55 protein-coding genes (1 of these 55 only partly in view) are annotated in these 55,614 nt (G+C 71.8%); 21 read left to right on the top strand and 34 right to left on the bottom strand.

The features are described from left to right. Together AC060L_RS31890 and AC060L_RS31885 are read left to right on the top strand one after the other, a co-directional pair. Positions 1-1,347: the 3' portion of a SagB family peptide dehydrogenase gene (locus tag AC060L_RS31890; protein ID WP_483802455.1), read on the top strand. It extends 216 nt beyond the left edge of the window; only the last 1,347 of its 1,563 coding nucleotides appear in the window; its start codon lies beyond the left edge, outside the window; its stop codon occupies positions 1,345-1,347. After that, a complete protein-coding gene (locus tag AC060L_RS31885) occupies positions 1,331-1,579 on the top strand; it encodes a hypothetical protein (protein WP_483802454.1) in 249 nt (82 codons plus the stop codon). Before AC060L_RS31890 ends, AC060L_RS31885 begins: the two co-directional genes overlap by 17 nt. A gap of 58 nt (positions 1,580-1,637) precedes the next feature. Here AC060L_RS31885 and AC060L_RS31880 read toward each other — a convergent pair whose 3' ends face one another. From AC060L_RS31880 to AC060L_RS31850, 7 genes are read right to left on the bottom strand one after another with little or no spacing between them, the layout of a single operon-like run. After that, the gene (locus tag AC060L_RS31880; RefSeq protein WP_483802453.1) at positions 1,638-1,781 is read right to left on the bottom strand and encodes a hypothetical protein; all 144 of its coding nucleotides are present in this window, start codon (positions 1,779-1,781) and stop codon (positions 1,638-1,640) included. 50 nt (positions 1,782-1,831) lie between these two features. Next, a complete protein-coding gene (locus tag AC060L_RS31875) occupies positions 1,832-2,845 on the bottom strand; it encodes a DUF8094 domain-containing protein (RefSeq protein ID WP_483802452.1) in 1,014 nt (337 codons plus the stop codon). Further along, positions 2,842-5,838, bottom strand: coding sequence for an NHLP bacteriocin export ABC transporter permease/ATPase subunit (locus AC060L_RS31870; RefSeq protein WP_483802451.1), 2,997 nt, complete (start codon positions 5,836-5,838; stop codon positions 2,842-2,844). Before AC060L_RS31870 ends, AC060L_RS31875 begins: the two co-directional genes overlap by 4 nt. Before the next feature lie 3 nt (positions 5,839-5,841). Further along, positions 5,842-8,043 (bottom strand): NHLP family bacteriocin export ABC transporter peptidase/permease/ATPase subunit, encoded by a 2,202-nt coding sequence (locus AC060L_RS31865; RefSeq protein WP_483802450.1) that lies wholly within the window; start codon positions 8,041-8,043, stop codon positions 5,842-5,844. Next, positions 8,044-8,850: a hypothetical protein gene (locus AC060L_RS31860; protein WP_483802449.1), complete on the bottom strand. Its 807-nt coding sequence runs from the start codon at positions 8,848-8,850 to the stop codon at positions 8,044-8,046. A gap of 57 nt (positions 8,851-8,907) precedes the next feature. Then, positions 8,908-9,471, bottom strand: a complete 564-nt coding sequence (locus AC060L_RS31855; RefSeq protein ID WP_483802448.1) for a nucleoside 2-deoxyribosyltransferase domain-containing protein — start codon at positions 9,469-9,471, stop codon at positions 8,908-8,910. Positions 9,472-9,484: 13 nt separating this feature from the next. Then, complete coding sequence (locus tag AC060L_RS31850) at positions 9,485-10,954, bottom strand: phenylacetate--CoA ligase family protein (RefSeq protein ID WP_483802447.1); 1,470 nt, start codon at positions 10,952-10,954, stop codon at positions 9,485-9,487. 442 nt (positions 10,955-11,396) lie between these two features. On the opposite strand from AC060L_RS31850, the gene AC060L_RS31845 reads away from it, so the two are divergent. Further along, positions 11,397-11,783, top strand: coding sequence for an ArsR/SmtB family transcription factor (locus AC060L_RS31845; protein WP_483802446.1), 387 nt, complete (start codon positions 11,397-11,399; stop codon positions 11,781-11,783). Further along, entirely contained in the window at positions 11,780-12,487 is a 708-nt protein-coding gene (locus AC060L_RS31840; RefSeq protein ID WP_483802445.1) for an aquaporin, read from the top strand. The genes AC060L_RS31845 and AC060L_RS31840 overlap by 4 nt, the downstream gene beginning before the upstream one ends. A gap of 81 nt (positions 12,488-12,568) precedes the next feature. On the opposite strand, the gene AC060L_RS31835 is transcribed toward AC060L_RS31840, so the two are convergent. The 4 genes from AC060L_RS31835 to AC060L_RS31820 are packed head-to-tail and all read right to left on the bottom strand — an operon-like array spanning position 12,569 to position 16,458. Next, positions 12,569-13,255 (bottom strand): response regulator, encoded by a 687-nt coding sequence (locus AC060L_RS31835; protein ID WP_483802444.1) that lies wholly within the window; start codon positions 13,253-13,255, stop codon positions 12,569-12,571. After that, positions 13,252-14,610 (bottom strand): sensor histidine kinase, encoded by a 1,359-nt coding sequence (locus tag AC060L_RS31830; RefSeq protein ID WP_483802443.1) that lies wholly within the window; start codon positions 14,608-14,610, stop codon positions 13,252-13,254. Before AC060L_RS31830 ends, AC060L_RS31835 begins: the two co-directional genes overlap by 4 nt. Positions 14,611-14,647: 37 nt before the next feature. After that, complete coding sequence (locus AC060L_RS31825; RefSeq protein ID WP_483802442.1) at positions 14,648-15,490, bottom strand: ABC transporter permease; 843 nt, start codon at positions 15,488-15,490, stop codon at positions 14,648-14,650. After that, entirely contained in the window at positions 15,487-16,458 is a 972-nt protein-coding gene (locus tag AC060L_RS31820) for an ABC transporter ATP-binding protein (RefSeq protein ID WP_483802441.1), read from the bottom strand. Before AC060L_RS31820 ends, AC060L_RS31825 begins: the two co-directional genes overlap by 4 nt. A 288-nt stretch (positions 16,459-16,746) precedes the next feature. Here AC060L_RS31820 and AC060L_RS31815 point away from each other — a divergent pair, with 288 nt between their 5' ends. Beyond that, positions 16,747-17,946 (top strand): DUF4190 domain-containing protein, encoded by a 1,200-nt coding sequence (locus AC060L_RS31815; RefSeq protein ID WP_483802440.1) that lies wholly within the window; start codon positions 16,747-16,749, stop codon positions 17,944-17,946. Here the strand turns inward: AC060L_RS31815 and AC060L_RS31810 are convergent. Further along, the gene (locus AC060L_RS31810) at positions 17,922-19,094 is read right to left on the bottom strand and encodes a serine hydrolase domain-containing protein (RefSeq protein WP_483802439.1); all 1,173 of its coding nucleotides are present in this window, start codon (positions 19,092-19,094) and stop codon (positions 17,922-17,924) included. The genes AC060L_RS31815 and AC060L_RS31810 overlap by 25 nt on opposite strands. A gap of 108 nt (positions 19,095-19,202) precedes the next feature. Continuing rightward, positions 19,203-19,640: a DUF4190 domain-containing protein gene (locus AC060L_RS31805; protein ID WP_483802438.1), complete on the bottom strand. Its 438-nt coding sequence runs from the start codon at positions 19,638-19,640 to the stop codon at positions 19,203-19,205. A gap of 141 nt (positions 19,641-19,781) precedes the next feature. On the opposite strand from AC060L_RS31805, the gene AC060L_RS31800 reads away from it, so the two are divergent. Both AC060L_RS31800 and AC060L_RS31795 read left to right on the top strand, forming a co-directional pair. Continuing rightward, the gene (locus tag AC060L_RS31800) at positions 19,782-21,062 is read left to right on the top strand and encodes a sensor histidine kinase (protein WP_483802437.1); all 1,281 of its coding nucleotides are present in this window, start codon (positions 19,782-19,784) and stop codon (positions 21,060-21,062) included. After that, entirely contained in the window at positions 21,059-21,754 is a 696-nt protein-coding gene (locus tag AC060L_RS31795) for a response regulator transcription factor (protein WP_483802436.1), read from the top strand. The genes AC060L_RS31800 and AC060L_RS31795 overlap by 4 nt, the downstream gene beginning before the upstream one ends. A 37-nt stretch (positions 21,755-21,791) precedes the next feature. Here the strand turns inward: AC060L_RS31795 and AC060L_RS31790 are convergent, their stop codons facing one another. From AC060L_RS31790 to AC060L_RS31780, 3 genes are all read right to left on the bottom strand, one after another. Then, the gene (locus AC060L_RS31790; protein WP_483802435.1) at positions 21,792-23,147 is read right to left on the bottom strand and encodes an NtaA/DmoA family FMN-dependent monooxygenase; all 1,356 of its coding nucleotides are present in this window, start codon (positions 23,145-23,147) and stop codon (positions 21,792-21,794) included. 22 nt (positions 23,148-23,169) lie between these two features. After that, entirely contained in the window at positions 23,170-24,405 is a 1,236-nt protein-coding gene (locus tag AC060L_RS31785; RefSeq protein ID WP_483802434.1) for an LLM class flavin-dependent oxidoreductase, read from the bottom strand. 117 nt (positions 24,406-24,522) lie between these two features. Beyond that, entirely contained in the window at positions 24,523-24,651 is a 129-nt protein-coding gene (locus AC060L_RS31780; RefSeq protein WP_483802433.1) for a putative leader peptide, read from the bottom strand. 169 nt (positions 24,652-24,820) lie between these two features. Here AC060L_RS31780 and AC060L_RS31775 point away from each other — a divergent pair, with 169 nt between their 5' ends. The 4 genes from AC060L_RS31775 to AC060L_RS31760 all read left to right on the top strand — a co-directional run bounded on the left by AC060L_RS31775 (position 24,821) and on the right by AC060L_RS31760 (position 28,082). Continuing rightward, entirely contained in the window at positions 24,821-25,060 is a 240-nt protein-coding gene (locus AC060L_RS31775) for a hypothetical protein (RefSeq protein ID WP_483802432.1), read from the top strand. A 161-nt stretch (positions 25,061-25,221) separates the two neighbouring features. Continuing rightward, the gene (locus AC060L_RS31770; RefSeq protein ID WP_483802431.1) at positions 25,222-26,184 is read left to right on the top strand and encodes an amino acid ABC transporter permease; all 963 of its coding nucleotides are present in this window, start codon (positions 25,222-25,224) and stop codon (positions 26,182-26,184) included. A gap of 103 nt (positions 26,185-26,287) precedes the next feature. Beyond that, entirely contained in the window at positions 26,288-27,310 is a 1,023-nt protein-coding gene (locus tag AC060L_RS31765; RefSeq protein ID WP_483802430.1) for a transporter substrate-binding domain-containing protein, read from the top strand. 43 nt (positions 27,311-27,353) lie between these two features. Then, positions 27,354-28,082, top strand: a complete 729-nt coding sequence (locus AC060L_RS31760) for a GNAT family N-acetyltransferase (protein WP_483802429.1) — start codon at positions 27,354-27,356, stop codon at positions 28,080-28,082. A gap of 11 nt (positions 28,083-28,093) precedes the next feature. Here the strand turns inward: AC060L_RS31760 and AC060L_RS31755 are convergent, their stop codons facing one another. From AC060L_RS31755 to AC060L_RS31730, 6 genes are all read right to left on the bottom strand, one after another. Further along, a complete protein-coding gene (locus tag AC060L_RS31755; RefSeq protein WP_483802428.1) occupies positions 28,094-29,317 on the bottom strand; it encodes an asparagine synthase-related protein in 1,224 nt (407 codons plus the stop codon). A gap of 70 nt (positions 29,318-29,387) precedes the next feature. Next, positions 29,388-30,668: an MFS transporter gene (locus tag AC060L_RS31750; protein WP_483802427.1), complete on the bottom strand. Its 1,281-nt coding sequence runs from the start codon at positions 30,666-30,668 to the stop codon at positions 29,388-29,390. A 10-nt stretch (positions 30,669-30,678) separates the two neighbouring features. Beyond that, entirely contained in the window at positions 30,679-31,566 is an 888-nt protein-coding gene (locus tag AC060L_RS31745) for a phytanoyl-CoA dioxygenase family protein (protein ID WP_483802426.1), read from the bottom strand. A 34-nt stretch (positions 31,567-31,600) separates the two neighbouring features. Then, complete coding sequence (locus AC060L_RS31740) at positions 31,601-32,899, bottom strand: MbnB/TglH/ChrH family RiPP precursor modification enzyme (protein ID WP_483802425.1); 1,299 nt, start codon at positions 32,897-32,899, stop codon at positions 31,601-31,603. After that, the gene (locus AC060L_RS31735) at positions 32,886-34,463 is read right to left on the bottom strand and encodes a glycosyltransferase (RefSeq protein WP_483802424.1); all 1,578 of its coding nucleotides are present in this window, start codon (positions 34,461-34,463) and stop codon (positions 32,886-32,888) included. Before AC060L_RS31735 ends, AC060L_RS31740 begins: the two co-directional genes overlap by 14 nt. A 96-nt stretch (positions 34,464-34,559) precedes the next feature. Continuing rightward, positions 34,560-34,685: a hypothetical protein gene (locus AC060L_RS31730; protein ID WP_483802423.1), complete on the bottom strand. Its 126-nt coding sequence runs from the start codon at positions 34,683-34,685 to the stop codon at positions 34,560-34,562. A 361-nt stretch (positions 34,686-35,046) separates the two neighbouring features. Here AC060L_RS31730 and AC060L_RS31725 point away from each other — a divergent pair, with 361 nt between their 5' ends. Next, positions 35,047-35,856, top strand: coding sequence for an isocitrate lyase/PEP mutase family protein (locus AC060L_RS31725; RefSeq protein WP_483802422.1), 810 nt, complete (start codon positions 35,047-35,049; stop codon positions 35,854-35,856). A 40-nt stretch (positions 35,857-35,896) separates the two neighbouring features. On the opposite strand, the gene AC060L_RS31720 is transcribed toward AC060L_RS31725, so the two are convergent. After that, positions 35,897-36,526: a TetR family transcriptional regulator gene (locus AC060L_RS31720; protein ID WP_483802421.1), complete on the bottom strand. Its 630-nt coding sequence runs from the start codon at positions 36,524-36,526 to the stop codon at positions 35,897-35,899. Positions 36,527-36,647: 121 nt separating this feature from the next. Here AC060L_RS31720 and AC060L_RS31715 point away from each other — a divergent pair, with 121 nt between their 5' ends. Beyond that, positions 36,648-38,936, top strand: a complete 2,289-nt coding sequence (locus AC060L_RS31715; RefSeq protein WP_483802420.1) for an MMPL family transporter — start codon at positions 36,648-36,650, stop codon at positions 38,934-38,936. A 53-nt stretch (positions 38,937-38,989) separates the two neighbouring features. Here AC060L_RS31715 and AC060L_RS31710 read toward each other — a convergent pair whose 3' ends face one another. After that, entirely contained in the window at positions 38,990-39,931 is a 942-nt protein-coding gene (locus AC060L_RS31710; protein WP_483802419.1) for an NAD-dependent epimerase/dehydratase family protein, read from the bottom strand. 173 nt (positions 39,932-40,104) lie between these two features. Here AC060L_RS31710 and AC060L_RS31705 point away from each other — a divergent pair, with 173 nt between their 5' ends. Next, positions 40,105-40,629: a TerD family protein gene (locus tag AC060L_RS31705; RefSeq protein WP_483802418.1), complete on the top strand. Its 525-nt coding sequence runs from the start codon at positions 40,105-40,107 to the stop codon at positions 40,627-40,629. On the opposite strand, the gene AC060L_RS31700 is transcribed toward AC060L_RS31705, so the two are convergent. After that, positions 40,616-43,366, bottom strand: a complete 2,751-nt coding sequence (locus tag AC060L_RS31700) for an ATP-binding protein (RefSeq protein WP_483802417.1) — start codon at positions 43,364-43,366, stop codon at positions 40,616-40,618. The two genes, AC060L_RS31705 and AC060L_RS31700, sit on opposite strands and share 14 nt — an antisense overlap. A 436-nt stretch (positions 43,367-43,802) precedes the next feature. Next, positions 43,803-44,981: an XdhC family protein gene (locus tag AC060L_RS31695; RefSeq protein WP_483802416.1), complete on the bottom strand. Its 1,179-nt coding sequence runs from the start codon at positions 44,979-44,981 to the stop codon at positions 43,803-43,805. 574 nt (positions 44,982-45,555) lie between these two features. On the opposite strand from AC060L_RS31695, the gene AC060L_RS31690 reads away from it, so the two are divergent. After that, complete coding sequence (locus tag AC060L_RS31690) at positions 45,556-46,284, top strand: G1 family glutamic endopeptidase (protein ID WP_483802415.1); 729 nt, start codon at positions 45,556-45,558, stop codon at positions 46,282-46,284. Positions 46,285-46,337: 53 nt separating this feature from the next. On the opposite strand, the gene AC060L_RS31685 is transcribed toward AC060L_RS31690, so the two are convergent. After that, positions 46,338-47,000: a LysE family translocator gene (locus AC060L_RS31685; RefSeq protein WP_483802414.1), complete on the bottom strand. Its 663-nt coding sequence runs from the start codon at positions 46,998-47,000 to the stop codon at positions 46,338-46,340. A gap of 103 nt (positions 47,001-47,103) precedes the next feature. Here AC060L_RS31685 and AC060L_RS31680 point away from each other — a divergent pair, with 103 nt between their 5' ends. Continuing rightward, positions 47,104-48,474: an aminotransferase-like domain-containing protein gene (locus tag AC060L_RS31680; protein ID WP_483802473.1), complete on the top strand. Its 1,371-nt coding sequence runs from the start codon at positions 47,104-47,106 to the stop codon at positions 48,472-48,474. Between the two features lie 30 nt (positions 48,475-48,504). Here the strand turns inward: AC060L_RS31680 and AC060L_RS31675 are convergent, their stop codons facing one another. From AC060L_RS31675 to AC060L_RS31645, 7 genes are all read right to left on the bottom strand, one after another. After that, positions 48,505-48,729 (bottom strand): hypothetical protein, encoded by a 225-nt coding sequence (locus AC060L_RS31675; protein ID WP_483802413.1) that lies wholly within the window; start codon positions 48,727-48,729, stop codon positions 48,505-48,507. 54 nt (positions 48,730-48,783) lie between these two features. After that, a complete protein-coding gene (locus AC060L_RS31670; RefSeq protein ID WP_483802412.1) occupies positions 48,784-49,137 on the bottom strand; it encodes a hypothetical protein in 354 nt (117 codons plus the stop codon). Beyond that, positions 49,134-49,769, bottom strand: a complete 636-nt coding sequence (locus AC060L_RS31665) for an RNA polymerase sigma factor (protein WP_483802411.1) — start codon at positions 49,767-49,769, stop codon at positions 49,134-49,136. The genes AC060L_RS31670 and AC060L_RS31665 overlap by 4 nt, the downstream gene beginning before the upstream one ends. Positions 49,770-49,847: 78 nt before the next feature. Further along, a complete protein-coding gene (locus AC060L_RS31660) occupies positions 49,848-50,264 on the bottom strand; it encodes a hypothetical protein (protein ID WP_483802410.1) in 417 nt (138 codons plus the stop codon). A 121-nt stretch (positions 50,265-50,385) separates the two neighbouring features. Beyond that, complete coding sequence (locus tag AC060L_RS31655) at positions 50,386-51,207, bottom strand: SAM-dependent methyltransferase (RefSeq protein WP_483802472.1); 822 nt, start codon at positions 51,205-51,207, stop codon at positions 50,386-50,388. Positions 51,208-51,397: 190 nt separating this feature from the next. Continuing rightward, complete coding sequence (locus AC060L_RS31650; protein ID WP_483802409.1) at positions 51,398-51,598, bottom strand: DUF397 domain-containing protein; 201 nt, start codon at positions 51,596-51,598, stop codon at positions 51,398-51,400. Further along, on the bottom strand, positions 51,595-52,473 hold the full coding sequence (locus AC060L_RS31645) for a helix-turn-helix domain-containing protein (protein ID WP_483802408.1): 879 nt from the start codon (positions 52,471-52,473) through the stop codon (positions 51,595-51,597). The genes AC060L_RS31650 and AC060L_RS31645 overlap by 4 nt, the downstream gene beginning before the upstream one ends. 266 nt (positions 52,474-52,739) lie before the next feature. On the opposite strand from AC060L_RS31645, the gene AC060L_RS31640 reads away from it, so the two are divergent. From AC060L_RS31640 to AC060L_RS31620, 5 genes are all read left to right on the top strand, one after another. Next, positions 52,740-53,183 carry an ATP-binding protein gene (locus AC060L_RS31640; protein WP_483802407.1) on the top strand — a complete coding sequence of 148 codons (444 nt, stop codon included), beginning with the start codon at positions 52,740-52,742 and terminating at the stop codon, positions 53,181-53,183. Next, the gene (locus tag AC060L_RS31635; protein ID WP_483802406.1) at positions 53,180-53,497 is read left to right on the top strand and encodes a hypothetical protein; all 318 of its coding nucleotides are present in this window, start codon (positions 53,180-53,182) and stop codon (positions 53,495-53,497) included. Before AC060L_RS31640 ends, AC060L_RS31635 begins: the two co-directional genes overlap by 4 nt. Positions 53,498-53,753: 256 nt before the next feature. Next, on the top strand, positions 53,754-54,008 hold the full coding sequence (locus AC060L_RS31630; RefSeq protein WP_483802405.1) for a hypothetical protein: 255 nt from the start codon (positions 53,754-53,756) through the stop codon (positions 54,006-54,008). Position 54,009: 1 nt separating this feature from the next. Then, positions 54,010-54,519, top strand: coding sequence for a DUF6879 family protein (locus tag AC060L_RS31625; protein WP_483802404.1), 510 nt, complete (start codon positions 54,010-54,012; stop codon positions 54,517-54,519). A 10-nt stretch (positions 54,520-54,529) separates the two neighbouring features. Next, a complete protein-coding gene (locus AC060L_RS31620) occupies positions 54,530-55,378 on the top strand; it encodes a helix-turn-helix domain-containing protein (protein ID WP_483802403.1) in 849 nt (282 codons plus the stop codon). Positions 55,379-55,614 lie beyond the last annotated feature (236 nt).

The raw sequence follows: 55,614 nt of genomic DNA, 5'->3' as shown, positions 1-55,614 counted from the left end.
GTCACCCTGCTCGGTCAGGGCTGGCTGGCCGAGCAGGACATCCCCGACGCGGTGAGCGGGCTCGACCGCGAGGCCGCCGCCCTCCAGGCGAAGCTGCTGGTCAAGCATCTGGTGTCGCACCTGTGGCTCGAACGGCGCATCGAGTACGAGGGGCGCCCGCTCATCGAGGTGGTGCCGCGTGCCGTCGGCGCCGAGCGGACCCGCGGCGAGCTGCGCCCTGTCGCCTCGGTGGCGCGGCTGCGGCTCTCGCGTTTCGCGCTGATCCGCCGCCAGGACGACCGGCTCGTCGTCGGCTCTCCACTGAGCGTCCGGGCGATCGCCTGCGCGGACGGCCGGCTGGGCGAGGTGCTCGCGACAGCGGCGGCGTCGGGCTGCGACCGGGACGTGCTCGTGCGCCGGCTCGACGTCGACCCGCCCACGGCGGACGCACTCATCTCGGAGCTGCGCGCCGCCCTGGTGCTGGTCACCGCCGAGGAGGCCGAGGAGGAGGCGGCCGGGTCGCGGCTGGCGATGTGGTCGGCGCCGGATCTCTGGTTGCACGACCAGAGCCGCGATCACCGGCACGCCGACCAGATCGGTGAGAGCCTGCGATTCCGGGACCGGCCCGAACCCGCACCTCCGCAGCGGGACTACGCCGAGGTACGGGCGCTGCCCCGACCCGGGCCGCCCACCGAGCCGCCCGGCGGCCTCTGGGGGACGGCGGCCGGCCGGCGCAGCATCCGGCGCCACGACGACACCCGCCCGATCACCGTGGATCAGCTCGCCGAGTTCCTGTACCGGGTCCAGCGTTCGGAGCCCCCGGAGGACGCGGCCACGCCCGCCGACGAATGCTCACCGCGCGGCCCGCGCCGTCCCTACCCGGGTGCGGGTTCGGTCGGGGAGCTGGAGATCTATCCGCTCGTCTCCCACTGCGAGGGTCTCGACCCGGGTCTCTACCACTACGACGCGGTCGGCCACCGGCTGGAGAAGGTGGCACCGGCGGGGCCCTCGGGGGCGCGGATGCTGTCGTTCGCCAGGTCCGCCGCGGACATGCCGAACCCTCCGCAGGTGCTCCTCGTGATCACCGCGCGGGTCCAGCCGATGATGTGGCGGTACTCCGGCAACCCCTATGTGCTGTGCCTGAAGGACTCCGGCGTCCTCACGGAGTGGATGTACCTCGTGGCCACGGCGATGTCGCTGGCGCCCTGCGCGCTGGGGGCCGGTAACTCGCATGCCTTCGAGGTGATGTCCGGCCTGGACGGCGCGGTGGAGCCTGCCATCGCCGAGTTCGCGCTCGGCTCGATTCCGCGCCGTGCTGACGGCTGCCGGACTGGGAACAACGGGAGCCCCGATGACGCGAACCAGTGAGAACTCGGCCGATGGTCGGGCCAAGACGCACAGGGAGGCGTCAACTCCGCCCGACAGCTTGCTCGTCGGGGCGATCGAGGCCGTCGAGGCGGCGGAGGACGCCTTCGAGATGGACGTGGAGCTCCAGGACGAGGAGCTGGACGCGGTGATCGCCGGTCTGGCGCAGGCCGCGTTCGACGCCCGTGGATCGCGTGGTCCGCACGGTCAACAGGGCTGGGGAGCAAGCATGTAGGTGCCTGCGGGCACCAGGGCCTGTCGTCAGAAGGGGGTCTGACGACAGGCCCTGGGTCTCACACGTACGGCGGGTAGGTCGGCTGTCCCCCGTCGCCACCGCCGATGTCGTCCAGGTCCCCGTCGGAGAGCTCCTCGTCGACCTCGGCGTTCACCGCTGCGGTCTCGTCGGCGTCGGTGAGCTTGAACGTGCTGTCCTTCATGGTGGTGATCTCCTCTGGTGATTTCTGTACTCGGATATGCCTGGTGATGGTCAACTGACCGCTGTCGGAACCTCGTTGTAGCCGAGGACCTGGAGCTTCTGCCCCGAGGCGCTGGTCGGGATGTACGTCAGGAACGTCTCCAGCCGGTCGATGCCGAACCGGTCGGCCGTCGCACCGGCCGGCTTGCCGAACTGCGCGGCGTCGTTGCTCTTCGCGGCCAGCGAGACGGTGCCTCCGGCCTTGGCCGGCGCCAGCGTGTCGGTGACGACGTTGGCGGTGAACGCGAGCACGCCACCGTCCGAGGTGCGCAGGGCGTAGGTGTCGGGGAGTGCCCGGTTCAGCGCCCTGGTCAGGGTGGTGTCCCGGCCGGCCAGGACTTTCTGGCCGAGCGCGTAGCCGTTGGACAGGTTGTCGTCCAGCGGGCTGCTGTAGGCGAACATGTCCTTGCCGACGAGGTTCTGCCGGTAGTGAGCGAGAATGTCGGCGGCCAGGTCGCCCGGCGCCACCAGCAGCCCGGCCGGGCTCGACACGGCGGAGGCGGTGCCCTGGTTGCCGTCGACGGCGATCTTCGGCACCGGCCCGGTGATGGTGAGTGAGTACGCGGTCAAGTAGGGCGCCCCGGCGGCTTCCTGGACGAAGACGCGGTACGTCGGGCCGGGGAACGGCACCCCTGCCTGGGCCCGGCTGGAGACGGCCAGGAACCAGTGCGGGAAGGCCGCGCCCGAGGGGGCGTAGACGGTGACGCCCTTGTCGGTGATGGGGGCGACCGTCTGGCTCAGTTCCTTGCTGATGCGCATCCACGCGGTGTCCGCCGTGAGCAGCGGCCCGGTTTCGATGTGGGTCAGGCCGGTGCTGTCGAGGGCGGCGTTGACCTGGTTGTTCGCGTCGTCGTAGCGGCTGACCGCGGTGGCCGCGTCGCTCTGGGAGACCGCCGGCCCTGGCGGGGCCGCGTGGGCGCCGGTGTCGCCGCTGTGGACGGTGCCGCAGCCGGCCGTGCAGCCGAGACCCAGCAGGAGGATCGCCGCGGCGGCCGGCAGACGGAGCCTTCTCTTCTTGCGCTTCACGTCGTCGCCCTCTCTGATTCGTGCATCTGCCTGTGCACCAGTTGGTGGAAGAAGCTGGTGGGGTCGCGGAGCAGCTCGGCCGGCTGTCCGCACTCGGCGACCCGTCCCTCGGCGAGGACGACGACCTTGTCGGCGTCGAGGATGGTCGAGAGCCGGTGCGCGATGACGACCCGGGTGGCGTTCAGGCGCCGGGTGCTCTCCGTGACGATCCGCTGGGTCTCGTTGTCCAGCGCGCTGGTGGCCTCGTCGAAGAACAGGATCCTGGGGCGGCGGATCAGGGCGTGCGCGATGGCGAGGCGCTGCCGCTGGCCGCCGGAGAAGGTCCCACTGTCACTCACCAGCGTGTGCATCCCCATCGGCATGGCGCGGATGTCCGCGGCGATGCCCGCCAGTTCGGCGGCGGCCCAGGCGTCGTCGTGGCTGTAGTTGAGTGCTCCGGTGATGGCCTGGAAGACGGTGCCGGCGAACGGCTTGGTCTGCTGCATGACGACGCCGCACTGGCGTCGCACCGCGACCCGGTCGAGGGTGGCCAGGTCCTGACCGTCGTACAGGACGTTGCCGCTGGACGGCTGCTCGAACCCCAGCAGCAGTCGCAGCAGGGTCGACTTGCCGCAGCCGCTGGGGCCGACGATCGCCACGAACTCGCCCGGCCGCATGCTCAGCGAGACGTTGTCGAGGACCGGCGGACTGCTCTCGTCGTAGCGGAACGTCACGCGGTTCACCTCGATGTCCCCGGACAGCTCGTCCGGCACCGTGTGGGCCTCCGAGGCCTCCGGCAACTCGGCGAGCAGCGGCTTCATCCGGTTGAACATGGGGATCACCGCGAAGGCCGAGGCGAGCGAGTTGGTCACCTGGATGACCGCCGCGAGGACGATCCCCAGGCCCGCGTTGAAGGAGAGGAACCGGGTCATCGACAGCGTCCCGCGGGCCGGCCCGCTGATGACCACGAACGTGAGCAGCACGCAGAGGAGCGGATAGACGGCGTTGAACGTGACCACCGTGTTCTGGTACCTGCCGATGCGCTTCTGGAGCTCCTTCTGCTGCGCGAACTCGTTCGCCCAGGCAGCGAAGGCGCGGCTCTCGGCGGCCGCCACCCGCAGCTTGGGGAGCCCCCGGAGCCGCTGGTAGACACGGTTCGCGAGCTTGTGCTCCAGCTCCAGGGAGAGCGTCTGCCACTTCATCTGCCGCGCCCCCAGCACGACGAAGAAGCCGACGCCGACCAGCACGTACGCCCCGGTCAACAGCGCCAGCGGCACGCTGAACCAGAACATCACGGCGAAGTTCACCACCGCGACCACGCTGGAGTAGAGCACCACGTAGCTCACGTTCATCAGCACCGTGCGGATGTTCTTCACCCCCAGCGCCGCGCTGGCCAGTTCGCCGGTGGAGTAGCGGCGGAAGAAGGGCGCGGGCAGGCGCAGCAGCCGGTCCCAGACGGCGGCCTGGAGGGTGGCCTCGAAGCGGCCCCCGACGCGCAGCAGTGCGAGGTTCTCCAGCACCGCGAAGACCGCCGAGGCGAGCGCGGCGACCAGCATCAGGACGCACAGCTGCACGATCAGGTTCGTCTCGGCGTTCGGGACGAACGTGCCCAGGACCAGCCCGGTGCCGATCGGCACCGTGGTACTGACCGCGACCGCGACCAGCGAGAAGGTGATCAGGTTGCGGATGTCCCGCGCGCTGCCCTTGAGGCCGAACAGGATCAGCCGCCCGGTGCCGATCGGGCGTTCGGGCAGCGGCGGGTAGAACAGCACACCCGTGTCGTCGAAGCCGGCCGCCGTCTGGGGGCTCACCGGGCTCTTGGCGCCGGTGACGGGATCCCAGGCCACGTACCGGCCGCGCCGCCAGACGAACGCCACCGGCTCGAAGGAGTCGCTGCGGCGTCCGACGAACGGCCCGATGTTGGTGCGCCACCAGCGCTCGCCCAGGCTCACCGCGCGGATGCGGAAGCGCGAGCGCACCGCGATAGCCTCGATCGGGCCCATCCGGCCGCCGACCGCGGCGCCGCGCGCCGGCAGGATGGGGATCCCCAGCTCGTCGGCCACGATGCGGCAGGCCGCCTCGGTGGAGTCCTCGCTGTGGACGGGTCCGCTGCGCGAGACGTGCTCGGCCGGGTCGAGCACCGCTCGCAGGACCCGGTCGGCCTTGTCGGTCACCGCCTCGTCCATCTCGCGCACGGCCCGGATCCGGGCTTCGGCCTGCTCGGCTTCGGCGGCGATGACCCGGTCGGCCATCCGCAGCGCGCGCTCGTTCACCTCGGCCAGGCGGCTCCACAGCCGGCCCTCGGCGAGCAGGCCAGCGCTCGTGCGGGTGGTGAACGAGACCGAGGGATCGCCGCGGACGAAGCTGGTCTCGTTGACCACGAAGGCGTCCCCGGCACAGAGCCACTCGCCGCTGTCGGCCGTTCCCACCCAGAGCCGGCCGTCGAGGACCTCGGCCCAGAGCAGTCCCGCGGCCGGGCGGCCGCACTGCTCCTGTGTCAGCTCGGCCCGGCCGCCGGCCGTCAGGAGCACGTGCTCCCGCGGTGCGGGCTGGGCGGCGACGAAGGCCAGCAGGCCGTCGAGCCCGGCGTCGATGCCGCGGGCCACGGCCTCGCGGTGACCGGACGGCCCGTCCGCCGCCGCGGGGTGGGCGTCGCCGGGCAGGAGCCCCGCGACGTCCTCGGCGTCCAGTCGCAGCACGCGGGCGCCCTGGACGGTCCGCAGGACCGGTATGCCGGCGGGGCAGGACGGTGGCGCGGCGATGAGGGTGCCGGGGGTGAAGCGGCTGACGAAGTGCCACGGACCGCCCTCGGCGGCCTCCATGACGAACATGTCGACGGCGCCTTCGGTCACCAGCCACAGCGCGTTCTCGCCTGCCAGCCGCACGTGTCCCGCGCTGAAGTCGACCTCGGCGCCGGTTCCGGCGGGCGGCAGCCAGGCCGGTGAGGCTGTAGGGGCCAGCGGGGCTGTAGGGACTGCCGGCAGCAGCTCGGACCTGGAGAATGTCGTGGTCATGCGTCAGTGCTCCCTGATGAGCTGGGCATAGGCGCCACCGGCCGCGCACAGGTCGTCGTGCGAGCCCCGCTCGACCACGTCGCCCCGGCTCAGCACGACGATCTCGTCGCTGTCGCGAATGGTGCTCAGCCGGTGTGCCACGACGACCGTGGCGCAGCCGCGGCGGCGGATGTTGTTCATGATCACGAGCTCGGTCTCGGCGTCCAGGGCGCTGGTCGCCTCGTCCAGGACGAGCAGGCGCGGGTGCCGGACGAGCGCTCGGGCGATCTCCAGGCGCTGGCGCTGCCCGCCGGAGAAGTTGCGGCCGTCCTCCTCCACCTGCGCGTAGATGCCGCCCGGCCGCGAGGAGACCACGTCGTACACGGCGGCGTCCCGGAGCGCGGCGATGACCTGCTCGTCGGAGACCGAGGTGTCCCAGAGCGTGATGTTGTCCCGGACCGTCCCCTCGAAGAGGAAGACGTCCTGGTCGACGAAGCCCAGTGAGGCGCTGAGCACGTCCGGCGCGATGCCGTCGCGCGGGAGGCCGTCGATGTGCACCGAGCCCTCCCAGGGCCGGTACAGGCCCGAGATGAGGCGCACCGCGGTGGACTTGCCGCTCCCCGAGCCACCGACCAGGGCGATCTGCCGGCCGGGACCCACCGAGAAGGAGAACTCGCTGACCAGCGGGGTGTCCAGCGGGTTGTAGCCGAAGGTGACCCCGTCGAAGGTCAGGTTGCCGGCCAGCCGCCCCGGTGCGGATTCGGCGACGGCCGGGCGCGGCTCCGGCTGGTAGTTCTCCACGTCGCGCAGCCGGGTCACCTGCACGGCGAAGTCCTGGACGCGCTGCGCCACCGCGATCAGCTGGGTGATGGGGCTGACGAAGGCCGAGACCAGCGCCTGGAACGCGACGAGCAGACCCACCGTCAGGTTCCCCTGCACCGCCTGGAGGCCGCCGATCAGCAGCAGCAGCGAGGTGGTGACGGAGGCGATGGTGGGAGCGACCACGGCCATGACGGCACTCGGGACGCCGAGCTTCTGCTGCCCGGTGACGACCACGGACTGTTCCTTGGCCCAGCGCCGGAAGAAGGCGTGCTCGCCGCCCGTGGCCTTCATCGTCTCGATGAGCTGCAGGCCGCTGTAGCTGGTGATCAGCAGCTGCGCCTCGTCGGTGGCCAGCCGGCTGACGCCGCCGGCCCTGATCCGGGCCACCGTGCGCAGGGCCACGATGTTGAGCAGCGACAGCGTGACGCTCAGCACCGTCAGCCAGGGGTCGTACGTCCACAGCAGGGCTGCGTAGAGCACCACGACCAGCCCGTTGACCAGCGTGCTCGACAGGTCGTTGGACAGGGTCACGGCGACCTGGTCGTTGGACTGCATGCGACTGCCGATGTCCGCCGGACTGCGCTGGACGAAGAAGTTGATCGGCAGCCTGAGGACGTGGCGCAGGAAGCGGGTGCTGTTGATCGTCGCGTTCGAGATCCGCAGGCGGAGCAGGAAGGACTGGCGCAGGAAGGTGAGCGCCCCCGTCACCATGATGGTCGCGGCCATCATGCCGAAGAACGGCACCAGGAACGAGCTGTCGCCGCCCAGCAGGATGTCGTTGACGAACGCCCGGGTGAGGGCCGGGTACGCGACGCCGACGATCGCGAGCAGCACGCTGACGTAGGTGCTCAGCGCGAGCAGACCCCAACTGCCGCGCAGCCGGGCCGGCATGCTCGCCAGGACGCCGGGGCGCCGGCCACCGGGGCGGAACTCATCGCCCGGCGCCATGGTGAGCACCACACCGGTGAAACTCTCGTTGAAGTCCGCGAGGTTGACGACCCGAAGGCCGCTGCCGGGGTCGTTGAGGTAGACGACGTCCTTGCCCAGGCGCCGGCCGAACCCGTTGAGGACCACGAAGTGGTTGAACTCCCAGAACAGGATCGCCGGGGGCGCCAGCTTCGCGAGCGCCTCGGTGTCCATCCGGCGTCCGGTCGCCACCAGGCCGTAACGGCGGGCCGCCTTCAGGACGTTCGAGGCCTTCGAGCCATCGCGCGAGACCCCGCAGGCGACCCGCAGTTCCTCCAGCGGGACATAGCGCTTGTAGTAGGCGAGCATCATGGCGAGGCTGGCCGCCCCGCACTCCAGTGCCTCCATCTGGAAGATCACCGGTGGCTTGACCCGGCGGGCCGGACGGCGCTTCAGCCACGCCCTTATCTTGGTGAGCATCTTGGCGAGCACAGACATCTACGACAACACCCAGCTCGTCGGCTTGACCGCCGGCAGGTGCACGGAAGCGCTCACCAGCGTGCGGGAATCGATCAGATACGGCGGACCGCTGCGGGTGGACCACTGGAACCCGCTCGTGGTGCCGGGCGCGGTCAGCAACTGCACGACCACCTGCATCGGTTGGCCCTGACCGGAGAACTGCCGGGCCAGTTGGTCGTCGCCGAGGAAGCTCGCTATCTGCCCCTCGGTCTGCGAGAACTGGCTGACCGACTGGACGACGCCGCGCAGCACCCCGTACTCCTGGGCCGGCGCGGACCGCAGGTCGAGGTCCACGCTGCGGCCCGGCGCGATGAGCCCGGCGCTGCTCGTCGGCACGTACAGCACCGCGATCAGCGGATCGCTCGGACCGCTGACGCGCTCGACCACCGCGAGGCTCGTGCCCGCCGTGACCACCTGGCCGACCTGCGCCAGGATCGCGGTGGTGCGGCCGCCACTGAACGCGCGGACGGTCTGCAGGGTCGAGTCGACCTGCACGGTGAAGAGCGGGGTCTGCGCCGGGAAGGTCGTGCCCTGCTGGGCGAAGACCCCGGTGATCTGCCCGGAGACCGGGCTGTCCAGGGTGTAACTGCCCTGGCCGTAGGTGAGGATGCCGGGGACGGTGACCTGACGCGGTATCGACCCGGTGAACGCCCACAGCGTGGCGAAGGCGACGAGCACGGTGACCGTGAGCAGCGCGACCAGGCTGCGCGGCTTGGCCAGCGTGGCCGCCGTCCCGAGGTCGGAGGTGGACTGGAGCTTGGCCAGGGCCTGCTCACGGAACTGCACGGTTGGGTTTCCCTCTCTGGGTGACAGGCGGCTTGCGGGCTCGCGCGGCTTGCGGGGTCAGACGGCTTGCAGCGCGCCGGCCGCCGAATACGCCTCGACCAGCGCCTTCTCGGTGTGGCGAAGCGCCCGGACCACGTCGCCGACCGTGCTCCTCAGGTCGCGGCGCACGGGGAGGCCCGGACGGATCAGCCGCAGCTGGGCCGCCACGTCGTCGTGCCGCACGTAGCCGGGCTCGGTGCCCACCGCGATCGGCTTGTACGTCGCAGCGGCGACGCCGAGTTCGTAGAGCGCGATCGGCTGCTCGGGCGCCTTCTCGTTGCCCCGGGGGAACCAGAAGAGCACCACGTCACAGGCTTGCAGGGCGTCGTGCTCCCAGCGCACCAGCTCGTGGCTGAACGCGCAGGCGGAGACGACCCGGCTGGGGCTGAACACGGTGACCGGGCGGGCGGTCCCCACCCGGCTCCACTCGTCGGCGAGTGCCTCGATCGCCTGCTGCCGCCAGTCGGGGCAGTTGCGCATGCCGCCGGCCAGGAACACCGTCAGCGCGTCCGGTGCGGGCGGGACTTCCTCCAGCGATCCGACGACATGCAGTGATCCGAGCTGGAGAGGCGATCCGTTCACAGCACAAGCTCCTCTACGAGACGGAAGGGTTCTGTGTCGCAGCACCGGCGCCGGCACCGGCGCCTGCGAACGCGCGGCTTCGTACTCCGGACCTCAGGTAGCCGGTGCCCTCCGGGACCCCTGGCGCGACGTCAAGCCGTTGCACGACGGGATTGCGCTTGCCCTGGCCGCTGAGGACGAACGCGCTCGTCGCCGAGAGCTGAACGCGGAAGCCACGTCCGTCGCCGTCACCGTCAGCGTCGCTGTCGCTGTCGCTGTCGCGGAAGTACGAGGCGAGCTCGCGGTTGATCTGCTCGACGCGGCTGCGGGTCTCGTCGGTCGCGTGCGGCACCACGAGTCGCAGGATCCCCGGGCGGTCCTGGACGACCTGGAAGTCCGCCAGCCCCGCGTCGGAGAGCGCGGCCAGCAGTGCGTAGGGCGAGTAGACGAGGCCGTCGGCTCCCACCAGGGTCGCCTTCGACCGGCCGACCAGCGAGCCGATCGCCGTCCCCGGCAGACCGCAGCCGCAGGCCGTCGGCGGGGTGCACAGATCGCCCGTGACGTAGCGGATCACCGGCATCGCCCGGGAGAGCAGTCCGGTCAGGACGACGCTGCGCAGGTCACCATCACCGGGGTACGGCAGCAGTTCGGGGGTGACGAAGTCGTCCTGGAAGTGCAGGTTCCCCCGTCGGCACTCCCAGGCCGCGGACCCGGTCTCGGAGGTCACGTAGATCATCGTGACGCGGCACTGGAAGGCCTCCTCGATCAGCCGGCGTCCCTCGTCGGCCAGGTGCTCGAACGAGGCCACGACTGCTCGGGGCCGCACGCGGACGCCCCAGTCCAGGCAGTACCGCGCCAGGCTGACCAGCCGACTCGAGGTACCGACGATCCGGTCGACGGGAAAGGCGCCGACGACCGCCTCGTAGGTCTCCACGATGCGGGGGGAGGTCGGGTCGAAGGCCTTCAGGTTGCACCGCACGTACGGGCGGGGCAGGTAGCCGGCCTCGACCAGCGCCGTTCCGTCGTAGTGCAGCCCCAGGTTCAGTTCGGTTCCGGTGGCGGGCAGTTCGAGGTAGCCGTTGATCCGCTCGGCGATCACCAGGCTGGACAGCCCACCGGTCTCCGTGGTCGTCAGCAGCCGCACCGGCTGGCCGGTGCTGCCGCTGGTCTCGTGGATGAAGTAGTGGCCCGGCTCCATCCTGCCGGTCTCGTCCCTGCTGATCGAGTCGATGAACCGGTCACGCAGATCCGCCTTGTGGGTCAGCGGGAAATCCTCGATCGCCGGATTCTCCAGGCCGGCCAGTGGCCGGTAACGGGGAACCCGGTCCCGGGCGTGCGCCAGGATTCGGTCGAGGCGTTCGGCGGCGACCGCACCGTCGAATTCGACGAGTTTCTCGATTTCCGCCCGCTTCTCGGCGTAACGGGCCGACCCCAGGAATCGGTTCAGCTTCTCGCCGATTTCCGCCACTTCACGCTTCACATCGGACGGAGAACTGTGCATCACGGGTGTACCCTCCTGACCGGCGGCGGAAGATCTCGCCTGCCACGGGGCCGCGTTTCGGGCTTGCGGCCCGGAACGCGGCCGGCTCGAACCGAGTGTCAGATCAGGTCGTGCTCGCCGCCGGCAATCCCCTCGAGGTCCTCGTCCAGGATCTCGCCGAACTCGTTCACATCGGCCGCCGGGTTCAGGTTTTCCTGCTCGCCCATCGAAAATCCTCCTGCTCGTCGTGAACACCGAGAAACGATTTCGGATAGCGCTGTCGGCTCCGCTCGGTGATGTCGCTGACGATATTTCCGGGTGCCGGAGGCTGGCAACGCTCTCCAGGGAATGCCACCAGGCTGCGCAGGGCGCCGCTCGACGTTGACAGCGATCCGTGTCGTCAACGACTCGTCCACCCGCCTGCTTGGGCTTGCCTATATGATTAGACAACTGTCAACATAGACATATGTCGAAATCAGAGCTGGTCGTCCTCGGCCGGGACGACGCCGGAGCGTGCTGTTCGCCGATGGTCCGCGAACCGCTGGACGAGGAGGCCGCCGTCGACCTGGCGAAGACGTTCAAGGCCCTCTCGGACCCGGTGCGACTGCGGCTGCTGTCGCTGATCGCCTCGCACGAGGGCGGGGAGGCCTGTGTCTGCGACCTGACCGGCCCGTTCGACGTGTCGCAGCCGACCATCTCGCACCACCTGAAGGTGCTCCGCGAGGCCGGCCTGGTCGGCTCCGAGCGGCGTGGCACCTGGGTCTACTACTGGGTGCTGCCCGCGGCCCTGGCCAGGCTGTCCTCCCTGCTCCAGGCCACGACCGGCCCGGCCGCCACTGGGGAGAACATATGACCGCGCCGGCTTCGCTGAGCCGCCGGGTCGCGGTCGAGTTCGTCGGCACCGGCGCGCTGGTCGCCGTCGTGGTCGGCTCCGGCATCCAGGCCACCGAGCTGTCGAGCGACGTCGGCGTGCAGCTGCTCGCCGGTTCGCTGGCCACCGTCCTCGGGCTGGGCGTGCTGATCGCGCTGCTGGGCCCGGTCTCCGGCTCCCACCTCAACCCGGTCGTCACGCTGACCGCCTGGTGGAGCGGCCGCCACGAAGGGCACGGCCCGAGCCCGCGCGAGGCCGCCGCCTACATCGCGGCCCAGATCGCCGGCGCGGTCGGCGGCACGGTGCTCGCGAACGCGATGTTCGCGCACCCGCTGGTGCGCCTCTCCACCCACGCCCGGTTCGCCGGTCACCTCTGGCTGGGCGAGGTCGTGGCGACCGCCGGCCTGGTGCTGCTGATCTTCGGCCTGGCCCGCACCCGCCGCTCGCAGCTCGCCCCGGTCGCGGTCGCCTCCTACATCGGCGCGGCGTGCTGGTTCACCTCCTCGACCAGCTTCGCCAACCCCGCCGTCACGATCGGCCGGACCTTCACCGACAGCTTCGCCGGCATCGCCCCCGCCTCCGTCCTGCCGTTCGTCGCCGCCCAGCTGATCGGCCTGGCCGTCGGCATCACCCTGGGCGCTGCACTGTTCGGCCGCCCCGCACCCGCCGAGAAAACCCGCTCATGACCTCCCCCGCCGCGCCGCCCACCCCGTCCGTCACCTCGAAGAAGGTGTGGTCCGGGGCCGCCGGGTAGGGGCCGCGGCCGGTCAGGAGGGCGAGCGGTCGGGGCGGGGGTGGGTCAGGCCCAGGTCGTAGGCGAGGATCACGGCCTGGATGCGGTCGCGGGCGCCGATCTTGGCCAGCACGCGGCCGACGTGGGTCTTGACCGTGCTCTCGGAGAGGACCAGGCGTTCGGCGATCTCGCCGTTGCTCCAGCCACGGCCGATCGCGAGGAGGATCTCGTGCTCGCGCTCGGTCAGGGTGCGCAGGCGGGGGTCGGCGGTCGGGGGTGTGTCCGACGGGTGGCCGGGGAGGCGGTGGGCGTAGGTGTCGAGCAGGCGGCGGGTGAGTCCGGGGGCGATGACGGCGTCGCCGGAGGCCACCGCGCGGATCCCGGCCAGCAGTTCCTCGGGGAGGGCGTCCTTGAGGAGGAAGCCGCTGGCTCCGGCGCGCAGTGCGGCGTGCGCGTACTCGTCGAGGTCGAAGGTGGTGAGCACCAGCACGCGGGAGCGGCCGCCGGCGGCGACGATCCGGCGGGTCGCCTCGATGCCGTCCATGCCGGGCATCCGCACGTCCATCAGCACCACGTCCGGCCGCAGTTCGGCGACCTGGCGGACGGCCTGGACGCCGTTCTCCGCCTCGCCGAGCACCTCGGTGCCGGGGACGCTCTCCAGCAGCATCCGGAAGCCGAAGCGCTGCAGCGGCTGGTCGTCCACGATGAGCACGGTCGTCATGACACGGCCCCGGCGCTGGGGGTCCGCGGACGGTCGAGGGGTGCCGGGTCGAGGACGGCCGCCACTCGCCAGCCGCCGCCCGGGCGGCGTCCGGCGGTCAGCCGCCCGCCGTAGAGGGCGGCCCGCTCACGCATGCCGGTGATGCCCTGGCCGGCGGAGTCGGTGTCAGACGGGGATGGGAATGGGGACGGGGTTGCGGATGGCGATGCGAATGCGGCAAGGCCTTGGCTGTCGGCGCGGCCGGTGTCCTCGATGGTGACCTGGATCTCCCGCTCGGCCACGCACACGGTGAGCTTCGCCGTGGTGTCCGGGCCCGCGTGCTTGAGGGTGTTGGTGAGGGCCTCCTGCGCGATCCGGTAGACGGTCAGCTGCAGGCCGCGGTCGAGGGCCTCCACGTCACCGACCGTGCGGTAGGTGACGCCGGGCCCGGCGGCGCGCACGCGCGCGCAGAGCGCCTCCAGATCGGCGACGCCCGGCTGCGGGGTGAGCTCCAGGCCGTCCGCCTGCTCCTCGCGCAGCACGCCGAGCATCCGGCGCAGCTCGCCGAGGGCCTGGCGGCCGGTGCCGGCGATCAGCTGGAGCGCCTCCTTGCTGCGCTGCGGTGCGAGGTCCGCCGCGTAGGCGCCGCCGTCGGCCAGACCGATGATGACGGACAGGTTGTGGCCGATGATGTCGTGCATCTCGCGGGCGACCCGGGTCCGCTCGGTGGCCGCCGCCAGTCGGCTGCGCTGGTCGCGTTCGACCTCCAGCCGCGCCGCCCGTTCGCGCAGCGCGCCGAGGTAGGCCGTGCCGACGCGGACGGCGAGGCCCAGCGCGGCCGCCGCGGTGGCCGCGCAGCAGAGGAAGAACATGGCGACCAGCGGCGAGACCACCACCGACACCCGGGCCACGACCAGCACCAGCGCCGCCAGCGCCGCCGCCCCGACCCAGGGCAGGCGACGCAGGCGGCCGTGGCGGGCGACGCTGTAGAGGGCCACGAAGAGGGCGATGTCGGCGTGCAGCCAGACGTCGAGCCCCCACTGCGCGACGAAGACCGCCGCGATCACGGCGAACACGGCGGTGGGGTGCCGGCGCCGCCACAGCAGCGGCAGCGCCAGCCCCAGCTGCAGGCCGACCACCGCGACCAGCGGCAGCCCGTTGGCGTGCACGATCCCCGGCCGGTCCTCGCCGTGCAGCAGGTCCGGCAGTCCGAAGAGCAACAGGACGGCCAGGACCCCGGCCGCGTCCAGCAGCCAGGGCCGGGCCCGGTCGGACCGCTGCATCCGCCGGCCCGCCCGCATCAGCCCGGACACCAGGGGGTGCCCCCAGAGCGGGTCTCCCGCGGCGCCGTCGGGCGGCGCGTCCGGGCTGGTCATGGGTGTCACCCGTCCATCATCGCAGCCGCAACGATTCTCAGGCGTCGGTGCGCTTGAGCCGGTAGGCGGCGCCGGCCAGTGCGAGGACCGCCCACAGCGCGAGGACCAGCAGGCCCATCCCCGGCGAGAGGGTGTGCGCGTCCTGGTGCAGCGCGTACATCGAGTCGCCGGCGTGGCTGGGCAGGTACTGGCTGACGTTGTTCTGCCAGCTCGTCGGCAGCAGCTCGATCAGACCGGGCACCAGCAGCAGGGTGCCGACCAGGACGGCGATGCCACCGGCGACCGAACGCAGCAGCGCGCCCAGGGCCACCCCGCAGACCCCGATCAGCGCCAGGTAGAGGCCGGCCATGAACATGCTGCGCAGCACACCGGCGTCGGAGAAGGTCAGCGCCGCACGGGTGCCCGACACGATGCCGTGCCCGAACCCGAAGGCGGCGAACGCGCCGATCGTGCCGACGATCAGGGCGACCACACCGAAGACCAGGGCCTTCGACCAGAGCACCGGCAGCCGGCGCGGCACGGAGGCCAGCGTCGAGCGGATCATCCCGGTCGAGTACTCGCCCGCGGCGACCAGCACGCCCAGGACGCCGACGGCCAGCTGGCCGAAGTTCAGCCCGAAGAGGGAGAGGCTGACCGCGTTGGCCGCCAGCATCTCGGGGTCGTCCATCGGACGGCCGGCCGTGAGGTTGGCCTTGTAGCGCCAGGCCCGGATCAGGCCGAAGGCCAGGATGAAGACCAGGGCCAGCGTCAGCGTGATCCAGCTGGAACGCAGCGACCAGAACTTGGCCCACTCCGAGCGCACGACGCGCGCGGCGGTGACCTTGTACACGGGACGCGCGGGCGCCGCCGGGGTCGTGGTGGTGACGGTGGCGGTGCTCATGCTGCGCTCCCAACGGGCTCGGCGCTGTCGGCGGGCTCGGCGGCCTGGACGCTCGGGGTGGTGGTGTTGCCGTGGTACTCCACGGCGTCCCGGGTCAGCTCCATGAACGCCTCCTCCAGCGAGACGCCCTTGGTGGCCAGCTCGAACAGCGCGATGCCGTGCTCAGCCGCCTTCAGGCCGATCGCCCGCGCCGCCAGGCCGGTGACCAGGAGCTCCTCGGAACCGGAGCGTCCGGTGATGTCCACACCGGGACCGGCCAGCACCTCGCGCAGGCGTGCCGGGTCGGAGCTGGCCACCTTCACGGTGTCACCGCCGGACTGCCGGATCAGGTCCTTGACGGTGGTGTCGGCCAGCAGCCGGCCGCGCCCGACGATGATCAGGTGCTCGGCGGTCAGCGCCATCTCGCTCATCAGGTGCGAGGAGACGAAGACCGTGCGGCCCTCGGCCGCCAGACCGGTGAGCAGGTTGCGGATCCACAGCACGCCCTCCGGGTCCAGGCCGTTGACCGGCTCGTCCAGCATCACCGTGGCGGGGTCGCCCAGCAGCGCGGCCGCGATGCCCAGCCGCTGGCCCATGCCCAGCGAGAAGGCGCCCGCGCGCTTGCGCGCCACGGACTGCAGGCCGGTCAGCTCGATCACCTCATCCACCCGGCGGCGCGGGATCCCGTGGGTCAGCGCCAGGGTGTTGAGGTGGTTGAAGGCCGAGCGGCCCGGGTGGATCGACTTCGCCTCCAGCAGCGCGCCGACCTCCTGGAGCGGGGCACCGTGCTCGGCGTAGCGGCGGCCGTTGACGGTGACCGAGCCGCTGGTCGGCGCGTCCAGGCCCACGATCATGCGCATCGTGGTCGACTTGCCCGCCCCGTTGGGGCCCAGGAAGCCGGTGACCATGCCCGGCTTGACGGAGAAGTCCAGCCGGTCCACGGCCGTCTTCTCCCCGTACCGCTTGGTCAGTTGCTGTGCCTCGATCATCGGGTGCTTCCCACCTAGCCTTGGGCCGGCGGACGTTCCGGCCGACATCATGACCAGGCTAGGAGTGGGGGACGGGCCAACCCGTGGTACCCAGGGCTGAACCGGGGCGCTCGCGTAGTACCGCGGTACTACCCGGTTATCCGGTGGCCCGGTGGCCCGGTAAGTCTCCTGGCTGCCGGGTGCGTTGGACGCCTCGATCTGACAAGATCCACGCGCTGCCGCTAGAGTCCGGCCACGATCGAACGGCTGCGCGGGCAACGGGCAACCGGCAGCGGGCTTGGGGGAATCATGACGGATGCAGGGCAACCCGAGGACGCGGTGCCGCAAAGCGCTGTGCCGCAGGACGCGGTACCGCAGGACGCGGTACCGCAGGGCCCGGTGCCGCCGGCGGCCGTTCCGCCCGGGGCCGGCGCCGGTGATCCATGGGCACCGCCGCAGGACGTCCCTCCCGCAAGTCCGTGGGCGGCACCGGGTGCCCTGGGTGCCCCGACCGCTCCCGGCCCCGGCCCCGGCCCTGCTCCGGGGCTGCCGTACGGCCCGCCCGGCCAGTACAGCCAGCACGGCTACGGGTACGCGTACGGCTACGGACAGGCCGGACCGTACGGCTACCGGCCCGACGAGCGCCGCGTCGTCGAGGGAACCAACGGGCTGGCCATCACCTCGCTGGTCACCGGCATCACCTGCTGTCTCTGGCCGGCCGCGCTGGGCTTCGGGATCGCCGCGCTGGTCCAGCTCCGGCGCCGCCACCAGCGCGGGCGCGGGGTGGCCATCGCGGGGGTCGTCCTCGGGACGCTCGGGCTGATCGCGGCGACGCTGGGCGCGATCACCGGCTCCCTGCACTTCCACGTCTCCCCCACCACCGGTGCCGCTGTTCCAGGACCGATACTGCCCCTGCCCAGCGACACCCCCAGCGCCCCCGACGCCCCCAGCACCCCCGACGCCCCCAGCACCCCCGACGCCCCCGACGCCCCCGGCAGCTCGGCCGGCTCGGGCGGCTCAGGCAGCTCGGGCGGCCCCACCGATCTGCCCCAGGTGCAGCAGGCCTTCGTGGACGACACCAGCGAGATCGCACTCGAGGACCGGCTGCTGGCCATCCCGGTGGACGACGCCGCGATGGCGACCGAGACGTCCGGGAGCGTCGCCCAGGCACTCGTCGACACCGTGGAGACGCTCGGCAGGACGCAGTGGCCGGCCGAGGACAAGGGCACCATCGACGCGCTGGTGAGCAGCTTCAACGCCGACGTGACGGTCTGGAACGCCGCCCGGGACAACACCGCCGACCCGGTGGCGGCCTTCCAGGCGGCGCTGCGGACCAACGCCCCCTCGGTCGCCGAGACCACCGCCCGCAGAGCGCTCTCGCTCACGGACGATGGCCTGCCCGCCGACCCGAGCCCGGGCTCAGGCGCGAGCTCAGGCGCGGGTTCGGGTTCGGGGACGGCGACGGCGACGGCGACCGCAGACGCTCAGCCGGCCGGCGGAACGGTGTAGACGTTGTTCGGCGTGGCGATGCTGGTGATCGCCTGCGCGATCACGGTGCTCGGCTCGACGCCCTGGGCGGACGTGGTGTCAGTGTTGATCATCACGACCAGCGTGGCCTGCTGGGAGGGCAGGTAGACGGTGACGCTCTCGTAGCCCGGGAGGGAGCCGTTGTGCCCGATCCAGCCGTTGGTGTCGAACAGGCCCAGGCCGTAGCCCACACTTGCGCCCGGTGGCAGGAACTCGGTCCGCTGCGCCTGGACGCCGCTGCTGAGCAGCGTGCCGGTCGCGACGTCGAAGGCCCACTTGTGCAGGTCGTCCAGCGTCGAGATGACAGCGCCCGCCGCCCAGCCCCAACTGGGGTTCCAGTTCGTGGAGATGGCCTGCTGCCCGTTCGGGGTCTGGGTGGTGTAGCCCTGGGCGTGCGGGTCGGGGAACTCGGCGCCGCTGGGGAGGAAGGTGTGGCTGAGCCCGGCGGGGCCGGTCACGTGGTCCTGCAGGTAGCTCGCCAGATCCTGGCCGGACAGCTTCTCGACCACCAGGCCGAGCAGGATGTAGTTGGTGTTGTCATACAGGAACTGGCTGCCGGGCGCGAACAGGTTCGGGTGGCTGAACCCGAAGGCGAGCAGCTGCTGCGGGGTCCACGGCTGGGTCGGGTCGGCGAGGAACTTGTTGATGAAGGTCTGGTCGGACGAGTACGGGAACAGACCGCTGCGCATCTCCAGCAGCTGGCGCAGCGTGATGTTGTCGCCGTTCGGCACGCCGGAGACGTACTTGGAGATCGGGTCGTCCAGGCCGGCCTTGCCCTGGTCGACGAGTTGCAGGACGGCGGTGGCGGTGAAGGTCTTGGTCTCACTGCCGATCCGCATGTTGAGGTTCTGGTTCATCGGGGTCTTGGCGGCGGTGTCGGCGAAGCCGAACGTGCGCACGTAGTCGGGCTGCCCCGGCTGCCACAGCCCGACGATCGCACCGGGCACACCGGCCTGTTGCATCGCCTGCTGGATGGCGCTGTCGAGCCTGCTCGCCTCCGTCCCGGGCTGGTCCTGCTGGAGCGCCCGGACGGGAGCGGTGGCCTGAGCCGGGACGGCGGCCACCTGCAACAGCCCGGCGAGGGCCAGCGTGGCAGCCGCGATTGCTCTGCGGGTGGGTAAGGCTCTCATGAGTCGATCGTCAGCCTTCCCGCTCCTCGGCGCGATTCGGCCGGCGAGGCGCACGGAGGGTGTGCGATCAGGCACCGATAGCAGTCATCGGGGCCGAGTCGGGGCAGGTCAGTGGGTCCCGAAGAACTGCCGGCCGACGCACCGCTCGTACTGCCCGATGTGGTTGAACTGGTAGCAGCTCTGCGTCCGGTGGGCATACCAGACCAGGAAGACGACGACCAGGGCGGACACCGCGATCGCGAGCGACGACATCACCAGCGCGGCGATGGCGCGGCGCCGGCCGGCGCCGGTCCGCCCGGACCTCCGCAGGGCGACGAGGCCCAGGATCAGCCCGACGCCGCCGAGCAGACCCCCGATCAGGAAGAGCGAGCCGATCAGGCTGCCGAGGCCCAGTTCGGCGGCGGTGTCGGCCAGGCGGTTCCCGCCGGCCGGATCCTGCCGGCCGGCGCCGGTGTCGATGCCACGGCCGGGGCCGGGGTCAAACCCGATGCCGCGGTCGAGGCCGGCGGCCTGCGGACGTGGGGCGTAGGTCTCCTGGGTGTTCATCAGCCGTTCTCCCGTCAATTCGATTGGATGGGACACGATCCTGACGTTCGGACCCTCGGCCGCACATCGCGGAAAGGCGGGAGAAACCGCTCCCCCGATCGGGGGAGGCCGCCGCTGAGCTGCCCGGCCATACTGTCGATCATGATCAGGGGAATCCGGCCGCTGCTGCGCGGCTCCACGTACTCGGGTGTGCTGTTCGCCTATTGCGGCGCCTTGGTGAGCTTTCCGCTGCTGCCTTTCGCGATCGCACCGGCACTGGCCCTGCGCTCGGCGCCCTATGCGGTGCAGGCCGTCGTGACCCTGGCGATCTGGGCGGCACTGCTCGGCCTGGTCGGGCTCGTCCCCCTCACGCGGCGGGCGCTGATCGCGGCCGCCCGTCGGCTGCTGGGGGTGCCGCTGCCGGATCCGGTGACCCGCCGCCGGCCCGCGAGCCCGCCCGGCGGCAGCTCAGCCTCCGCCGCCCCGGCCTCCGCCGCGCCGTCCGGCACCGACCGCTGGCGGACGCCGCTCTGGCTGCTGCTGCACGTGGCCCTGGGGTGGACGGCGGGTCTGCTGACCGTCGTGCTGGTGGTCGCGGGCGTGACCCTGCCCGGGGGCCTGCTCGGCGGCGAGGCGCGGGTGAGTCTGTTCGGCTGGTCGGTACGGCCTGCGGGTGGCTGGACCTGGGTGACAGCGCTCGCCTGTCTGCTGCTGGCGGCGGCCGTCTGCGCGCTGGTGACGAGCGCTCTGCGTTGGCTGGCGCCACGGCTGTTGGGGCCGTCGTCGGCCGAACTGCTCGCGCTGGCGGCCGAGCGTGAGCTGCTGCTGGCCGAACGCAACCGACTGGCCCACGAGTTGCACGACTCGATCGGGCACACGCTGACGGCGGCCACGATCCAGGCCGCGGTGGCCGGCGAGGTGCTCGCCGCCGACCCGGTCGCCGCGCGGGCCGCCATGCGCAGCATCGAGGAGTCGACCCGGGCGGCGCTGGAGGACCTGGACTACGTGCTCGGTGTGCTGCGCGAGGAGCAGGCGGGGGCGGCGCCGACCCGGACCCTGGCCGACCTGCCCGAGCTGCTGGACCGGCTGCGGCACGCGGGCGCCGTGCTGGAGCCGGAGCTGTCGGGCGAGTTGGCGCAGGTGCAGGGGACGCTCTCCCGGGCGGCGTACCGGATCCTGCAGGAGGGGCTGACGAACGCGCTGCGGCACGGCGCGGGCGGTCCGATCGAGGTCCGGGTGGTGGCCGGGTCGGACGGGCTGGAGCTCAGTGTGGTCAACCGGACCGGCACGAAGACGGGGACAGGTGGTTTCCCGACCTCCGGCCACGGTCTGCCCGGGCTGGCCGAGCGGGTGCGGCTGCTGCACGGTGAGATCGAGGCCGGCCCGGACGGTTCGCAGCACTGGCGGCTGGCGGTCCGGCTGCCGGCACGGTTGTCGGCGTGATCGGCCCCGACGCGGGCGAGCCCAGCTCCGCCGCCGCCCCGATCACCCTCCTGATCGCGGACGACGACGAGGTCACCCGCAGCGGCCTGCGCACCCTGCTCTCGGTACAGCCGGGGCTCGCGGTGGTCGGCGAGGCCGCCGACGGCGTCGAGGCGGTCGAGCAGGCACGCCGGCTGCGGCCCGACGTGGTCCTGATGGACGTGCGGATGCCGCGCCGCAACGGGATCGAGGCCACCCGGCAGCTGCTGGCCGACTCGGCCGAGCCGCCGAAGGTCGTGGTGATCACCACCTTCGAGAACGACGACTACGTCACCGCCGCGCTCGGCGCGGGGGCCAGCGGATTCGTGCTCAAGCGCCTGCCGGTCCGGCAGATCGCCGAGGCGGTGCGGGTGGTGGCGGCCGGCGAGGCGATCCTCTTCCCGGCGGCCCTGCGCCGCATGGTCGCCGCCCGTCCGCTGGCCTGCGCCGAGGCGCTGCCGAAGGCCGCGTTGACGGGGCGGGAGGAGGAGGTGCTGCGCCTGATGGCCACCGGCCTGTCCAACCCGGAGATCGCGGAGACGCTCAGGGTGAGCCTGGAGACGGTGAAGACGCACGTCGGCAACGTGCTCCTCAAGCTCGGCGCGCAGAACCGGACCCACGCGGTGGTGATCGCGTACGAGTCCGGCCTGGTGGTGCCGGGCTTCACCGGCTGACCCGGCCCGCCCCAGTGCGTGGTCTCAGTGCGTGGCGTCAGCCTTTGGCGTCGGGGTGGGCCAGGCCGAGGTGGTCGCGCAGGGTGGTGCCCTCGTAGTCCGCGCGGAAGACGCCGCGCTCCTGGAGCAGCGGGACCACGGTGTCGGCGAAGGCGTCCAGCCCGCCCGGCGTGATGTGCGGGACGAGGATGAAGCCGTCGCTCGCGTCCTGCTGGACGAAGGCGTCGATGGTCTGCGCCACGGTGGCCGGGGAGCCGACGAAGGACTGCCGGTTGCCGGTCTCGATGACCAGGTCCCGGATCGACCACTTGTTCGCGGCGGCGAGCTCGCGCCACTCCCGGGCGGTGGCCACCGGGTCGCGGTACATCCGCACCTGGGCGCGGCCCTGCGCGATGGCGTGCTCGCCGGGGTCCGGGTCCACCTCGGGGAGCGGGCCGTCCGGGTCGTAGGCGGAGAGGTCGCGGTTCCAGACGAACTCGAGGTGCTTGATCGCGGTGGCGCCGCTGACCTGCTGGCGCCGCACCTCGCGGGCCAGTTCGCGCGCCTCGGCATCCGTGTCGCCGAGCACGAAGGTCGCGGCGGGCAGGATCAGCAGCTGGTCGTGGCTGCGGCCGTAACGGGCGAGGCGGTCCTTGACGTCCGTGTAGAAGGCGCGGCCCTCCGCGAGGGTGCTGTAGCGGCTGAAGATCGCGTCCGCGCTGGAGGCGGCGAACTCGCGGCCCTCGTCGGAGTCGCCGGCCTGGAAGATCACCGGGCGGCCCTGCGGACTGCGCGGCACGTTGAACCGGCCGGCGATGTCGAAATGCTGACCCTGGTGGACGAAGGCGCCGGCCCGCGCGTCCCGCAGGAAGCTGCCGGACGCCTGGTCGGCGACGATCTCGTCGCCCTGCCACGAGTCGAACAACTCCGTTGCGGTGCCGAGGAACTCCTTCGCCCGCGAGTAGCGCTCGGCCTGTGGGAGGAAGCCGCCGCGGCGGAAGTTCTCGCCGGTGAAGGCGTCCCAGGAGGTGACGACGTTCCAGGCGGCGCGGCCGCCCGACAGGTGGTCGAGACTGGCGAACTGGCGGGCCACCTCGTACGGCTCGTTGAAGGTGGAGTTGATCGTGCCGGTCAGGCCGAGGCGTTCGGTGACGGCGGCGAGCGCGGCCAGCACGGTGAAGGTGTCGGGCCGGCCGACGACGTCCAAGTCGTATATCTCACCGCCCTGTTCACGCAGCCGTAGTCCTTCGGCGAGAAAAAGGAAGTCGAACTTGGCCCGCTCGGCGGTCCGCGCGAAGTGCGCGAACGAGCTGAACTCGACGTGGCTGCCCGCCTCGGGGTCGCTCCAGACGGTGGTGTTGTTCACCCCGGGGAAGTGCGCGGCGAGGTGGATCTGCTTGAGCGGCTTGCTCATCGGCTCGTACGGTCCTTCCGGTTCAGCGGGCTGCGGCGGCGTAGCGGTTGGCGGGTCGGGGCAGACCGAGCAGCCCGCGCAGGGTGTCCGCCCGGTAGGCGGTGCGGAAGGCGTCGCGGCGCTGGAGCTCGGGCACCAGGTGGCGGGTGATCTGCTCCAGGTCGTGCGGCAGGGCGGCGGGCCGCAGTCGGAATCCGCTGAGACCGGCCTGCTGCCACTCCTGCAGCAGATCGGCGAGCTGGGCAGGCGTCCCGGTGAAGACCCGGGCGTCGCCGGGGACTTCGGCACCGGCGCTACCGGCGCTCTGGTCCAGCCGGGCGCGGCGCTCGGCGGCGGCGCCGGGGTCGGCGTCGAGGAAGACCAGCAGGTCACCGAAGACGTGCACCGTCTCGTCGGCGCGGTCGGCCGCGGCCTGCTCGGTCCGGATCTCGCCGACGATCGACCGGGCGTGTTCGGCGTCCCGCGGGGTGACGAAGCCGAGATCGGCCGAGCGGGCGATCAGCCGGTACGACCCGGTGTCGTGCGCCAGCGCGGCGACCACGGGCTGGCCCTGCGGCGGGCGCGGTGTGATGGACGGGCCCCGCACGCTGAACTTGGCGCCCTCGAAGTCGATGTAGTGCAACTTGCCGCGGTCGATGAAGCGGCCGGTGGCGGTGTCGCGGATCTCCGCGTCGTCCTCCCAGCTGTCCCAGAGCCGCCGCAGCACCTCGACGTAGTCACCGGTCTCGTCGAAGAGCTCCTGGAACAGGGCCTGTTGGGCCGCCGAGGCCGGTTCCCCGATCCGCAGCGGTGGCACGGTCCGGCGGCCGAAGTGCGCGGCCTCGTCGGTGCGGGCGGACGCCTTCACCCGGACCCCGGCCCGGCCGGTGCTGACGTAGTCGAGCGTCGCGATCGCCTTGGAGACGTGGAACGGTTCGGTGTGGGTGACCACGGCGGTCGGCACCAGCCCGATGTGCCGGGTCAGCGGCGCCACCCGGGCGGCGATCAGCACGGCGTCCAGCCGCCCCCTGACCTGGTCGGTTCGCTCGTCCGGCTCGGTCCGGCGGGAGGACTGCAGGCTCAGCGAGTCCTCGATGGTCACCAGGTCCAGCAGGCCGCGCTCGGCCTCGGCGACCAGGTCGGACCAGTAGGACGCGGTCAGCAGTTCACCGGGGCGGGCGCCGGGCTCGCGCCAGGCCGCGGGATGCCAGCCGGCGCCGTCGAGGGCGACGGCCAGGTGGAGGTGGTCGGGTGTGGCTCCGGGTACGGGTCCGGGCATGGGCGTACTGCTCCCTGTGGGCGTGCCGAATCGCGTCAACGACCGTCCGGGGGACGGGTGGAGACTCGGCGAGATGGGGTGGGCCAGGCGAGGCGGTGCGGCGGGAACCAGGCAGCGCTAGACGAGGTGCCGGCACGCCGGACAGAGTGCGGCGGCGACGCGCTGCAGGTCGATGTGGCGCCGCGAGTACGCGGTGGAGGGCCCAACGTGTGCCCGCACTGTCGCCACCTCCCCACTGACACTCATGACCTGTGACATTCATGAGCCTGTGACACTCATGACCTGCCAGCACCGTAACCCGGCATCAGGGTCGGACACAATCCTGTTCAGGCAGGCGCGGTGGCCGTCTCACACTCTGGCAGGCAGGCGTTGACGCGAGTCCTGACCGGGGCCTACTGTCCGGCGCAGAACGGTCATGAGTGTCGGCGACAGGTCCCAGGTGACGGCCGGCCGACGCACGTTCGGTCAGCGCGAGGCCCTGCGGGGCGGAATGGTCACGGTGGCGGCGATGTACGCAGGTGCGGGGACGGCGGTCTGTCGGCGTCATTGCCGCGCCCTGCCGTACCTGAACCGCCACATCGACCTGCTCCGGGTCAGCAGCGCGCTCTGTACGGCCGCCCGCAGTGCGCGGGCCGGCGCCCTCTGTCTGGGCTGACGGCTTCCTGACGCAACGCCGTTCGCGGCGTTCCGCTCCCGTCCATCCCGCTTCCGTCCATCCCGCCCGGTGCGGCGTGCTGTGCCACGCCCCGGGTGCCTTCGCTCCGCCGTACCGCGACCACGCGGCGGGCGGAGCGCGGGAGTTCACTGGAGTCCCCGATGAGTGAATCCCTCCTCCCCGCCGCGCCGTTGGGCGCCGAACCCACCGAACCTGCCGGACCCGAACGCGCCGCGGCAGCCACCGCACCCGCCGCACTCGCGGCCGCAGGCTGGGCGCACGTCGTTCCGCGCCGCCGCCCGGGCCGCTGGATCGGCACCGCGGTCGTCCTGGTGCTGGCCGCCCAGATCTCGCACGGGCTGGTGACCAACCGGTTCTACCAGTGGGACCGGTTCCAGTACTGGTTCGCCCGCCCGGTGATCCTGCACGGACTGCTCGTCACGCTGGAGGTGACGGCCTACAGCGCCGTCCTCGGACTGCTCGGCGGCATCCTGCTCGCACTGGGCCGCCAGTCCCGGAACCCGGTTCTGCGGGCCTGCAGTTGGGTCTACATCTGGCTGTTCCGCTCGGTGCCGCTGATCGTGGTACTGCTGTTCCTCTACAACTTCAGTGCGCTGTACCACAGTTTGAGCCTCGGAGTGCCGTTCGGCCCCGCCTTCGTGCACTTCGACGAATCGAGGCTGGCCACCGACATGGTGGTGGCGGTCGTCGGACTCAGCCTGAACGAAGCCGCCTACGCTGCCGAGGTGGTGCGGGCCGGCATCCTCTCGGTCGATCAGGGCCAGCACGAAGCGGCCGCCGCCCTCGGACTGCCCAGGCGCCACCAGTTCACCCGGATCGTCTTCCCCCAGGCGCTGCGGGCCATCGTCCCGTCCTACGTCAACCAGCTGATCGGCCTCGTGAAGGGCACCTCGCTGGTCTTCTACGTCTCGCTGCTCGACCTGTTCGGCTCGGTGCAGAGCATGGGCAGCACCTATCCCGGCGACATCGTGCCGCTGCTGCTGGTCGCAACCGTCTGGTACGTGATCCTCACCAGCGTGGTCTCGGTCGCCCAGTTCTACGTGGAGCGCCACTACGCGCGTGGCGCGCTGCGTGCGCCGCAGGCCCCGAGCAAGGTCCGCTGAATCACTACCCGCTGCCCAGTGCCCACTGCCCACTTCCCTGGTGCCCGTACCCACGCCCACATCCCGTCACCCGCTCCCGCACATCGAACGATCGAGGACAACCATGCCCGGCTTGCGCACCAGTGCCATCCGCCGCCTCTCCGCCACCGCCACCGTCACCGCCTTGGCCCTCGGTCTCGCCGCATGCGGGAGCGACGCCGGCTCGACCGCCACAGGCACCGACAAGGCGCCACCCGGCGTTGTCACCGTGGCCGCGGTGTCCAACGGCGCCGGCCGGCAGGCCGATCTCAAGGTCTCCGAAGTGGCCGCGATCCGCGCCGAGTTGCCGCAGCCGGTGCTCAGCAGCGGCAAGCTGGCCATCGGAGTCGGAGCACTGCCCGCCGGCTTCGCACCGCTGGCGTACGTCGGCAGCGACCAGCAGACCCTGACCGGCGCCGAGCCCGACTTCGGCCGACTGGTGGCGGCGGTCCTCGGCCTCAAGCCGGTGGTGTCCAACGCCACCTGGGAGAACCTCTTCGTCGGCATCGACAGCGGCAGGACCGATGTCGGCTTCTCCAACATCACCGACACCGAGGAGCGCAAGAAGAAGTACGACTTCGCCTCCTACCGCCAGGACAACCTGGCGTTCGAGGTGCTCAAGACCAGCAACTGGAACTTCGACGGCGACTACCGGAGCCTGGCCGGCAAGACGGTCGCGGTCGGCTCCGGAACCAACCAGGAGAAGATCCTGCTGGAGTGGCAGTCCGAGCTCAGGGCGGCGGGCAAGGACCTGACCGTCAAGTACTTCCCCGACAACAACGCCGTCTACCTCGCGCTGGCCGGCGGTAAGATCGATGCCTACTTCGGTCCCAACCCCGGCATTTCGTACCACATCACGCAGGACGCGGCGACCACCAACCCGACGCGCAACGCCGGCAAGTTCTCCGGAGCCGGCGCGACGCTCCAGGGGCTGATCGGCGCGGCCACGAAGAAGGACAGCGGCTTGGCCAAGCCGATCGCGGACGCGATCAACTACCTGATCGAGCACGGGCAGTACGCGCAGTGGCTGGCCGCCTGGAACCTGTCCAACGAGGCCGTCAGCAGCTCGCAGGTCAATCCACCCGGTCTGCCGCTCAGCAATTCGTGATGCCACGTCAATCCTCCTCCGAGGCAAGGAGATCCGCGACCCCATGTGCAGCACCAGCGTCCACCACCACCCGACCCGGCCGCCCGGCGCAGCCGCGCCGCACGTGCTCGACAACCCCGTCTGGGCCGCGCTCACCGGTCCGCACTCCCGGCTCGCCGAGCGCGTCGGCCGGGCCGCCCGCTACCCGGTGGACGTCTCCCCGTTCACCGCTCTCGCCGATCCGGCCGATCCGCGCGCCTGGGCCGACCTCGCCACGCTGCTCGGACCGGACTCGCCCACTGTGGTCCCCGGAGCGTTCGACGTGCCGGACGGGTGGCGGACCGGGGACTCGATCCAGGGCGTCCAGCTGGTCGACACCGCGCTGCGCGCCGAACCCGCCCCGGAGGCAGTGCGACTCGGCCCGGACGACGTGCCCGAGATCCTCGACCTGATCGCCCGCACCAGGCCGGGCCCGTTCCTGCCCCGGACCATCGCACTCGGCGACTACCTCGGCATCAGGCACGGCGGCCGGCTGATCGCCATGGCCGGTGAGCGGCTGCGCCCGCCCGGCTGGACGGAGATCAGCGCGGTCTGCACCGACCCGGAACACCGCGGCCGGGGCCTGGGCACCAGGCTGGTCCGCGCGGTCGCGGCGGGCATCAGGGAACGCGGGGACACGCCCTTCCTGCACGCCTCCGCCACGAACACCGAAGCCATCCGGCTCTACGAGGCCATCGGCTTCACCCTGCGCCGGACCACGGTCTTCCGCCTGGTCCACACCCCGGCGGCCTAGCTCCTGCCCTGCTACGCCGTCGCCATGGCCTCGGCGTAGCAGCGCCAGGCGAGGTCCTGGACGGACTCCAGACCCTGCGCGTCGAGGAACTCCCGCAGCCCGCGCCGGCCGGCCGAGGGCAGGCCCAGCTTCGGGCGGCGGGCGACGGCCGCGAGGCTCGGGTGTCCCGAGTCGAGCAGGATCTGCTTGAGCAGGAGCTTGTCCTGGCCGGTGGCGCGCAGTCGGGGCCAGCGGGCGGCCAGCAGCAGGGAGAGCGGTTCGGGTTCCGCGTAGGCCAGGCTGTGGGCCAGGCCGGCCGATTCGGCGACCGCTCCGTAGGCCCTTTGCTGCCAGGGCAGTTCGACCGCCAGGCTGTACGCGGCGCGGAGCGAGAGCCGGCGCTCGGTCGGCTCGCCGGTTCGCAGGTCCGCGGTCGCGCCGAACAGGGCGTCGGCCGGTTCGCCGATCAGCAGGCAGTCGCCGGGGCGGCCGTGGGCCAGGGTGGCCTGGAACGCGGGTACCAGTGAGAGCAGTTCGGGGCGCGGATCCTCAAGCAGCCGCTGCAGTCGGCTGATTCCCGCGGGCCAATCGGTCCGGCTCGTGTCGACCGCCGTCAGCGGGACCTCGAGTTCGGCGCAGACCGCAGCTGCGTGCTGCAAGTCCTCGGTGGCCGTGGGGTGTTCGTAGAGGCAGAGGCAGCGCACGTCGATGCCGGCCCGGCGGCAGCACCAGAGCAGGACCGTCGAGTCCACGCCGCCGGAGAGGAGCAGCAGCGCCGTGCCGTCGGCGCAGCGGCGGGCGAGCGCCGCACAGAGCCGCTCCTCCAGCATGGCCGCGGTCGGTTCGCCCTCGCGGGGCGGCAGGCTCAGCGCCGCCGCCGGGCCGGCCGCGACCGCCTCGCGCACGCCGCAGGCGAACGGCTGGTTCCAGCCGAACGCCTGCGGGTGGTCGCGCTGCGGCTGGGCGGTCCAGTCGGGCAGCCACTGGCCCAGTGCCCGCAGCGAGGAGGTGAGGACTCCCCGCCCGGGCAGCGCGAACAGCGCCTGGCCGGCGGCCGGGTGGCCCTCGGGTAGCTCCAGTAGCTCTGGCAGCTCTGGCAGCTCCGGCGGCTCCGGGAGTTCTGCGGGGCCGGCGGCCTGCGTGGCGAGCAGCGCGGGGACGTCCGCCGCGGGCGTGCCGTGGCGGCCGATGATCAGTGCCTGCGAGCTCGGCAGCACCAGCAGTTCGCAGCCGCAGTGGAGGTGTCCGGGAAGCAAGCGGTCCACTCTTTCCTGGGGATTGCCGGGCGACTCCTGGGGAGGCGCCGCCGGGGAGGTGGCGTGCGGATCAGCCTGCGTCGTCGGGCTGCGGCGTACCGGCGGACAAGCGCGTGACGGCCGCCGCGGCTGCCACCGCCAGCAGGACCAACCCCGCGGCCAGCGGCGCGAACCGGGCGGATCCGACGTCGGCGAGCCAGCCGCCCAGCGCCTGCCCGGCAGGTTTCAGCACGCCGCCGAGGGTGACGACGAGACCGAAGATGCGGCCCGCGAAATCCGGTGGCACCGCGTCCATCAGCGCCGCGTCGGCCACCGAGGAGGTCGCGATCAGCGCGATCCCGGCCAGCACCGTGACCGCGCAGGCGGTGAGCGTGCCGGTGGCTGCGGCGAGCAGCCCGTACGTGACGGCCAGGGCGAGCAGCGTGCCGACCAGCCAGCGTCTGCTCCGGCCGGGCGTCCACCGCCGGCCCAGCAGGGTCAGCAGCAGTCCGGCCGCCACCATCCCGCCCTGGTAGCCGGCCTGCATGAGGCCGTAGCCGCTCCCGCCCGCATGTGGCAGCGCGAAGGCGATCAGTGGGATGGAGACGGCGAAGAGCGCGGTCGCCAGGTTGGAGACCAGCGCGATCGAGACCGTCAGGCGCAGCGCCGGCGTGTTCCGCAGGATGTCGGCCCCGCCACGCAGGTCCTGCAGCACCCCGCGCCGCGCACCGGTGCGGCGGGTCCGGCCGATGGCGCCCGCGCCGGCGAGCGCCGCCGCCGAGACGCCGAACGTCGCCGCGTCGGCGAGCGTGACCGCGCGCAGCCCGACGGCCGCCACCAGCGAGCCGCCGGCCGCGGCGCCGAGCATGGCGGCGAGCTTCTGGCCGGTGGTGATCGCGGACCGGCCGCGGACCCGGTCCTCCTGCGGGAGCAACTCCTGCCAGAGCGTGGCGATCCCGGGGGTGAAGAACGCGCCGCCCAGCGAGATCACGGCGTAGCAGGCGATCGCCGCCCACAGCGGCGGTGCCGCCGAGCTCACGGCCGCGAAGCCGAGCAGCGCGCCGAGCCGCAGCAGGTCGGTGGTGATCATCACCGCGCGCCGGTCGGACCGGTCCAGCAGCACTCCGCTGAACGGCGCCGCGACCAGCAGCACGATCAGCCCGGTCGCCGTGATCGCGCCGAGGGACGCGCCGGAGCGGGTACTTCGGAGCACGCTCCACAGCAGCGCGGTCTGGAAGGCCGCATCGCCCGCGGACGACGTGCACACCCCGGCGAGCAGCAGCGCGAAGCTCCGCCCGCCGGGGAGCAGCGGCCGCCTCGGCGCCGGGCGGGTCGTCGGGCGCGGCGTCGTACGGTGCAGGGAGCGTGGCATCGTGGTCGGTCTACCTTCCCGCCACCGTCGGCGCGGGCTGCGGCTGCGGCTGTGCTTGCGGCTGTGCTTGCGCCTGCGGCTGCGGCTGCGGCTGGGCGAGCCGCTCCAACTCCGCACGGATCTCCGCGCGCAGCGGCTGCGGGAAGAGCGAGGCCGCCTTGAGCATCAGGCGGGCGTGCTGGCGGAGCACTCCCGCGTCGATGCCCGCCGCGACGAGTGTGCGGACCGGACGGAACGGCAGGTAGATCGTCTGCCGGTCCTCGGCCGAGGGGTTGGGCCCGGAGGCGTGCAGCAGATCGCCCCGGTGCCACACCACGTCACCGGCCCTGGCCGGTACGGACACGGCGGATTCGAGGGCGAAGTCGCCGAGTTGCTCGGGAGTCAGAGTGACCCGCCGGTCCCATGAGCCGGGCATCACCCGCAGGCAGCCGGCGTCGGCGCTCGCATCGTCGAGGTAGATCCCGGCCAGCAGCGAGGCGCCCGAACCGGGCCACGGCAGGCCGGTGCTGACGTCCTGGGGATCGCGGTGCCACCACAGACCGCGCTGGTCGCCGGCGCGTTTGACGGCCAGATCGAGACCCCAGGCGAGGAACGGCTCGCCGAGGATGTCCATCGCCGTGGCCAGCAGCTCCGGGTGCCCCATCAGGGCCGCCGTGGTGGGCGCTTGCCGCCAGACGGCGTGCACCAGGCGCAACGCCGCCACTCCCGGCCGCACTTGGCTGTAGCCGTAGCCCTTGGTGGCGTATCCGCCGCTCGCGTGCTCGCTGATGTCGATCTCGGTGGGCGGCAGCTCCAGCCGGCGGACGGCCTCGCGCATGGCGTCCAGCTCGCCGGGGGTCAGCAGCTGCCTCGGGGCGATGTAGCCGTCCCCGGTGAGCAGTTCGCGCGGTTCCTGCATGGCCTTGCGCCTCCAAGCCTTGCTGTCAGGGGAGTTACCGGTTCACGCGGGTGATGATCCGCTTGCCGCTCTCGTCGAGCGAGACGGCCAGCTCGCCGCCCGGGGTCCGCAGCCGGACGGCGGTGCCCGGCGCGCCCGCGTACGGCAGTACGGCGAACGCGCGGTCCGCCTCCCAGCGCCAGAACTCGGCGGCCGGCAGCGCCTCCCGCGCACTCGGGGTCAGCCGGTCGATCAGGTCGGGCAGCGCGGTGGCGCCGTCGGTCAGCTCCATGACGTGCAGCCAGTCGGACTCCAGCCGGGCGCAGATGCCGTTCCAGCTCAGCGGCAGCGCTCGGCGCAGCATCGGGGAGAGCCGCAGCTCCCAGGCGCGGCGGACGGTCCCGTGCTGGTCGGCGGCATCCTGCGAACGGGTGCGCTCGGCCCGGACGGCCGGGGTCGCCTCAGCGAACGCAACCGGCTCGGTCGCCTCAGTCGGCTCCGGGAGGCGGGCGGCCGGCGCCGAGCAGTCCGCGAGCAGCGTGCGCGCTCGTCCGAGCTCCGCCGCTAGGAGGTCGAGATCGCACTGCTCGTCGTCCCGCTCGATGGTGATCGCCTGTGGCCGGACCCGGCGCAGCGTGCGCTCCAGCAGCCGCCAGACCTCGTCCGGGACGGGCCGGTCGTGCGAGTCGTGGTAGACGCCCTCGTGCCAGCGCCCGCCCGAGAGGTGCACCTGAACGGCGTACTCGAGCGGCAGCCGATCCAGCAGCACCTCGGCGGGAACGCCCCAGTTGAGCGCGTTCGCGAACACGTTGTGCAGGTCGAGCAGGAACCCGCAGCCCGTCCGCTCCAGCACCCGGCGGATGAACCGGCCGTGCCCGGCCGGGTCCTGGGGTGCGTCGGGCAGCACGGCGTACTCCGCGACGCAGGGCAGGCCCGCCTCCCGCCGGAACGCGGCGAGCCCGCGGACCAGGGCCTGCTCCGCGGCCGCACCCGGCTCGGCTCCGACCAGGTCGCGCAGATGGTGACCGTCGAGCGCGGTGGTGGCCAGGTGCTCGCCGCACCATTCGACCGGGAGTCGAGCGGCCAGTGTCCTGATGTCCGCGACCGTCTGCGCGCGAGCGGGCGCCGTGCCGGATGCCGGGGAGTAGGAGATGGTGTGCAGGATGACGGGCAGTCGCAGCCGGAGCAGCTCGTGCAGCGGCGCGCCGTCGAACACGGCGGCCTCGACCGCGACCTCCAGGTGGTCGGCGTGCAGCCGCCCGGTGCGCAGGGCGTCGGCGAACCAGCTCCGGTAGGAGAGACCGACGCCGAGGGCTCCGGCCGCCGGCCCGAGCGTGACCTCAGGCGTCGGCATACGCGATCTCCGCGAGCTCCGGGACCGATTCGACCGGCTCCTCGTCACGGTGCAGCGCCAGGAGTCCGTGGAATCGCAGCCGGTGCACGAGCTTCTCGAAGAACTCGTCCGGCATCACCGGGCGGAGTTCGTCACGGATCTCCTCGTACGGCCGGCCGGTCGCCATTTCGAGCAGATTCAGCACGACGTCGTCGACGACCCACTGACGGCGTTGGAGTCCGGCGCCGTGCAACAGCAGGTGGACCTTTTCCGCGGCACGCCACCAGGATATCGTCCCGCGCCGGGTTATCAGCATTCCCGGTTCCGTTTCACCGCCGCTGTCCCGGACGTAGAAATCAGGGGAATGCGCACCGGGAGTCGCCGCGACGTGTTCGTCCCGCAGGCCGTCGACAAGCGCGATCTCGTTCACGTCCAGCGCGGCCGGGGTGTTTCCGCGGAAAACGTCCTCGTGCCAGTCCAGATAGGCGTCGTTCGACACCAGGTGCCCACCGCCGTCGACCACGGACTTCAGCCAGGCTCGCCCGCTGCGGCCGAGGCCGGCCAGCCGGGCGCGCGACAGCAAGCCGTCGAGGACCTCGCCGAGCGGGGCGAGCACGTCGGCCGGGAACCGGTAGTTCTCGGCCAGGTCGGGGGTGCAGGAGACGGCCACGCCGGCGGACATCGCCTCGATGCCGAGCATCGACATGTGGCCGTCGATCTGCTTGTCGCCGTCGCGCACGAGGTTGACCAGGTCGTGCGCCCGCATGAGCCCGGGCACCTGCCAGGGCCAGACGTAGGGCAGCTGGGTGAGGAAGGGGGCCTGCTCCGGCGGGAGGGGCGTGCCGTTCACAACGGTGAGCTCGATCGCGCCGCGCGCCGCGGCCGCCAGCACCTCGGGGCTCACCCAGGCGCGCTTGCCGATCACCAGGACCCGCGGCGGGCCGTCCGTCGGCTGCTCCGCGTCCGGCTGCGAGTCGAGGCCGAGCGGGGCGTCGAGGCCGAGCGGGGCATCGAGGCCGAGCGGCGCGTCCAGCCAGGGCGCGACCGGGATCGGCGGGGCCAGCAGGTTGCCGACCTCGCGCCCCAGCAGGCGCCAGTGCGCAATGTGCCCCTGGGTGCTGATGACGGGGTACCGCGCGAGCAGCTCGTGGTAGAGGAACTGCGGGTCGCGGGCGCCCATCAGCCGGCCCACGTCGCTGCCCGAGTGCCCGAGGACCAGCCGGGTCCCGGTCAGGCAGTGCAGTTGGTGGGCCGCGACTCCGTACGGCTCCAGGAAGTTCGACCAGATGACGTCGAACGGCTGCTCAGCCGCCTCGGCCAGGCCGAGTCCGACCAGCTGGCTGACCGCGGGCCGCGACATCGGGTGGCGCCGGTAGAAGAACCCGGCCGTCTCCGCGTACCGCACCCGCACGCGCGGGTGCAGGTGGGCACGGAGCTCGGCGAGCCCCTCGTTGACACGTTCGGCGGGTGTGGCACTCAGCGCGTCGGTCACCACCGTGACCTCGTGCCCCCGCTCGGCCAGCCCCTGGCAGACGCGCAGTGCGTCCACGCTCACACCGCCCTGCAGCGGTGGAAACTTGCACACGGCTAATACTCGCACTACCCGGACCGCCCGCTCTCCCGTGCCCGACATGAGGAAAGATTGTGCCCGCAGAGTCGAGCTCTGCGGGCACAAGGAATACTAGAGGCTCTCTGGAGCGGCGCCGGAGTTGACGACGTCGTCACAAACGCCCTTGCTGATGAACATCTGCGGCAGCGCCTGCATCTCCTCGATGATGTCCTCGAGCGCGACGGTCTCGAACTGCATGATTGCTCCTTCGGGTTGTTTGTGCGGATGCCTACAACCGTCACACCGGCCACCCGATCATGTCAAGGGTGAAACTGACCGGGCATCAGAATATGCACACGTTCCACATTTCCCGGCCCGGTATGTGTGGCGCGGCAATCGGTCGCCATTTCCCTCGGGCGATTTGTTCCGACTGGCGCCGAATGCCGCTGATTGGGCGGACTTGCCGGGTCGAAGTGGCCCATGATCCCGGCCGCCGAATGCACCTGCGCGGTGGGCCACCGGGCCACTACGGTTGATCACACGACCCGGTCTCCGGGCGGGCGCAAGCCCACCGGCACACCTCGCCGGCACACTCCGATCGCTGCGACAGGACTTCACCATGACGAGCCAGCAGGAAAAGGCCCAGCTCCTTCACAAGTTGCACCACAGCGACACGCCCTTGGTGCTCGCCAACGTCTGGGACGCCGTCGGCGCCCGGCTGGTGGAGCAGAGCGGAGCCGCGGCGATCGCCACCGCCAGCGCCAGCGTCAGCTGGACGCTCGGCGTGCCGGACGGCGAGCGGCTGAGCCGGGAGCGAGCGCTCGCCCAGACCGCGCTGATCGCGAACGCGGTACAACTCCCGGTCAGCGCCGACCTGGAGGGCGGCTTCGGGCGGACGGCGGCCGAGGTGGGCGAGACGGTCACCGCGCTGCTGGCCACCGGCGCCGTCGGGATGAACCTGGAGGACGCGCTGCGCCCGACCCCCGAGGCGGCCGAGCGGGTCGCCGCGGCGCGGGCCGCGGCCGACGCCGCAGGGGTGCCGCTCTTCCTGAACGCCCGTACGGACGTCTTCCTCTACGGCCACGGCGAACCGGCCGGGCGGTTCGACGAGACGGTGTCGCGGGCCCGCGCCTTCATCGCGGCGGGTGCGGACGGCGTCTTCGTGCCCGGCGTCGCGGACGCCGCGACCATCGCGGCCCTGGTCGAGGCGATCCCCGCGCCGCTGAACGTGCTGGCCGGGCCGGGCAGCCCGACCATCGCCGAGCTGGCCGCGCTCGGCGTGGCCCGGATCAGCCTCGGCCCCGGTCTGGCCAAGGCGGCGTACGCGGCGGTCGAGCGCGCCGCCCGGGAGATCTACGCGACCGGCACGTACGGCGCACTGGAAGACGGGCTGGACTACGGCCGGCTGAACGGCCTGTTCGCCGGCTGAGCCGGTACCCAACGGCCCACCACCGCGCGGCCGTGCTTTCTCAACTCGCGGGCGCGGGCTGGTCGATGAGGACCGCGAAGGCCTTGTCGGCGAACTCGGCGAGGTCCAGCGACCTGCGCTCCGATTCCGGCAGCCGGGCGTAGGTGAGCCGGATCGCGCGCAGCACCCCCACGCCGGCCCGCGCCAGCACGGCCGCGCGGAGCACGGTGTCGATGTCCGCGGCATCGGCGCCGGCCGCGGCCAGCCGGTCCAGGAAGGCGTCCGCCACCGACTCCTCCATGTCGAAGAGCAGCAGCCGGTCGCCGCGGCCGGGCGGATTGGCGACCAGCGGCCGCGGCCCGGCCAGCAGGATCGTCGAGACGTCGCCCCGGGAGAGTGCGAGCACGGCGTTGCGCAGCGCGGCGAGCGGCGGCTCCGCCGCCGGTCGGGCCCGGACCTCGTCCCGGACGAGCGGCACCAGGTCGCGGGCCTGCTGGAGGACCAGGCTCTCCTTGGACGGGAAGTAGCGGAAGAACGTCCGCTCCCCCACCCCCGCGGCCGCGGCGATGTCGCGCACCGTGGTCGCCTCGTAGCCGTTCTCCTGGAACAGCTGCGCCGCGGCCTGGATCAGCGCCTGGTGGGTGCGCTGCCTGTTCTGTTCCCTGCGCCCCGGTTCTGTTGCGGTCTCCACCGTTGGAGTATCTCACCCCCTTTTCTCACCCCCTGAAGAAGTTGGCAGTCCTGCCATATTGCTAATCTGGCAGGACTGCCAACTTCCCCGGTTGGCGGACCAGCGGAAACACGGAGCCCCCATGCCCACCTTCCTGCACCGCCTCGGGAGCCTCGCCTTCCGCCACCGGCGACGCGTACTGGCGCTCTGGCTGGCGGTGGTCGCGGGCGTCGTGGCCTGCATGGTCGCCTTCGGCGGCACCGGCAAGCTCGACAACACCTTCACCATCCCGGGCTCGGAGTCGCAGCAGGCGATCGACCGGATGAAGACCGACTTCCCCTCCTCCGCCGGCACCAGCGCGCAACTCGTCTTCACCGCACCGGCCGGCCAGAAGGTGACCGACCCCGCCGACACCGCGGCCGTCACCGCCACCCTCGCGGCCGCCCAGACAGCGCCGCAGGTCGCCAAGGTGATCAGCCCCTTCGCGACCCACACCGTCTCCCCCGACGGCAGCACCGCCGTCGCGCAGGTGCAGTACGAGGTCCCGCAGAGCGCACTGCAGCCCGACGCGCTCGACGCGCTGAAGTCCGCCGTCGCCGGCGCCGACCACGGCGGGATGCAGGTGCAGGTCGGCGGCGCCGCGTTCGGCAACGCGCCGTCGAAGTCCAACAGCGACCTGATCGGCGTCGGCGTCGCGCTGCTCATCCTGACGCTGACCTTCGGTTCGCTGCTCACCGCCGGGATGCCGATGGTCACCGCGATCTTCGGCGTCGCCACCGCGATCTTCGGCCTGCTCTCGCTGACCGGGGTGACGTCGATATCCTCGACCGCCCAGAGCCTGGCGCTGATGATCGGACTGGCGGTCGGCATCGACTACGCGCTCTTCATCGTCAGCCGGCACCGCTCCCAGCTCGCGCACGGCATGGACCCGCAGGAGTCGGCCGCGCTGGCGGTCGGCACGGCGGGCAGCGCGGTGGTGTTCGCCGGGCTGACCGTCGTGATCGCGATGGCCGGACTCACCGTCATCGGCGTCCCGTTCCTGACCGCGATGGGGCTGGCCGCCGCCGGGGCGGTGCTGACCGGGGTGCTGGTCGCGATCACGCTGCTGCCCGCGATCCTCGGCTTCGCCGGGACGCGGCTGACACCCAAGCCGGGCTCCCGCGCGATGCGCCGCGAGCAGGCCGTGGGCGCGGGTCACCAGGACGCAGCGGGCCACCCGGGCAGCTCGGGCGCAGCGGGCAAGCCCGCGAACGCCGCCGAGCGGTGGTTCCGGCTGGTCACCCGCCGCCCGCTGCTCACCCTGATCGCGGTGGTCGCCGCCGTCGGCGCCCTCGCCTGGCCCGCGCACAGCCTGCGGCTTGCGCTGCCCGACAACGCCACCGCGCCCGCCGCCTCCTCCCAGCGACTCGCCTACGACCGGATCAGCCAGGAGTTCGGCCCCGGCTTCAACGGCCCGCTGCTGGTGCTGGCCGACACCGGCCAGAGCGCCGATCCCACTGCCACCGCCCAGCAGTTGGCCACCGCGCTGCACGGCCTGCCGGATGTCGCGGCCGTCGGCAAGCCGGCCGTCAACCCGGCCACCCACACCGCGCTGATCCAGGTGATCCCGGACAGCGGCCCCAGCGACCAGGCGACCAGGACGCTGGTCAACACGATCCGCGGCGACCGGGACGCACTGCGGCAGCAGACCGGCGCCACCGTCCAGGTCACCGGCAGCACCGCCGTGAGCATCGACGTCGCGGCGAAGCTCAACTCCGCGCTGATCCCGTTCGCCGCCGTCGTGGTCGGGCTCTCGCTGCTCCTGCTGTTGCTGGTCTTCCGCTCGATCGTCGTCCCGCTCAAGGCCGCCGCGGGGTTCCTGCTCTCGATCGCCGCGACGCTGGGCGCCGTGGTGAGCGTGTTCCAGCTGGGCCACCTCTCGGGGCTGATCGGCGTCGACACGGCCGGTCCGGTCAGCAGCTTCCTGCCGATCCTGCTGCTCGCGGTGCTGTTCGGGCTCGCGATGGACTACGAGGTGTTCCTGGTCTCCCGGATGCGCGAGGCGTACGTCCGCACCAGGGAGCCGCTCGGCGCCGTGCACAGCGGTGCGCGGCACAGCGGGCGGGTGGTCACCGCCGCGGCGCTGATCATGATCTCCGTCTTCGCCTCGTTCCTCGGCTCGGACAGCGTGATGCTTAAGCAGATCGCGTTCGCGCTGGCCGTCGGAGTGCTGATCGACGCGTTCGTGATCCGGATGACCTTCGTGCCGGCCGTGCTCGCGCTCACCCGGCACGCGGCCTGGTGGCTGCCGGCGTGGCTGGCCCGGCTGCTGCCGAACCTCGACATCGAGGGCGAGCGGCTGGAGCACGCGCGGGCATCGCACTCGGCGGATGCGGACGTCCACGACCTCGACAGCCACCGGAGCCGACGCAGCGACCATCCGGTGGGCTGAGTCCGGCACGGCTCGGGCCGGCCCCGCGATCGGCGGGGCCGGCCCTTCGGCCGTCACCCAGCAGTGCCCAGTCGCGCCCGCCACCACTCGACCGTCGCCTCGACCTGCTCGTCGAGCGGCGTGGCCCGGAGGGCGAACTCCGCTTCGTACGCGCTGGAGTCGAGGACGAACGGCCGGTCGAACTGGTAAAGGATCTCCTTCAGTTCGCGGTTCAGCGGGGAGAAGAGCGCCGACAGGCCCAGCAGCGCCGGCGGCACCCGGCGCACCGCGACCGGCGCCGTCCGCGCCTGTGCGGCAAGGCGGTTCACCATCTCCCGGATCGGCAGCGCCGGCGCGGTCGGCACGTGCCAGGCCCGCCCCCAGGCCCGTTCCTCGCCCGCGACCTCGACCAGCGCCCTGGCCACGTCGGGCAGATAGCTCCAGCTGTGCGGGGCATCCGGATCGCCGAGCACGGAGACCGGCTTGCCGCGCAGCAGCCGTGGCATCACCCGCGCGGCCAGGTGGCCGGCATCCGTGACGCCGGGCCCGAAGAAGTCGGAGGCCCGGACTTCCACCGCCCTGATCCGCCCCAGCTCGGTCAGCCTCGCCGCCCGCTCCCAACCGGCCGCCCGCACCCGCCCCTTGGGGCCGGTCGCCGCGAGCGGCAGCTGCTCGGTGAGCGGACCGTCCACCGGTCCGTAGCCGTACAGGTTGCCCAGCATGACCAGCACGGCCCCGCTCGCCTCGGCCGCCGTACAGAGCGAGGCGGCCAGCGGCGGCCATTCGGTCACCCAGCGGTGGTAGAGCGGCGCGGCGCAGCCGTAGATCGCGACCGCGCCCCGCACGGCCTCGGTCAACTGCCCGCTGTCCGCCGCGTCCAGCGCGACGTGCTCGATCCCGGGCTGCGGGCTGCGGGCCGATCTGGTGACGACCCGTACCGAGTGGCCCTGTTCGACCAGCAGTCGGGCGGTGGCGGCCCCGGCGGGCCCGGAGCCTATGACGACATGAAGGTTCACCTGCGCACATTAGCGCGAGAGCACCGCGCAGCCGGGCAACGGAGGCACTGTCCATCGGGATCGGAACGGCTGAGTCCGTGTCAGAACCGCGTCAGGATCCGACCGTTCCCCTTCGGACGGCCGCTTCCCCGTGGCATTGTGGGATGCCGGTGTGCCTACGATCGGAGAGTCCTGTGAGCGGCTTCAGCAAGGGTCTGGACCGGGTCGAGGTGGCCCTGATGTGGGATCCGAGTCCGACGGGTGCGGCGCCCCACGACCTGGACCTGATCGCGGCGACGTACACCGCCGACACCCCGCAGGCCGAGCCCGCCTACCTCGTGCACTTCGACAGCCGCTTCTCCCCCGACGGCACCATCACGCTCAACCGGGACAGCCGCGACGGCAAGGGCTTCGGCGACGACGAGCGGATCACCCTGGAGCTCGACCGGCTGGCCTCCCGCTACCTGCGCGTCGTCGTCGGCGTCGTCATCCAGCAGCGCGCCGGCCGGCTGACCTTCGCGGACATAGCCGCCCCCGAAGTGCGGATCCGGGAGAAGCGCGAGCAGCTCGCGGCCGTGGACTTCCGCAGCGTCGGCGGGGCGACGGCCGCGCGCGTCGCGGAGTTCGTCCGGGACTCCTCGGGTGCCTGGGGACTGCGCACCGGCGTCCGTGGTTTCGACGCCGACCCGGCGGCCTTCGCCCGGATCATGGGCAGCTGACGGCATCCGCCTCGGAGACGTCCTCGCCGAGGGAGCGGAGCTTCGGCGGGAGCGACTCGGCCTCGGGGGCGCCCAGTTGACTGAAGAGCGCGTGAGCCCGGCGCCAGTGGCTCGCGGCGTCCGCGAGCTGCCCGAGGTCGTGGGACGCGTCGCCGAGGCCGTCGTGCGCGCGGGCCTGGACGAGCAGGTCGGTCTGCTTCGTGCCCAGCGCGAGCGCCTCCCGGTGCCGGTCGAGCGACTCGGCCGGCGCGCCGGCGGCCCGGGCGTTGTCGCCGAGCGCGAGGAGTGCCTCCGCCTCCAGGCTCCCGTCGCCGAACTCCCGGGCGGTGGCCAGCGCCCAGGCCTGCCGCTCGGCCGCCTCCTGGTAGCGGCCCAGCACGGTGTACACCCGGCAGAGCAGGTTGGTGATCCGGGCCTCCCAGACGCGGTCGTCGAGCGCGCGGAAGATGTCGAGACTGCGCTGGTGGTGCTCCAGCGCCTCGGGGTACTGGCCGAGGCGCTCGTGCGCGGCACCCATGTTGGTCAGGCTGATCGCCTCGACGCTGGGGTCGCCGATCTCCCTGGCCAGCGTGACGGCCTGGGCGAGGTGGTCCAGAGCGTCCTGGAAGTGCCCGATCCGGAAGTCGGCCATACCGATGTTGCAGAGCGAGCGCGCCTGGAGCATCCGGCTGCCGGTCTCGCGGCCGGACTCCAGCGCCTGCAGGTGCTGCTCACGGGCCTCGGCGTAGTGGCCGAGCCGGTCGTGGGCGAGCGCGATGGTGACCAGCATGTTGCCACGGCCGACCCGGTCGCCGATCTCCTCGGCCACCGTGAGGGACTGCCGGCAGACCTCGATGACGTCCTGGTAGCGGCCCATCTGGAGGTAGGTCATGCCGATGTTGCTCAGGGAGCGCACCTCGCCCATCCGGTCGCCGAGTTCGCGGGCGAGGGCGAGCGCCCGCTCGCAGCGGTCGAGCACCTCCGGGTACCGGCCGAGCCGCCAGTAGGCGCCGCCGAGGCCGATCAGCGCCCGGACCTCGCCGATCCAGTCCCGCTGGGCGCGGGCCGCGCGCAGGGCCGTGCTGTGCAGCGTCAGCGCGTCGGAGTAGAAGCCGCGGTGGTCCAGGTAGCGGTAGAGGATGCTGGACAGGTCGCGGGCGTAGCGCGGCAGCCCGCCGGCCTGCGGGCACCGGGCGCACGCGATCAGGTTGAACCGCTCGGCCAGCAGCCAGGCCGCGGCGGCGGCCTCCTCGGCGACGGCGACCCGCTCGGTGCCGGGTGGGTCGAGCCGGGGCAGCCAGAGCGGATCCGGCGGGTACAGCGCGGTGACGGCTTCGCCGGCGGTGTAGCGGTAGTGGACGAGCAGCGCTTCGACCGCGGCCCGGCGCACGGTCGCGGGCTCGGTGGCCTCGGCCGTCCCCAGGGCGTGCTGGCGCAGCAGGTCGTGGAAGGTGTAGCGGCCGGGGGCGCGTTCGATCAGCAGGTGGTGGTCGAGCAGGTCCTCCAGCAGCTCCTCGGCGCGGGCCGAGGGGATGCCGGAGAGCGCGCCCACGGCGTAGGCGCAGAAGTCCTCCCCCGGGTGCAGGCCGGCGAGCCGGAACGCGCGCCGCTGCTCGGGCGCGAGGGCTTCGTAGGAGACGGCGAACGCCGCGGCGACACCGATCTGCTCGGTGCCTGCGTGCTCGGCGCCGCCCTGCTCGCCGCCACTCTGCTCGGTGCCCGGCCGCTCCGCGGAGAGTTCCGCTAACCGCTGGTGCTGGTCCCGCAGCCGGGTCAGCAGGTGGGCCGGCGTCCAGGTGCTGCGGTGCGCGAGGCGCGCGGCCGCGATCCGGACCGCCAGCGGCAGCCGGCCGCACAGCGCGACGATCTCGGACACCGCGTCGGCGTGGTCGGCGACCCGCCCGCTGCCGACGATCTCGGTGAAGAGCGCCACCGCCTCGTCCTGCGTCAGCACGTCCAGCGAGAGGCTGACCGCGCCGTCGAGGGTGGGCAGCCGGCGCCGGGAGGTGATCAGCACCAGGCTTCCGGGGTGTCCCGGGATCAGCGGACGGACCTGCTCGGGGTCGAGCGCGTTGTCCAGCACGATCAGCATCCGGCGCTGCGCGACCTCGCTGAGCCAGAGGTTGATCCGGTCCTCGGTCCGCTCGGGCAGCCGCGCCTCGTCCACGCCGACCGCGCGCAGCAGGCGGGCCAGCGCGGCGCCGGGGTCCAGCGGGTGCTGGCCCGGCGTGAAGCCGTGCAGGTCGAGGAAGATCTGCCCGTCCGGGAACCGGTCGGCCAGCGCGTGGCCGACCTTGACGGCGAGGGCGGTCTTGCCCACCCCGGCCATCCCGTCGATGGCGGAGATCACCACGGCCGCGCCGGACGGCTGCCCCGCGCCGCCCGCCAGCTCCAGCAGCCGCGCCACCTCGGCGGTGCGGCCGGTGAAGTCGGCGACGGCGTACGGCAGCAGGCGCGGCACGAAACGGTTCGCGGTGGCGTCGGTGGATCCGGTGGAGCCGGTTGATTCGGGGCCGGCCGCCGGCTGCTCGGCGGACCGGGCCTGGTCCTGCGCCGCCGAGAGCAGCTGGTCGCGCCCCGCCGGGTCCAGGCCCAAGGCCTTGACGAGCAGCGCCACCGAGGAGAGCCTTGGCTGGCGGCGACCGGTCTCCAGCACGCTGATCGCGTGCGGTGACAGCCCTGACCGCTGCGCCAGCTCCTCCTGGGTCCAGCCGGCTCGGTGCCGGAACTCCCGCAGCAGCGCGCCGAAAACCGCCACTCTCGCCCCTCGGACAGCCGATTCGGACAGCCGAACGCCGTTCGTGAACGCCGTTCGGCCGCGGCAGTCACGCGGTCCCGCTGCGCGGCGTGCCGACGCCCATGATCGTCGACCTTACGGCGCCGGTGGCCTTGAACACCAGTCGATAGGTCAGCGAAACGCCAGATGAACGCCATGGAGTCGGGGGCGCCGACCACCCAGGATGGAGATCGCCGGGACGCGCACGGGGATGGCGTTCCGGGCGGACCGGAGCCGACGGCTCCGGTCCACCTGTCACGGAGGAGGAGAGACATGCGCGGGCAGAACAACGCGGCGGCTGCGGGTCGGCGGTTCGGGCGGGACGGCATGACGACGCGGTGTGCTCGGGCGGATGTGGGCACCCCGGGGTCGAGCCAGCGCCGGCCGAACGTCTGACACGTCTCGATGGCCGGGCTGCTCAGCGGCCGGGCTGCGGCGGGTGGCCGGCGTGGATGGGCCCCTCGGTGCCGGCGAGGGGCCGGCCGGTGCCGCCCCAGCGGGTGGCGATGATCTCGGCGGCGATCGAGATCGCGGTCTCCTGCGGGCTGCCGGCGCCGAGGTCGAGCCCGGCCGGGGCCCGGAGCCTGGCCAACTCGGCCTCGCCCAGGCCGGCTTCACGCAACCGGGCGAGCCGGTCGCGGTGGGTGCGGCGCGAGCCGAGCGCGCCGACGTAGCCGAGCCGGGGCAGGCGCAGCGCGCAGGTCAGCAGCGGCACGTCGAACTTGGGGTCATGCGTCAGCACGGCCACCACCGTCCGCTCGTCGAGCCGGCCCGCCGCGGCCTCCTCGGCCAGGTACTCGTGCGGCCACCGCACCACGACCTCGTCCGCGTGCGGGAACCGGTCGGCGGTGGCGAACACCGCACGGGCGTCGCACACCGTGACCCGGTAGCCCAGGAAGCCACCCACCTCGGCGACGGCCGCCGCGAAGTCGATCGCGCCGAACACCAGCATCCGCGGTGGTGCGGCGAACGAGGCCACGAAGACGGCGAGTTCACCCAATTCAGCCGGCTCGGCCGGTTCGCCGAGCCCGTCGGTGCAGCGGCCCGTCCGGTCGTAGCGGCGCAGCGCGGTCGTGCCGTGGTCGAGCAGACCGCGGACGTCGATGGTCACCGCGCGGTCGAGCCCGACCGAGCCCAGCGTGCCGCGCGCACGGTCGGGCCAGACCACCAGCCGACCGCCGAGCGCGCTCGCTCGGGCGTCCGGGCCGATCACCACGGTGGCCACGGCGACCGGCTCGCCGTCCGTCAACGAGCGCAGCACGTCCGGTAGTTCGGTGAACGTGCGGCGGGAGACCGGTTCGACGAAGACCTGGATCGTGCCACCGCAGGTCAGCCCCACCTCGAACGCGTCGTCGTCGCTCACCCCGTAGCTGCGCAGCACCGCGTGCCCCGAGCTCAGCGCCTCGCGGGCCTCCTCGTACACCGCGCCCTCGACGCAGCCGCCCGACACGCTGCCGACCACCACGCCGTCGGCGGAGACCGCCATCGCGGCCCCGGGCCGGCGCGGCGCGCTGCGGAACGTACTGACCACGGTGGCGAGCCCGAAGCTCTCGCCGGCCAGGTACCACGGGAGCACCTCGCCGAGGATGTCACGCACCGTGTCCCCCTCGCCCATGCGGACGGCGACTCGCGCGGAACTCGTTGCTGCACTCCATCCGGACGGGCCTCCTCAGCTGCGCCCCCTCAGGTGCAACGAGTTCTCCCCGCCCGCCGATTCCCGCCAGGCCCCAGGGCCACCCTGCCCACCGACGTGCCAGTCGGCCCCACAGGCTCAACCGCATGGTCGGCCGGTAACAACATCTCGGGCTCCACGGCGCCGCACACCCGGGCCCACCTACGCGTCTTCGCACGCCCCTGCTCGCACGCGGGAGCCCCGGCCACCAGCGCGATCTTCGTCGACGCGACATCCGGCACCACACTCGCGGCCCGCTTTGCAGAAGCCCCAACACTCGCCCAACACCCTGAAGATTTGCCTACTTTGCCTCTTGTGTGGCCGCAGACGGCTCCATAGCCTTTCGGAGCGCACTGGGCGATCGAAGCGGCTTTCTCGCACCCACGCACCGCGATCGCTGTCCTCCGCCATGCCCGAGTACAGGCACCCCGGGGCCTGACGCCATCGTGTGCGCACCCTTCCAATCCCCCCATGTCACCCCACACTTGGAGGAGATCACATGACGATCCACGGACAACGCGCGCTCACCGCGCTGGCCGCCGTCACCCCGGTGCTGCTCGCGGCGGCACTGGCCACGGCCGTGCCGGCGAGCGCGGCCGCCGGCCCGGCGTTCCCGCACTACGACCACGCCCGGCACGCCAGCCAGATCTGGGGCGGGTACGCCGTCACCGGCCAGACGTACACCTCGGTCAGCGGGAGCTGGACCGTTCCGACGCTCAACTGCTCGGCCACCCGGAACAGCGCGGTCTCGCCGTGGGTCGGGCTGGACGGCTGGAGCAGCGACACCGTCGAGCAGATCGGCTTCGACCAGGACTGCACCAACGGCGTTGCGGGCTACTTCCCCTGGGTCGAGATGTACCCGGCGAACTCGATCTACTTCACCGAGACCGTCAAGGCCGGCGACAAGATCAACGCGTCCGTCGTGGTGAGCGGCACCTCGTTCACGCTCGTCGAGTCCGACACCACGCAGGGCTGGACCAAGACGTACCACAAGTCCGGCAGCGACCAACTCTCCTCCGCCGAGGCGATAGTGGAGGATCTCGGCAGCAACATACCGGCCGTCGCCAACTTCGGGTCGGTCAACTTCACGAACCTGACGGCCAACAACGTCCCGATGGCGAGCGCCGGAACCGTCAACCCCACCAGCATCGAGCGCAACACCACGCTGCTGACCAAGAACTCCGCGCTGACCGGCGGGAGTTTCAGCATCAGCTGGCTGCACGCCTGACACCGCACGCCTGGGACGCCGGCGCCGCGAACCGCCGGCGTCCCAGGCACCGCTCAGGCCGCGACCGCCTTGGCCCGGTCCGCGGCGATGTGCAGGGCGAGACCCGCGAGCACCGTGCCCATCGCGTACCGCTGGAACCGCAGCCACCCGGGCCGCCTGGCCAGGAACGACGCGATGCTGCCCGCGCCCAGCGCGATCAGGCCGTTGACGGCGACCGCGATGCCGATCTGGGTCAGGCCCAGCACGAAGCTCTGCGCCGCGACATGACCACGGGCCGGGACGACGAACTGCGGCAGCAGCGAGACGTACATGATCGCGATCTTCGGATTGAGCAGACAGGTCAGGAAGCCCATCGCGAAGAGCCGGCGCGGCGGGTCCGGCGGCAGCTGCCGCGGTGCGAAGACGGCCGTCCCGCCCGGTTTGACGGCCTGCCAGGCGAGCCGGAGCAGGTAGGCCGCGCCGCCGAGCTTGATCGCGGTGTAGAGCAGCGGCACCACGGCGAAGACCGTGGCGATCCCGGCGGTCACCGCGGCGAGGTAGACCAGGAAGGCCGTGGCGACACCCGCCAGCGAGAGCAGCCCCGCACCGCGCCCCTGCGCGATCGAGCGCGAGACCAGGTAGATCATGTTCGGCCCCGGCGTCAGCACCATGCCGGTCGCCACGGCGGCGACTCCGAGCATGGCGTGCGCGTCCACGGCGGCGGTGAGTGCGTCCATACGGCGAGGCTAGGGGCCGCTCCCGCCTCGGTGCAATGATAACTTTGCACTCGGTGCAATGCGGAGAAATACCCCGAGGAAACCCATGACACCGAGGACGCCGATGGACGACTACCGCCTGCTCGCCGACGAGATCGCCGCCGCCATCGCCGACGGACGGCTGCGGCCCGGCACCCAGCTGCCGACGCAGCGCGCGTTCGCCCGCCGGCACGGCATCGCGGGCTCGACGGCCGGCCGGGTCTACCGCGAACTGGTCCGGCGCGGCCTGGTCGTCGGCGAGGTCGGCCGCGGCACCTTCGTCCGCGCAGGCAGTGGCGCACCCGGTGCCGGCGTCCCGCTCGCCGAGCCCGCGGGCGCCCCGGTCGACCTGGAGCTCAACTATCCCGTCGTCCCCGAGCAGTCCGCGCTGCTCGCCGCCGGACTCGCACCGCTGCTGCGGGCGCAGGTTCTGGACGACGCGCTGCGCCCGGTCGGTGCGGCGGGCACCGGCGCCGCCCGCGAGGCCTTCGCCTCGCTCGCCTCGTTCGACTCCCACGGCTCACGCACCGCCGCCGCGCCGGCCTGGCGGGCACATCCCGACGACGTGCTCTTCGCCGCCAACGGCCGCCAGGCCGTGGCCGCCGCCCTGGCCGCGCTGGTGCCGCCCGGCCAGCGCCTCGGCGTCGAGGAGCTCACCTACCCCGTGGTCAAGGCGCTCGCCCAGCGCCTGGGCATCACACTCGTGCCGCTGCCGGTGGACGAGCACGGGCTGCTCCCCGACGCCCTCGCGGCCGCCCACCGGGCCGCGCCGCTGCGGGCGCTCTACCTCCAGCCGCGCCTGCAGAACCCGCTCGGCGCCACCCTGCCGCCCGAGCGGCGCGAGGCTCTGGTCGCCGAACTGCGCCGGCTCGACCTGCCGGTCGTCGAGGACGCGATCTGGTCCTTCCTGCGTGCCGACACCGCGCCGCTGGCGGCCGCCGCGCCGGAGCGGACCGTCCTCGTAGACAGCCTCTCGAAGCGCCTGGCCCCCGGCCTGACCACGGGGTTCGCAGTCGTCCCCAGCCCGCTCCGCGCCGCCGTCGCCGCTGCCCTGCGCTCCGGTGGCTGGACGCCCGGCGGCTTCGCGCTGGAGGCCGCGGTGCGCTGGATCGGCGACGGCACGGTCGCCACCGTGGCGGCGGCCAAGCGGGCGGACGCGACGGAGCGTCAACTGCTGGCCCGCCGTTCGCTGGCCGGCCAGGCGCTGCGCTCCGACCCGTGCTCGTACTACCTCTGGTGGGAGCTGCCGCCCGCCTGGCGCGCGGAGACGTTCGTCGCGGCCGCCGCACGCGAGGGCATCGCCGTCACGCCGGCCGCCGCGTTCGCCGTCGGCGGCCGGGCCACCCCGTCGGCGGTCCGGGTCGGGCTCGCCTCGCCGCCGCTCCCGGTCCTGACCCGGGCACTCGACACGCTCGCCCGGATCGCGGGCAGCACGCCGGAGGAGCTGTTCGACTGATCGGCCCCTCCAAGCGGCTGCCTCCCCGATTCAGTACCCGGCCTCGTACTTGTTCGTCTCGCGGTCGCGCTGGATCGAGCCGGCCTTGCGCAGCTGCTCCAGGTCCCGGCGGACGGTGCGCGGGTCGGGGTGCTCGTAGTAGGTCTCGCGGGCGCGCTGCCAGTCCCACTGCCCGCCGCCCTGCCGCATCGCCTGGAGGAGCTGGGCGCGGCGTTCGATGGCTGAGGTGGGTGCTTCGCGTGGCTGATCGTTCATACCGGGATTATCCCGCGTCCACCCGGCACCCTGTGACACCGGTCGGCCGCTGCGCTACCCCGGATGCAGCACGGACGGACTCGACGGGCTGGACGGGTCCGCCGAGCGCACGGGAGCGGGCGTCGGCGACGGTGACTCGGTGACGGCCGGCGGGCGGGCCGGCTGCACCGGCGCCGGACCTGGCCTGCCACCCGGCAGCACCACCAGCAGGACCCCGGCCGCGACGGCGGCGGCCACCCCGAGTATGGCGAACGCGACCCCGCGCACCCGGCGCGCACCCCACTCGCGTCCCGTCGGCGGTGCGGCGATGCGCAGATCGTGGTGCGTGACGAGCGCGGCGCGGGCGGCCAGCGCGGCGCGCAGCCGGTCCTCGGTCGCGGACCGGCGGTCTTCGGCGTCCGGTCTCATCGGCCCGCCCCCAACTTCTTCTCCAGGGCGTCCAGCGCGCGGCTCGCGGTGGACTTCACGGTGCCGCGCGACAGCCCCAGCGTCTGCGCGATCTGCGCCTCGGTCAGCTCCGACCAGTAGCGCAGCACCAGCACCTCACGCTGCCGCTGCGTCAGCTCGGCCATCGCCGCCAGGACCTGGCGGTGCTCCTCGGCGAGCAGCAGCCCCTCATCGACGGGCGGTCCGTACCCCTGGTGCGGCGGCGTGTAGGCGCGGGCGGTGCGACGCCTGCGCAGCACCGAGCGGGCCGCGTTGACCACGGCGGTGTGCAGGTAGGCGCCAGGGTCCTGGAGCCCGGCCAGCGAGGTGCCGTAGCTGCGGCAGACGGCGGCGAAGGCGTCCTGGACGACGTCCTCGGCGGTGTGCAGATCGTCCACCAGGAAGAGCGCGAGCCGCACCATGTCGAGCCGCCGCGCCTGGTAGAGCTCGGGCAGCGTGGGCGGCGGCTCGTCCTCGTACGGCGTGTCGACCGCCCGCAGCCGACGCCCCCGGACCGGCGCGTCGTCGATCCGGGACGCGCCGGACACGCGCGAGAGCAGCCGGGACCACAGGGGCATTGTTGCGGGAGCGAAAGCGGGAATGGCGTACTGCATGAGCCTCGATCCGTTGCGGGAGGGGCGGGCCGGCCCGTCAGGAGGCCGGCCCGCCCCGTTCTGCTACCGCTGCTGCTACTACTGCTTGACGCCGCTGCCGGGCTTGATCACCCGCGGCGCGTCCCCACTCGGCGCGGCCCCGCCGCCGGGGGTGCTCGTGACGGCAGGCGCACCCGAGCCACCGGAGGTTCCCGTCACAGCAGGCGCGCCCGCCCCGCCCGAGCTACCCGACCCGCCCGACTTACCCGGGGCGACGACGCTCGGCGCGCCCGCCGCAGGGGCGCCGACCGCCGGAGCACCGGCCGACGGGGTGCTGACCGCCGGCGCGCCCGAGTCACCGGTCGAGGTGACCGTCGGCGCGGCGGGGGCCGGCGACGTGCCGGAGTCGGCCATGGCCTGCGCGGCGAAGCCGCCGCCCAGCAGCAGCGCGACACCCGTGACGACACCCAGGACCCTGGTGCGCGGACGGTAGTTCATCTTGGCGTGGAAGGACATCGGATTCTCCCGAGGAAGTGACACAAGGTCTGGAACATGAGCTGAAGGGCGCCTTCAACCCACCAGACGTGCGACTCCCGCCGAGGTTGCGACCTGATCCGAAGAATCCGAAGAACTTTCGCTACGCCTTGCGGCCCAGCCCCGCGTACGCCATCACCTCGTGGTCCGCCAGCACCGGTTCGTCGTCCAGCTCCGGGTGCCACCGGTTGATCAGCGCCACCCCGGGCTCGTCCAGCTCCAGCCCGGTGAAGAACCGCGCCACCCCCGCCTGGGTTCGCAGGTGGTTCTCGATGCCCGCCTCGCGGTACCGCTGCGAGGCCAGCGCGGCCCGCTCCGGCGCGGAGTCGGCGGTGCCGGCGGTCAGCGCGAGGAAGCTACCGGCCGGCAGCGCGTCCAGCAGTTGGGCGACCAGCGGGAGTGCGACCTCGTCGGAGAGGAAATGCACGATGTTGATCAGGGTCAGCGCGACCGGCCGGCTCAGGTCCAGCGTCCCGGTCAGTGCCGGATCGGCGAGCAGCTTCTCGGGTTCGCGCAGATCACAGTCGATGTACGCGGTGCGCCCCTCGGGCGCGCTGCTGAGCAGGGCACGCGCATGGGCGAGCACGATCGGGTCGTTGTCCACGTAGACCACCCGGCAGGCCGGATCGACACCCTGGGCCACCTCGTGCAGGTTGGGCGCAGTGGGGATCCCGGTCCCGACATCGAGGAACTGCCGCACCCCGTGCACCGCCGCCAGCCGCCGGGTCATCCGGTGCATGACGGCCCGCGCCGCCCGGGTCGAGGCCCGCGAACCCGGCCACTCCGCGAGGATCTGGTCCCCGGCCGCCCGGTCCGCCGTGAAGTTGGTCTTCCCGCCCAGCAGGTAGTCGTACACCCGAGCCGGATGCGCACGGTCGGTCTGCAGATCGACCGCCGGTATCGACTCGTGCTCGGCCGGCCTCATCCAGGAGGCCACCTCGGACTGCTCCACCCTTCAACCCCCACGTTAGTCGTCACGCAAACTCAATCACAGCCCCTGCCGCCCCGTCAGCCCGGGCACCGGCAGCGGACCGTGGCTGGCCTGGGCAGCAAGCAGCCCCGACAGGCGAAGCCTGCCGGGGCTGGCGACCGTTATCGACCGATCATCGACTTGGTCAGATGCTGCCGCTCTTGATCCCCACGACGAACGCCGACCAGGCAGCGGAGGAGAAAGTCAGGGCGGGCCCGCTGGGATCCTTCGAATCACGGACAGGCAGCACACCGGGGACCCCATCGGCCACCTCGATGCAGTTGTTCGTAGAGCCGCTGTAGCTGGACTTCCGCCAGGTAGCCGTGGAGAAATCGGGGGAACTCATTCCTTGGATCCTTTCAGGGCGTCATTTATGTCGCTGATCAGCTGGCAGCTGTCCTCTGAACTGAGCGCACAGGACCGCAGACTCTCAAAGACCGTTCGGTACTCTTCGGCATCCTCTGCGCTGTCCAGGTAGAGGGAGGACGTCAGATTCTCCAGGTAGACGACGTCACCAGCGGCGGGAGTCGGATAGGAGAAGATGACGAACGGGCCCGACATCCCGGCGTGGGCACCCGCAGCGAACGGGAGCACCTGGATCGAAGCGTTCTGCATGTCCGCCACGCTGAGCAGGCGCTCCAGCTGTGCCTGCATGACGGCACTCCCACCAACCGGTGTACGCAAGGCAGTTTCGCCGATGACCGCCGAGATGCGGGCAGGATTTTGAGACGTCAGGACTTCTTGTCGCGCCATTCGAACCTTGGTGAATGCATCAAGCGACTTGCTGTCAAGGATCGAAGGGTTCGCCCGCGTGACCGCGCGTGCATATCCTTCCGTCTGCAGCAGACCTGGGATCAGGGCGATCTCGAACGTGCGAATCTGTGATGCTTCCGATTCAAGGCCGATGAGATCTGCGTACGCGGGAGGCAGCGTGTCTGCGTATTTCTGCCACCAGCCGCGCTTTCGCCCGTCACGCGCCAATGCCGCAAGCGCGCTGATCACATCAGGATCCGCCACCCCGTAGAAATGTGCGAGCTCCTCGACATCGCGCGGCCGGATCCCGGTTTGCCCGAGTTCGACGCGACTGACGGTCGCCTTGTGCACTTCGAGCAGCGCCGCGGCCTCCTCCACCGTCTTCGCCGCCTCCTCGCGCAGCCGTCGCAGCTGTGACCCGAGCCTGCGCCGTCGAATGCTCGGCTGTGGTGGATGTGCGGCCGTCATACCGGGTGCCTCCTCTGTGGTGGCCCAAGTCTGCCGGAGATCGGCGAGGCCAGGGTAGCCCGGAGCGATCGAACGCAACAACGACAAACTGTAGATGTTGCAATCTGCGCTGAGTGCGAGCAATCTAACGGATAGATGAACTGTCGTTGCCGTAAGTGATCTTGACGGCTCGTCACCGGGCATTCCCATGCCTTGGTCCGGCCGTTCGGCGGGCGCTCCTGTTGCGCCTTCTCCATTCAGTTGCTGCGTCGCGAGGGAGCTTCGCCATGCCTGAAACCTTGATGAGACCGTCCAAGCAGCCCGGGAAGAGCGAGGGTTGGCTGCTGCGCAGCCCGCAATCGCCGGGCATCGCGCGCCGGGCCTTGCGCGAACTGCTCAGCTCCGTCGACGGCGGAGGCCGGTTCGCCGAGGCTGGCGAGCTGGTGGTCAGCGAGCTCGTCACGAACGCGATCCAGCACGCCACGCTGCCGGATCAGCGGATCTGGGTCGGCTTCGAGCTGCGCCCGCCGCAGCTCTACATCGCCGTCGAGGACGCGAGCCGCATCCACCCCAGTCCGCGTCCGGCGACCGTCAGCCAGCAGAGGGGCCGGGGGCTCCTCCTCGTCCAGGCACTGACCGACGAGTGGGGCTGCGAGCCCCGCAACGGAATCGGCAAGCGGGTCTGGACCCTGATCAGCCCGTCCACCCCGGCGAGCGAGGACGCCCGGTGAACGAAAGCAGCGACCGCATCGACATCGGGCCGGTCATCGTGGAGTTGACCGATCTCCTGCCCCCGACGACGTACCCCACCCTCGCCCAGGCCCTGGCCGCCACCTGGGACTCCATCCAGGCCCTCAGGCCGAACACCGCCCACCGCGTGGCCTATGACCTGATCCTCAACCAGCCGGACTCCGAACAGCGCATGATCGCGCGCATCACGCGCGACGGTCAGGCGAGGCTGCCCTTCGCGCTCGACCGCGTCCAGCACTGGCTGATCGTGCGCCCGGCCAACGAGAACCTCGACTGCCCGCCTCACCAAGCCTGACCACACCTACCCCAGGGGCAGGAAGAGCAGTCACCGGCGGCGCCGCCGATGACCGGGCCACCTGCCCCACCCGCCCGGACGCCAAGGGCCGGCGGGTGCGCCGCCGCGTGGTCGAGCTGGTCATCGCCGCCAGGTTCCTCCGACAGGAGGAGGTTCTCCCACTTTGCCCAAATGCCTGATGCACCCTACGTGCACACGCCAAGATGACGGACACGCAAACGTGCAACCCTGCGGAACCAATTCATCAGGAGGACGCGTGAAGCCTCTAACCTTTCTCGGGATCATCCCCAACACGCCGGTAGACGAGAGCCCTACCATCTGGCTGGACCCCGAGACCGGGGACCTGCTCATTCAGTCGTACAAGGCCAACGAGGAGGATCTGAGGCGCTGCCGGGAGGTCGGCTCCATCCCCGGCCACTCGACCGACGTGCCCGACCACGAGACGGTGATCCGTCTCCCCGAGGTCATGATCAAGTTCATCGTGGACCACTACACCCAGCAGAAGGAGTAACGTGATTCGCGCCCGTGAGGCCCTGGCAAAGGCCAGCCGAAGCGCCGTACACCTTGAGATGCGGGACGCCTACGGTGCCAGCGATCCGGAGTTCAGCAGGTGGCTGGAAGGTCACCGGTACCAGCCGGAGGACCGTCCAGAGTGGTTCCAGGGTTGGGGCGACACGGTGCAGGATGCCGTCAACCGTGGTGTGGTCGTGCGTCGGGCTCGGATCATCTCGGAGCCGGTGACGGACTACATCCGGTATGAGCATCACGTGACCTTCCTGAACCTCGCCTTTGGTGAGCAGGTGCGGTGGTTCCCCCGGCGGAAGACAACCGGGATCGCGCTGCCCGGTAACGACTTCTGGCTGTTTGATGGCGAGTTGGCCTTGGTTCACTACTTCGCCGGCGACGGCGAGCTCGTAGACCGTGAGGTCACCTCCACCCCTGGGGTGACACAGTTGTTCGCATCAGCCTTCGAAGCTGTTTGGGATCTCGGGACTCCCCACCAGGAGTACAAGCCCGAGTAGTCGAACCAACATGCGTACCTCTCGCTCATCGAGCGTCCAGCAGGCCCGGAAAGCTCTCGCCGACCGGCTACGGGAGATCCGCCAGGATGCCCAGCTGACCGGGCCTGCGCTCGCGCTGCTCTGCGGTTGGAGCAAGTCCAAGTGCTCCCGCATCGAGAACGCGATCACCGCACCGTCCGAGCAGGACATCCGGGATTGGTGCCGAGCTTGCGACGCGGACGACCAGGCCGAGAACTTGGTGGCCTCCCTGCGCTCGGTAGAGAGCATGTTCACCGAATGGCGACGCATGGAACGGAGCGGGCTCAAGCACGCCCAGCAGATGGTTCTGCCGCTGTTCGAGCGGACGACCCGCTTTCAGGCATACACGCCCGGCATCATCTCCGGGCTTCTTCAGACGAGGGACTACACCCGGTCAGTACTCCAGGTCACCCAGCGCAGACGGGTGGCAGTAGACGACGTGGAAGAAGCGGTCCAGGTCCGCATGGAGCGGCAACTCATCCTGTACGACCATGGCAAGACGTTTGCTTTCCTCACCGAAGAAGCCAGCCTGTACAATGGCCTCGGTGGTCCGGAGATAACAGCTGGTCAGCTCACCCACCTGATTGCCCTCACCTCCCTGGCGAACCTGAGCCTGGGGATCATCCCAAGAAACCTCTCGCGTCACTCCATGCAGGTGGAGGGGTTCTCGATCTATGACGCAGTGCAGGTCAACGTGGAGCTTGTCTCCGGGTATCTCCAGATCACCCAGCCGTCCGAGGTAGGCATGTACGTGAGCCGCTTCAAGGAGTTGGCCACGGACGCGCTTTATGGCGCCGATGCGCGGGCCCTGATCAGGGCTGCCCTCGCGTCCATCCGCTAGGTGTGCAACTCCGTGAAACTTACTGGAGAGTAGCCGCCTGGAACTCCTACGGTCTATCTCGCGCCCCACCGCTCTGGTGAAGGAGAGTGACCAACGATGAGCGCCACCAGTACTACAGCCTCAGATCTTGAAGTTGTGATCGAGTCGGTTCGTTTCGTCGCCAGGCGCGGAGTCTTGCGGGGAGTGGGTCGTCGCGTCGGTCGTAGTGGCTGACAGTGGCTCTGGTCTGGTGTTCG

Source organism: Kitasatospora sp. NEAU-69 (assembly GCF_057158765.1).
The sequence above is the reverse complement of the archived record's forward strand: the minus strand, read 5'-3'. Positions and strand labels throughout refer to the sequence as shown.

Excerpts from the sequence above, each read along its gene's own strand:
- AC060L_RS31885 (WP_483802454.1), top strand. The coding sequence starts at position 1,331 with ATGACGCGAACCAGTGAGAACTCGGCCGATGGTCGGGCCAAGACGCAC.
- AC060L_RS31880 (WP_483802453.1), bottom strand. The coding sequence starts at position 1,781 with ATGAAGGACAGCACGTTCAAGCTCACCGACGCCGACGAGACCGCAGCG.
- AC060L_RS31870 (WP_483802451.1), bottom strand. The coding sequence starts at position 5,838 with ATGACCACGACATTCTCCAGGTCCGAGCTGCTGCCGGCAGTCCCTACA.
- AC060L_RS31865 (WP_483802450.1), bottom strand. The coding sequence starts at position 8,043 with ATGTCTGTGCTCGCCAAGATGCTCACCAAGATAAGGGCGTGGCTGAAG.
- AC060L_RS31845 (WP_483802446.1), top strand. The coding sequence starts at position 11,397 with ATGTCGAAATCAGAGCTGGTCGTCCTCGGCCGGGACGACGCCGGAGCG.
- AC060L_RS31840 (WP_483802445.1), top strand. The coding sequence starts at position 11,780 with ATGACCGCGCCGGCTTCGCTGAGCCGCCGGGTCGCGGTCGAGTTCGTC.
- AC060L_RS31835 (WP_483802444.1), bottom strand. The coding sequence starts at position 13,255 with ATGACGACCGTGCTCATCGTGGACGACCAGCCGCTGCAGCGCTTCGGC.
- AC060L_RS31830 (WP_483802443.1), bottom strand. The coding sequence starts at position 14,610 with ATGACCAGCCCGGACGCGCCGCCCGACGGCGCCGCGGGAGACCCGCTC.
- AC060L_RS31825 (WP_483802442.1), bottom strand. The coding sequence starts at position 15,490 with ATGAGCACCGCCACCGTCACCACCACGACCCCGGCGGCGCCCGCGCGT.
- AC060L_RS31820 (WP_483802441.1), bottom strand. The coding sequence starts at position 16,458 with ATGATCGAGGCACAGCAACTGACCAAGCGGTACGGGGAGAAGACGGCC.
- AC060L_RS31815 (WP_483802440.1), top strand. The coding sequence starts at position 16,747 with ATGACGGATGCAGGGCAACCCGAGGACGCGGTGCCGCAAAGCGCTGTG.
- AC060L_RS31810 (WP_483802439.1), bottom strand. The coding sequence starts at position 19,094 with ATGAGAGCCTTACCCACCCGCAGAGCAATCGCGGCTGCCACGCTGGCC.
- AC060L_RS31805 (WP_483802438.1), bottom strand. The coding sequence starts at position 19,640 with ATGAACACCCAGGAGACCTACGCCCCACGTCCGCAGGCCGCCGGCCTC.
- AC060L_RS31800 (WP_483802437.1), top strand. The coding sequence starts at position 19,782 with ATGATCAGGGGAATCCGGCCGCTGCTGCGCGGCTCCACGTACTCGGGT.
- AC060L_RS31790 (WP_483802435.1), bottom strand. The coding sequence starts at position 23,147 with ATGAGCAAGCCGCTCAAGCAGATCCACCTCGCCGCGCACTTCCCCGGG.
- AC060L_RS31785 (WP_483802434.1), bottom strand. The coding sequence starts at position 24,405 with ATGCCCGGACCCGTACCCGGAGCCACACCCGACCACCTCCACCTGGCC.
- AC060L_RS31780 (WP_483802433.1), bottom strand. The coding sequence starts at position 24,651 with ATGAGTGTCAGTGGGGAGGTGGCGACAGTGCGGGCACACGTTGGGCCC.
- AC060L_RS31775 (WP_483802432.1), top strand. The coding sequence starts at position 24,821 with ATGAGTGTCGGCGACAGGTCCCAGGTGACGGCCGGCCGACGCACGTTC.
- AC060L_RS31770 (WP_483802431.1), top strand. The coding sequence starts at position 25,222 with ATGAGTGAATCCCTCCTCCCCGCCGCGCCGTTGGGCGCCGAACCCACC.
- AC060L_RS31765 (WP_483802430.1), top strand. The coding sequence starts at position 26,288 with ATGCCCGGCTTGCGCACCAGTGCCATCCGCCGCCTCTCCGCCACCGCC.
- AC060L_RS31760 (WP_483802429.1), top strand. The coding sequence starts at position 27,354 with ATGTGCAGCACCAGCGTCCACCACCACCCGACCCGGCCGCCCGGCGCA.
- AC060L_RS31750 (WP_483802427.1), bottom strand. The coding sequence starts at position 30,668 with ATGCCACGCTCCCTGCACCGTACGACGCCGCGCCCGACGACCCGCCCG.
- AC060L_RS31745 (WP_483802426.1), bottom strand. The coding sequence starts at position 31,566 with ATGCAGGAACCGCGCGAACTGCTCACCGGGGACGGCTACATCGCCCCG.
- AC060L_RS31740 (WP_483802425.1), bottom strand. The coding sequence starts at position 32,899 with ATGCCGACGCCTGAGGTCACGCTCGGGCCGGCGGCCGGAGCCCTCGGC.
- AC060L_RS31730 (WP_483802423.1), bottom strand. The coding sequence starts at position 34,685 with ATGCAGTTCGAGACCGTCGCGCTCGAGGACATCATCGAGGAGATGCAG.
- AC060L_RS31725 (WP_483802422.1), top strand. The coding sequence starts at position 35,047 with ATGACGAGCCAGCAGGAAAAGGCCCAGCTCCTTCACAAGTTGCACCAC.
- AC060L_RS31715 (WP_483802420.1), top strand. The coding sequence starts at position 36,648 with ATGCCCACCTTCCTGCACCGCCTCGGGAGCCTCGCCTTCCGCCACCGG.
- AC060L_RS31690 (WP_483802415.1), top strand. The coding sequence starts at position 45,556 with ATGACGATCCACGGACAACGCGCGCTCACCGCGCTGGCCGCCGTCACC.
- AC060L_RS31685 (WP_483802414.1), bottom strand. The coding sequence starts at position 47,000 with ATGGACGCACTCACCGCCGCCGTGGACGCGCACGCCATGCTCGGAGTC.
- AC060L_RS31680 (WP_483802473.1), top strand. The coding sequence starts at position 47,104 with ATGGACGACTACCGCCTGCTCGCCGACGAGATCGCCGCCGCCATCGCC.
- AC060L_RS31675 (WP_483802413.1), bottom strand. The coding sequence starts at position 48,729 with ATGAACGATCAGCCACGCGAAGCACCCACCTCAGCCATCGAACGCCGC.
- AC060L_RS31670 (WP_483802412.1), bottom strand. The coding sequence starts at position 49,137 with ATGAGACCGGACGCCGAAGACCGCCGGTCCGCGACCGAGGACCGGCTG.
- AC060L_RS31665 (WP_483802411.1), bottom strand. The coding sequence starts at position 49,769 with ATGCAGTACGCCATTCCCGCTTTCGCTCCCGCAACAATGCCCCTGTGG.
- AC060L_RS31660 (WP_483802410.1), bottom strand. The coding sequence starts at position 50,264 with ATGTCCTTCCACGCCAAGATGAACTACCGTCCGCGCACCAGGGTCCTG.
- AC060L_RS31655 (WP_483802472.1), bottom strand. The coding sequence starts at position 51,207 with ATGAGGCCGGCCGAGCACGAGTCGATACCGGCGGTCGATCTGCAGACC.
- AC060L_RS31650 (WP_483802409.1), bottom strand. The coding sequence starts at position 51,598 with ATGAGTTCCCCCGATTTCTCCACGGCTACCTGGCGGAAGTCCAGCTAC.
- AC060L_RS31645 (WP_483802408.1), bottom strand. The coding sequence starts at position 52,473 with ATGACGGCCGCACATCCACCACAGCCGAGCATTCGACGGCGCAGGCTC.
- AC060L_RS31640 (WP_483802407.1), top strand. The coding sequence starts at position 52,740 with ATGCCTGAAACCTTGATGAGACCGTCCAAGCAGCCCGGGAAGAGCGAG.
- AC060L_RS31620 (WP_483802403.1), top strand. The coding sequence starts at position 54,530 with ATGCGTACCTCTCGCTCATCGAGCGTCCAGCAGGCCCGGAAAGCTCTC.